Origin of the sequence: Shewanella rhizosphaerae (assembly GCF_019457655.1) — a bacterium.
GTDB classification, from domain to species: domain Bacteria; phylum Pseudomonadota; class Gammaproteobacteria; order Enterobacterales; family Shewanellaceae; genus Shewanella; species Shewanella loihica.
Genome location: NZ_CP080420.1, coordinates 2,991,068 through 3,048,738 on the forward strand (window position 1 = coordinate 2,991,068; position 57,671 = coordinate 3,048,738).

The window sequence follows — 57,671 nt, forward strand, 5'->3', positions numbered from 1 at the left end:
GACTGTGCCCGGCAGCTGGCTGGCCAAGCTGATTGGCGATAAGACCATGGTCAACTCTCTCCACGGCCAAGGGATCTGTACCCTGGGTAAGGGGCTAGAGGCCTTGGCCTATGGCGAAGATGGCCTGATCGAGGCGATCCATGGCCCGGACTATGGTCAGTTTATCCTCGGCGTCCAGTGGCACCCCGAGTGGCAGGCCAATGACAACCCGGATTCAATCAAGCTGTTCCAGGCCTTCGGCAGCGCCTGTCGCGGCGAGGCCAGCTGGCAATCGGCCAACGACGCTAAATTAACCGCATAATCGAACACCCCCTGTCGGTCATTTTGTGATCTAGACCGACTTTATTCCTTCCCTCCAACCGATATTTGGGCAAAAGCACAAATATCGGTTGCACATAAGTTAAATATTAGGAAGCTGGCACGAAGCCAGATTGTCCGATTCTCCGGATAATAGTGCCAGCCTGAAAACCCTTTGCTCCCGCGCTTGGAGCGAGTTAACGGGTCATCGCTAGATCAAACCAACAACTATAGCCAACAAATATAACCCAATACAGGGACACCCTATGAGCCTAGTACTGATCTTGATCGCCGTGATAGCCTTCATCGTTATCGCGACATCCAAATTTAAGCTTCACCCCTTCCTAACCCTCATTCTCGCCTCTTTCATCGCCGCCTTTGCCTACGGGCTACCCAGCGCCGATGTGGCAAAAACCATCACCTCCGGCTTCGGCGGTATCCTGGGCTATATCGGCCTGGTTATCGTGCTGGGTACCATCATAGGTACCATATTGGAGAAGAGCGGCGCGGCCATCACCATGGCCGATGTGGTGATAAAGCTGCTGGGGAAACGCTTCCCAACCCTGACAATGTCGATCATAGGTTACTTGGTCTCCATCCCGGTATTTTGTGACTCGGGTTTCGTGATCCTCAACTCGCTCAAGCAGTCCATGGCCAACCGCATGAAGGTATCAAGCGTCTCCATGAGCGTCGCCCTGGCTACCGGCCTGTATGCTACCCACACCTTCGTGCCGCCAACGCCCGGCCCGATTGCCGCCGCGGGTAACCTGGGGCTGGAGTCAAACCTGGGTCTGATCATAGGCGTGGGCATCTTCGTCGCCGCCGTCGCCGCCCTGGCAGGCATGTTATGGGCCAACCGCTTCGCTGATGTCGAGCCCGACGGTGAAGGCGCCGAGGAGCTAAAGAACAATGTGGAAGATTTCGAGCAGCTCAAGGCCGCCTATGGCGAGCTACCTAGTCCGGCCAAGGCGTTTGCCCCTATCTTCGTGCCAATCTTGCTGATCTGCCTGGGCTCAATTGCCAAGTTCCCCTCACAACCACTGGGTGATGGCGCCCTGTTCGATACCCTGGCCTTCCTGGGTCAACCGGTAAATGCCCTGATGATAGGCCTGTTCCTGTCACTGAGCCTGCTCAAGAGTCAGGATAAGATCAAAGAGTTTAGCGATCGCATCAGCCACGGCTTAGTGGTAGCAGCGCCTATCCTGTTGATCACGGGTGCTGGCGGTGCCTTCGGCGCCGTGCTCAAGGCAACCGAGATAGGTAACTTCCTCGGCAGCTCACTCTCCGCCCTAGGCATAGGCATCTTCATGCCGTTTATCGTCGCCGCAGCGCTGAAATCGGCCCAAGGCTCATCGACCGTAGCCTTAGTGGCCACCTCTGCCCTGGTAGCCCCTATGCTTGGCGATATCGGCCTTGCCAGCGACATGGGCCGGGTGCTCACCGTAATGGCCATAGGTGCTGGCGCCATGACAGTTTCCCACGCCAACGATAGCTTCTTCTGGGTGGTGACTCAGTTTAGCCGCATGAGCGTGAAGCAGGCCTACAAGGCGCAAACCATGGCGACCCTTATCCAGGGTGTCACCGCCATGATCCTTGTCTACCTGCTGAGTCTCGTCCTACTCTAAGCTAAGCAAGCCGGCGCCATAGGCCTAAGCCTGGGCGCCGGACAACCCAACTCGTTTATTTCAGAAACGTCCTTCTCTCTTCACACAGGAAGCCTGCATGAAAATAGTCATCGCGCCCGATTCATATAAAGAAAGTTTGAGCGCCATGGAAGTCGCCACCGAGATAGCCCGGGGGTTTTGTGAGGTGCTTCCCGACGCCGAATATATCAAGTTGCCGGTCGCCGACGGCGGCGAAGGCACGGTGCAATCTATGGTGGATGCCACTGGCGGCAAGCTGGTTACGCTTAAGGTCACCGGCCCCCTGGGTAGTCAGGTCGATGCCCACTATGGCCTGCTGGGTCAGGAGGCACCAGGGCAGCGCACCGCGGTGATTGAGATGGCCTCTGCCTCTGGGCTGCACCATGTGCCGACCCTCTTGCGCGACCCTTTAGTCACCACCAGCTATGGCACAGGCGAGCTTATCTGTCATGCCCTCAACAGTGGCGTCACCCATCTGATCCTCGGCCTTGGTGGCAGCGCCACCAACGACGGCGGCGCCGGCATGCTACAAGCCCTGGGCGCGCACTTGCTGGACAATGACGGCAAGCCCCTAAGGCCCGGCGGCGCGGCGCTTGAGCACCTCACCAGCGTCGATATCGGCGAGCTGCATCCACGGCTTGCCCAGGTAGCAATTGAGGTCGCCTGCGATGTAGATAATCCACTGTGCGGCGACAAGGGGGCCTCGGCTATCTTCGGGCCGCAAAAAGGCGCCGATGAGATCATGGTCGCCAGATTAGACAAGGCCCTTAGCCACTTCGCCGATATCACCCATGCTGCTGGCCTCAAGGAGTGCCGCGACATGCCGGGGGCGGGCGCCGCGGGCGGTATGGGCTTTGCCATGCTCGCCTATCTGGGCGCCAAGTTAAGACCCGGCATAGATATCGTCATGGAGACGGTCAGGCTGAGCGAACACCTCAAGGGGGCGGATCTTGTCATCACGGGTGAAGGCCGCCTCGACAGCCAGACCCTGCATGGCAAGACCCCCATGGGCGTCACCCGCGAGGCCAATAAACAGGGTATCCCGGTTATTGCCATCGCCGGCTGCGTCAGCGAGGATGCCAATGTGCTGCTGGACCACGGTATAGACGCCCTGTTTTCCGTGACCCCCAGGGCCTTGCCGCTCGAGGAGGTACTGGCCGGCGCCCGTCATAACCTCTATAGCTGCGCAGTCAATATCGCCCGCCTCTATCGTCTGGGGCGTTAGCCGCCACTCTGATTTAACCTAAATGCCCTGACGCCACCTTGGCTCAGGGCTTTTTACTATCAGTACGTATAATAAGCTCAAGAACGGTCTTTAATAAGCCTGTCACCCGCCAGCCATTTCACTTTTCCCCTTGATGCGGTATAAAGCTTACAGTAAAGTTAGCTCCCTTTTTCGATCGCCTGTTTTTTCTATTTCAAAACAGACACAAGTTAAGCGACGCGCCTCGATGACATCAAAACAGACACGACAAGCGACCGCCTCTGAAGAGGCCTTGATGCGTATTTTCACTCTGCCCGAGGCACCGAATTCGACCCTGGGTAAGATAGAGAAAAACCTGTCGGAGAACCTGATGGGCTTCCTCAAAGAGAGCATAGTCGCAGTCGAGAAGCCGCTGACCGAAATAGAAAAAGATTTCCAGGCCTACAAAATCCCCACAGCTCCCAGCTTCGTCTCCGACTATGCCGAGCAGATGATGCAGACCCTGATCGCCCACAGCGTGCACACCTCGGCTCCCAGCTTCATAGGTCATATGACCTCTGCGCTGCCCTATTTCGTGCTGCCGCTGTCGAAGATGATGGTGGGGCTCAACCAAAACTTGGTGAAGATAGAGACCTCCAAGGCCTTCACGCCGCTGGAGCGCCAGGTGCTGGGGATGATGCACCACATGGTCTATGGCCAGACAGAAGAGTTCTACCAGAGCTGGATGCACAGCGCCAGTCACTCATTAGGCGCCTTCTGCTCCGGCGGCACGGTCGCCAACATCACGGCGCTGTGGATCGCCCGTAACCGTCTGTTAAAGCCGGACGGCGACTTCAAGGGCGTGGCGCAATCTGGCCTGATGCGGGCGCTGCGCCACTACGGCTATGACGATCTAGCCATTCTGGTCTCGACCCGAGGTCACTACTCCCTCGGCAAGGCCGCAGATCTGTTAGGCATAGGCCGCGACAACATCATCAGCGTGCCCTGCGCCAGCGACAACAAGGTAGATGTGGCCAAGATGCGCGAGGCGGCCGAGCAGTTAGCCGAGCAGAACATCAAGGTGATGGCGATTGTCGGCGTGGCCGGCACCACGGAGACAGGTAATATCGACCCGCTCGATGAACTTGCGGATCTCGCCGAGCAGCTGGGTTGCCACTTCCATGTGGACGCCGCCTGGGGTGGTGCCAGCCTGCTGTCTAACAAGTATCGCCACCTGTTAGCAGGCATAGAGCGTGCCGATTCGGTCACGATCGATGCCCACAAACAGATGTATGTGCCCATGGGCGCCGGCATGGTGCTGTTTAAAGACCCGGAATTTGCCAACGCCATCAAACACCACGCCGAATATATTCTGCGTAAGGGCTCGAAAGATCTGGGTAGTCAGACGCTGGAGGGCTCACGCCCCGGTATGGCCATGCTGGTGCATGCCTGCTTACAGATCATCGGCCGCGACGGCTACGAGATCTTAATCAACAACAGCCTGGAGAAGGCGCGTTACTTCGGTGAGCTGATTGCCGCCCAGGACGATTTTCAGCTAGTCTCCAGGCCTGAGCTCTGCCTGCTGACCTACCGCTATGTGCCCGCCAAGGTACAGGCGCTGCTCAATGAGGCGGTCGCAGCCGGTGACCCGGCCCGTGTGAGCGAGATTAATGCATTGCTTGACGGCCTGACCAAGTTTATCCAGAAGCGCCAACGTGAGCAGGGCAAATCCTTCGTCTCCCGTACCCGCATCATTCCGGCCAATAACCTGGAGCAGACCTCTGTGGTGTTCCGCGTGGTACTGGCCAACCCATTGACCAGCAATGAGATCTTACAGCAGGTATTGGATGAGCAGCGCGACATCGCCAAGCTAGACGACCGCTTCCTACCTAAGCTGCTGGCCCTCTAGTTTTTCAATAGCTCAATCTAGAAAGTGCAATCGAGCACGCTCACTCTACAAATCTGCCCCTGTCTACCTCGGATGGCAGGGCGCAAGTTCTGCGGCCAAACAGACGATAACGCCGATTGGCTACCTGGCGATAGCCCCAGTCTCGCAGGCCCCTGGGCAGCACTTTCAATATCCTTAACAGGGGCCAGAGGCCATCGAGCTTGCTTGCCACCGCCAGCGCCGCCTCGCTCTGGGCTAACACGCCCTGCTCATCGAGCAGATAGAAGCTGCTGAGATCCTCAAGGTCCACGTTTATCCCGCAACCTGCCAGCAGCCGCTGGGCCGTCTCGCTTTGAATTGAGGCGAATTTAAAATGCTCGCGCCTGTCGCGCCTGACGATAAAGCGCACCGCGCCGTGGCACAGGTTACAGCTGCCATCGAAGATCACTAAGGGATAGCGATCCCCCTGCGGGGCTCTATCCTCAATGTCAGTAGTTTGATTGCTAATTCGCTGACTCCTCATTTTTGCCACTTTCTCGACTTTCGACTCATAACGTTCTCGGCTCTCGACTCGCTTCCCAAGCTATCAGCTATCAGTTCTTAGGGCTTGGAAAGCCTTTGCGCTCGTCTCTCACCTGAGTGTACCACCCAAGCCACCATAGTCAGCCTAAGACGGTTGCATACAGAGGCCAATTTTGTACAAAAACAGTCAACTCATTTAGGCTATGATGGCTAAGAGCCGATATAAACCAGTGACGAATCAGAGCTAATGAGTAGTAACCACTGAGCATAGGCCTCTCGACGCGAGTATAAAGAGATTGCCCAAACACCCATGAAGTCACCAGCAACTGAGTCAACAACCAAGCATGCCGCTGCGGATCCCCAACGTTTCTGCCGTAAATCGGCAAAGGCCCAAACGAAAGCCCGAGAAAAGCAGCAGACAAAAGAGCAGGCCAACTTCAGCCTGGCAAAGGAGCTGGGCGGCATAGAGCTACTGGATGCCAGTTACCATCAGCAAAACTTCTCGCGCCACAGCCACGAGGGCTATACGGTGGGCGTTATCGAAACCGGCGCCCAGCGTTTCTATCGCACCGGCGGCGATCACACGGCGCCGCAGCACAGTATCATATTGGTGAACGCAGATGAGGTGCATAACGGCCGCTCGGCCACAGACTTTGGCTGGTCCTATCGCGCCATGTATCCCCTGCCGCAGCAATTTGCCAGGGTCCACGATGAACTAGGCGGTAAGGCTGGCGACGCGCCCTATTTTCCTGAGCCTGTGGTGCACGACAAGCCATTAGCTGAGCTGTTACGCCTCACATTCGACACATTAAGTAGCTCTGATAATGCCCTGCTACGTGAGAGTCTTATCTACACCAGCCTGGCACGCCTGATGTCCCGCCATGGCGCCAGCCGCCCAGTCGATAAGTCGCTGCGGCCAACGGCGCAGCTGGCACTGGTAAAGCAATTTCTGGATGATATGCCGGCCGCCGATGTCTCCCTCGATGCTCTGGCCAAGCTGGCGGGGCTCAGCCCCTTCTATCTGATCAAGCAGTTCCAGCGCCAATATGGTCTGCCCCCCCACGCCTACCAGATCCAGGGGCGTATTCGATTGGCCAAACAGATGATACGCCAGGGATGCAAGCTGCTGGAGGTGGCGCTGGCCTGTGGCTTTCACGATCAGAGTCACCTCAATCGTCACTTCAAACGTGCCCTGGGCGTCACCCCAGGCCAGTATGCCAGAGAGGTCGAAGCCAGTAGGCCAAGAGGCTAATAGCTCAATCGGTAAGGCAAGTCTGGACAAAAAACAGCGCAACAATGTACAAGCCAGCCACGTCCTTTTCTAGTAAGGTCTAATAATCCCTCAATCAAAACCAGCTAAGATGACACGCGAATCTCAACCAGACTCGAAAAAGCCTTTGCCCGACTCGGCCGCCGAAAACCCAGATGCCAAAAACGCAGATGCTTACAGCGCAAACGCCAAAAGAACTAAGTGCGACAACGAAAACCTAGACAACGAAAGGCTTGAAAATGCATCACCAATGCGTGCGGCGCTCAAGGGGGCGTTGGCCATCTCGCCCCTGACACTGGCAGTCGTTCCCTGGGGCATACTCGCAGGTTCTTTTGCCATAGACGCCGGGCTCACGCCATTGCAAAGTCAGGCCATGTCGGCGCTGGTCTTCGCCGGTGCGGCGCAGCTGGTGGCGCTTGGGATGATTAAGGCGGGGATTGGCCTTGCCAGCATATTAATCACCACCTTGCTGATCACCTCGCGCCACCTGCTCTATGGCATGGCGATGCGCCCGCAGATCAGCCCACTGCCGCTAAGGTGGCGACTCACCCTGGGCTTTCTGCTCACCGACGAGCTGTTTGCCATCGCCAACCTGGGCAAACAGCGCAGCCTGGATCCCTGGTTCGCCTTCGGCGGCGGCTTTAGCTTCTATCTGGGGTGGAATCTGGCCACGGCAATGGGGATAACCCTGGGCCATAAGATAGAGAATCTGGACGCCTTGGGGCTGGATTTCGCCATCGCTGCCACCTTCATCGCCATTGTGGTGCCAGCGGTGAAACGCCCCTCAATCCTGGTGTGTGTGCTGGTCGCCATGGTGGCCAGTGTGGTGTGCGCCCTCATGGATCTGCAGGCGGGACTGCTTATCGCCTCTTTGACCGGCATGGCTTGCGGCCAGCTCTATGCCAAACTCAGCGGTGAATCCTGGAGGCAGGCATGATGATCTGGCTTACTATGCTCGCCATGACGGCGGTGATCTTCCTCAGTCGTTACCTGTTTCTCGAGCCAAAACTGCCCCTGCGACTGAGTAAAAATACCCTGCAGTTTCTTGGGTATTCGGCGCCTGCGGTGCTAACCGCCATCGCCGCCCCCATACTCTTCGTGCGCGACCAGCAGCTGGCGATCACATTCGACAACAGCTACCTCATCTGCGGCTTGGTAGCCGTGTTACTGGCCTACTTTACCCGCAACACACTGCTGACCGTGCTGGTGAGCATGGCGCTGTTTTTCATCATACATTAGGGAGAGCTTCAAATGGCGGTAACCTGTCACGTGAAATACATCATCGACCCGGATAAGCTGAATAAGTTTGAGCACTATGCCAGACTCTGGCTGCCTTTGGTGGCCAAGTTTGGCGGGCAACATCACGGCTACTTCCTGCCCAGCGAGGGGGCCAACGATGTCGCCCTGGCGCTATTTAGCTTTCCGTCACTAGCCAGCTACGAGCAATACCGCGAGGCCTCAGTGCATGATAAAGAATGTATCGCCGCCTTCGAGTACGCCAAGCAGCACAAGTTTATCCGCCGCTATGAGCGCAGCTTCATGCGCCCGCTGCTGCCAGAATAATTAAAGATACCGATGGAAAGACCGCTAACACTCGCCATGCTGCGCCTGCATCATGGCGATATAATCTGGCATCTCCTGGCCCGGCGTGTGCGGAAAATGGCTGCCAAGGGGCAAGACGCCCACGATGCGATCGACACGAAAGTTACGAAAATCACCGCGCAGCTCGCACCAGGCAAGTAGTGTCCAGACCCCTTGCCAGTAATAGAGCGCCAAGGGGCGAATCTGGCGCTCGCTAGCGCTCTGTTTCACGTCTTGATAGCTCAGCAGAATATATTCCCTCTCCCTGGATGTCCTTCGCAGCAGGTCGAGAAAGGAAAACAGCTGCCCATCACTGTAAAAATCGGGGGCAAACATCAAAGATTGATAGGCCTTGAGCCGCTCGGGCAACACGGCTTCGACCTTGATCATCGCCTGCTTGGCGGCGCTTGCCAATTCGTGGCCCCCCTGCGCCTGCACCATACGCATCCCCACCTGTATAGCCTCCAGCTCCTGCTCGTTAAACATCAGTGGCGGTACATTCACCTCCTGGCGCAGCAGATAGCCGACGCCGGCCTCCCCTTCGATGGGGATCCCCGACAGGCAGAGATCCTGAATATCCCGGTAGATGGTACGGCTAGAGACCTCGAGTCGCTCCGCCAGCTGTTTGGCCGTGGTGAGGCGTCTGTGTCTGAGAATTTGTACGATTTGAAATAGGCGATCGGCGCGGCGCATGACTTACCTGAATTGGCCGCCCCTTGGACGGCCCGTGGTGATTATGACTGGACCTTGCTAAATCCAGGCTTAACTAGACTTTGGCTAGACCTCGACATGGACGCCGATATAGATATCGACACTGTCAGGCTGGGCGTAACACTCAAAATCGGTCAGATACTGGCGACGATAGGGGCAATCGGGGCGCTGAAAATAGGCCCAGATCTGCTGCCAGAGTGAAATAACCGCCTGGGGCATCTCTCCTGTGGCGCTGAAACAGAGGTAGTTACCGCCCTCTAAGGTGAGCGGCGTTAACTTGTCGTCATGCTCTATGGTGCCCGCCTCGACCGCCGTCATCAGGCTATAGTCGCCATCCATGTCGCTGGCATAGTCGTAATAGACCCCATACACCGGCAACTTACCGAAGATCTGCTCGCCATACTGCCCCATGAAGGCCTGCCACAGGGGAGCGATTTGTTGCGTCGCCGCCTTAGACTCGGCTCCATTGTTGGTACGAACACTCATGCCGACCAGTGACTTGGGGGCGAGGTTTATCGTCTTCATCTCAATTCCTTCTGTTATATCCTTTGCATAGCTTGCTTTAATAGCTTGAATTACATAGCTTGCAAGCGCCGCGGCGCTTGCGTTAACCCTATCAGCAGTAGCTAATGAGTCAGAACTTTAAATGCGCTGGGACATGAGTCCACTAGCCTTTCAGGCTCGGTGCCCAGAGGCCGACGCGATTGCCTTCGCTATCGACGATGACGCAGCTATAGCCGCACTCCCCTTCCTTGATGGCCACGGCAGGCAAAGCGATTTCGACACCACTGCGCTCCAGCCTCTCCACCAAGGGTGCCAGGTGATCGCTAAGGTGCAGATAGAGGATGCTGCCGGCTCCACTTGGGCGCATCATATCATGTTTTACCAGGGCGATGCTGGCCGCCTGGGGCGCCTCAGTCTCTAGTATGGCCATCTCCATGCCAAACATCTGCTCATCGCGAAAACGCACCCCGAACTGAGTCTGGTAGAAGGCCTTGGCACGCGCCATATCCTCGACGGCGATCTCGCCCCAGACTAAAGGTGCCTGTTGTAAAGGCGCCTGGTGTAAAGGTGCCTGGTGTAACACTTGCTGTTCTTGCATCTTGCTCTCCTTAATGGGCCGAATGCGACGCTCAACCCTGAGCGTCTCCCTCACTCGACCAGTAAGAAGAGCTTAACGCCCCCCTGCTGACAGCCTAGTGTCAGTAGGCTGTCAATCGGTTAACAAACCATGACTCGCCTCCAGGCATTAGGCATTAGGCGTTAGGCGTTAGGCGTTAGGCGTTAGGCGTTAGGCATTAGGCAAGCCCGCCTGATGCCGGGTGACAAACTCCGCCATGGCGGCCTCGGCGCGGCGCTGCACATCCGCAAGCCCCTCATGCTCGCCAAAGGGCTCGACCACCTCGTAGTAGCACTTCACCTTAGGCTCTGTGCCCGAGGGGCGCACTATCACCCTGGCGTTGCCCTGCAGACGATAGATGAGCACGTCGCTGCTAGGCAGGTCGATCGTCTCTTCACGGCCATCGGCAAAGCGGCGTAGCCCCAGGCTGATGTCATCCACAGACACCAGGGCCCGTCCGGCAATCTCTCTGGGGTTGAGCGCCCTTAGCTGCTCACCTATGGTGGGCGCACCTGGCTCACCGCTGAGGGCGATACTCACCTGACGGTTGAGATAATAGCCATATTGACGATAAATGGTCTCCAGCCTGTCCCACAGAGTCTCCCCCTTGGCAGCCAGCTCGGCGGTGAGCTGCACGAAGGCAACCAAGGCTGATAGACCATCCTTGTCCCACACCATGCTGCCAACCGTGTAGCCGAGCGCCTCTTCGTAGGCGAACAGGAAGCGGTTCTCCTGAGTCTGTTTGCTCATGCCGACATTGGTCAGCCACTTGAAGCCTGTGAGTGTGGTCTCGCAGCGAGCGCCGCATGCCTCACTGATGCGGGTCAGCAGACTGGAGGAGACTATGGTGCAGCAAAGCAGTCGCTGATCATCACTGGCGTGGGAGAGCAGGTAATGGCCCAGCAAGACCCCCACCTGATCCCCGGTCAGCATCTGATAGGCCTCAGAGGCCAGCATCTCTGGCGTGGCAGCGGGTTTACGCACCGCCACCGCGAAACGGTCGGCGTCGGGATCGTTGGCGCAGGCTAGCATGGCACCATGCTTGTGAGCCTCGGCCATCACCAGATCCATGGCGCCAGCCTCTTCAGGGTTGGGGAAGTTCACCGTGGGGAAGTCACCGTCTGGCTCACGCTGGGCCGCCACCGAATAGACCTGTGTGACCCCGATATCCTTCAGCAGGGTCTCGGCCATCTCGGCGCCGACCCCGTGCATGGCGGTGTAGGCCAGGCTCACCAGCTCGGGACGGGCGGGGCTTTGCAGCACCTCTGCGTTTAACACGCCCTGACGATAGGCCTGATAGTAATCCTCCTCGAGCATTACCAGCTTACCAGTCTCCAGTGCCGTTTCCAGCGGCAACATATCCACCGGCGAGTTGGCCGCCAGCTCGATACGGGCCGCGATGCCCGTATCATGGGGCGGAATGATCTGCGCGCCATTACCCCAGTAAACCTTATAGCCATTGTACTGCGGCGGGTTATGACTGGCGGTCACCACTATGCCGGCAGCCGCCCCGAGATGCAGAACGCCGAAGGCCACCAGAGGGGTCGGCGCCACCTTGCTGGTGAGGAACACCTTGAAACCCGAAGCGGTGAGCACGCTGGCGGCGTCCTCGGCAAACTGCTTGGAGTCGTGACGGCCATCGTAGCCGATGACAACGCCGCGACTCACTGCATTTTCCACCTGAGCCTTGAGGTATTCGGCGACCCCCTTGGAGGTCTGCTGCACCACCAGACGGTTCATCCGCATGGGACCTGCGCCCACCACGCCGCGAATGCCCGCGGTACCGAAGGTGAGACGTCCGGCGAATCTCGCCGCCAGCTCCTCCTGCGCCCCCTGATCGACCAGAGCCTGGATCTCGGCGCGACTCTTGGCGTCGCTATCGAGACTCAACCAATGTTTTATCCTTGCCTGTATCTGTGTTTGCATAATGCCTCCGCTGCACCAGTTTCCCTTAACAGTATGTCTGCCTGAAGGGGTTAACAAGTGAATTTGCATTAAAGATTCATTATATAAACTATAGAAGAAACACCCGGATGCCCCAATTGAGGTGACCTGTTTCAAGCGCTAAATAGCTATCAAAGTGGCGGCCGCCCCTAGATGGTCGCCGGCGCCAGAATGAGCGCGTCGATAGAGAAGGTAAAACGGCTTAGCGAAAGCCTAAGGAATATAGCTCAGCTGATTCTTACCCTGCTCTTTCGCCTGATACAGGGCCATATCGGCGCGCCTTAGGGTATCCTGGTAGGAGGTATCGCCCGCCTTTATCCCCGTCATCCCCAGGCTGATGGTGGCCAGCAGCTCATCCTCGGCCAGGGCAGATAAGGCACGATTGAAGCTCTGATGCAGCGCCTCGACCATGGCCATCGCCTGGGTCGGCTGCAGACCCGGCAAGACCACCACAAACTCATCACCACCGAAGCGGTAGGCATAGTCAGTCTTACGGAACTCGCGGCGGCAGATCTCTGCTACGGCTAAGATGTTCTCATCCCCCTTGTGGTGGCCCTTGGCGTCGTTGATCTGTTTCAGGTTATCGATATCCAGCATCAATATGGTGGTTGGCATCCCCTGCTCGCTGAAGTTGTCGAAATGCAGGGCAAAGTCACGCTCGAGACGGCGACGATTATAAAGGCCGGTCAGCTGGTCCGTATCGCTCAGTTCCCTGAGCCTTAACTCCAGCTCGTGGCGCTTAGAGATATTACTGGCGACCCAGAGCACCACCTCTTCGCCATCGACGCGAAAATCCAGCGCCTGAATTCGCCCCTCGAACCAGATTGGCGCCACCGGCCCCTCGTCGGGCAGCCCCTTCACATCCTTGTTGCTCAGCTCATACTCTTCGATCAACAGGCGGCGGGTTGAGAGTGCCCTGTCAATGGTTTGCAGAAACCAGGCGGCCTTGGCGGGCTTGATCACCTCATGGAGGTAGGCACCTATGAGGCCACGACCATCGTGATAGTAGCGCGCATCGCTGCCGCCGAAGACGGCCACATATTTGCCGCTACTGGACAAAATAAACGCGGGATCCGGCAGTGCCTCAAGCACGGCGACCATCTGCTCATTTGCGATCATAACCACCCCATCAATGCAGCCTGACTCACTCTCATCAAACCCTATTTGACGCCAAATCGACAAGAATAGCCAGACAAATCAATATACTTAATCGAACCACAATTCAGGTTCGCTGAGCAGGTTCTTACTGGTCTGCGACAAGAATGGGTTATCCAGGCGAAACACGCGTCGCTCGGTCAGCCTAGCCCGCCCCAGCATACCTTCTGTGATGGCATGATGATAAAAAAGTTCATCGAAGCTGCCATCGCTCAACGCCGCGCGCAGGCCATATTCGATCCGCTCCGCCAGCGCCAGATTATCAGGGCTAACGAAGAAATAGAGGGGCGCGGGATAGACGATGACGAACTGAGTATCCACCATCAGGTTTGGTCTGTCGGCAATCTCGTCCCAGGGCTCATGAAGCGCCCGCAGAAAATAGTCGAAGCGACCCTTCTCCAGCATGGTCAACAGGCTGTGGGCCGCCCCCCTTACCAAGGTAAAGCCCTGACGCTGCAAGATATCGCTATCTGGCCAGTCGCTGCCCTGGCCTACGGGTATCCTCTGGAGCTCTTCTATCTGGGTGATGTTGGCGAAACGGGCCTCATCTTCGGTGCGTATGATGGCGATACGATGACCCATCAGCCCCTTAAGCAGGGGAAAGTAAACCGCGCGCAGCTGCCGCTCCCGGCTGATGCTGGTCATGGTCCACACCACATCCAGCTTGCCCTGTTCCACCAGCTTGATGGTGCGTCCCTGGGGCATATCCATCTCCACCGGCAGCAGGCGATAGTCGCCATATTGGTCTTGGCTCTTCTCCATGGCCAGGCGTAGCAGGTCGATATAGTAACTCTGCTTAGGATCGACGAAATGGGTCGACAGGTTGTAGCGCACCTCGGTCACCTCGGCCCGCGCCACAGCTGCCGTTATGAGACAGGCGATTATGAAACAGGTAGTTATGAGACAAGCAGTAAACAAGCAGGACTTTCTCAGACAAACGAATGTCTTGCACACCATCGCACTTTGCACCATCTCGCTCCTCCCTGATCCCACTGCCTTGAGTATAGCAGCCGATGCTGAGGTAGAGAGCAGAGGGAGAGAGCAGAGGGAGAGAACCAAGAGCAGAACTTAACCAATGACAACAAGGCCAAGCGTCGGGCGCCGCAAAAGGGGAAAAATAGTGTAAACTGACGGGGTTTTTCGCCCAAGAGCTCTCTAGTACGTAAAGCTAAGCCGTAAAAGATAAACCGCAAAAGATAAGCACCTAGAAGATAAGCCTGCCATGCAACCAGACTCCAAGCTAAGCCCTATCGAACATCACCTCAATGTCAGCCAGACAGAGACGGACGCCTGCACCCTGCTGGCCGAGGCGAGCCAGCTTTCCAAGCAGGAGATTAAACAGGCGATGGCCAAGGGCGCCGTGTGGCTCACGAGGGGCAAATACACTCAGCGTCTACGCCGAGCCAAGAAACAGCTTAAGCTTGGGGATCAACTGCACCTCTACTACAACCCTAAGGTACTGGCTCAGCAGGTAGAGGATGCACAGCTGATTCTGGATAAGGGCGAATACAGTATCTGGTACAAGCCCTACGCCATGTTGTGTCAGGGCTCAAAATGGAGCGATCACACCACCATCAACCGCTTCGTCGAGACTCATCTCACACCGCAGCGCCCCGCCTTTATCATCCACCGTCTGGACAGGGCGGCGACGGGATTGGTGATCATAGGGCACAGCAAGACCACCACGGCGGCGCTCGCAGCCCAGTTCGAGCATCGCGAGCTGGACAAACAGTACCGGGTGATCGTCAAGGGGGAGTTTCCCAAGACACCACGCACCATCACCACAGAGGTGGACGGCAAGCCGGCGTGTTCCCATGCCAGCCTGGTGGAATACGACAGCGAGCTGGATATATCCCTGGTGCAGGTAAAGATAGAGACGGGCCGCAAGCATCAGATCCGCATCCACATGGCCAGCATAGGCTTTCCCGTGGTGGGTGACAGACAACATGGCGGCGCCGAGACGGGCGATGTGAATCTGCAGCTCACCGCCTGTTTTTTGGATTTCACCTGCCCCATAGGTAAGCAGCCGCTGCATGTGGCGCTCCCCGAGGCGCTGCAGCCCAGCCTAGCAGCGCTTAAGGCTTGATCTGCTCGTCACCAGGCGTCGATGGCAAAGGCTCATCGACACGCTTGACGGTCAGGGGCTCATCGCCATCCAGTAGCTCATCATAGCCCTTGGGCGGCGGCGTCCAGCCCCGCTCGCTCATGGCATACTTATCGTTTCTATCCCTGGCCATGGCGGCCTTGATGGTCTCTTCCAGCTCGATAAACAGCTTACGGTAGTTGTTGTCGAATCGCTCACCGCTGCTGTCATCTTTCCAGGCGCCGTAGAGCATGTCGGAGCTGCGCTTCTCGATGCGCTTGAAGGTGTTCTTCTGCTGCTCCACATGGAAGGGGTGAAAGCCGAGACACTTCATGGCGTCGGCGCCCAGCTCAAGGGCCGAGAGCAGGGTCTCCTTCTGGATGAAGTCGGCGCCGGCATCCCGCAGCAGATAGGCATGGCCGCGGTCGAACGCCCGGGCGAGCACCTTGACCTTGGGATAGGTATGCTTGACATACTTCACCAGCTCCACCGCGCTGTCGCGATTATCCATGGCCACCACCAGCAGGGAGGCTTCCTCTATCCCCGCCGTATGCAGCAGGTCCGGGCGGGTCGCATCACCAAAATAACTCTTCACATTGATGCGCCGCAGCATATCCACCTGGCTAATCTGATGATCCAGCACCACAGTCTTGATGCCATTGGCGCTCAGCAGACGATTGATCACCTGTCCGAAACGACCGACGCCCGCGATGATCACGCTGCCCTGCTCATCTATGGTGTCTGCCTCTCGATCTGCCTTGGCGCTGCGATACCTGGGCTCAATAAAACGCTCGAACAGAATAAACAGCCCAGGGGTCAGCATCATGCTCAGGGCCACCACCAGAGAGAGCTTCTGCGCCAACTCGCTCGGCAGCACATGATTTTGCACGGTGAAACTCAGCAGCACGAAACCAAACTCCCCCGCCTGGGCCAGACTGAGGGCGAACAGCCAGCGATCGCTTTTACCTATCTTAAAAACTGGAGTGATCAGCAAGAGCACCAAGGCCTTAAGCACTATGATCCCCAGAGTCAGTCCCAAGATGAGGCCGAGATCCTGCCACAGTATGCCAAAATCGATACCGGCACCAACCGTAATGAAGAAGAGCCCCAGCAGCAGCCCCTTGAAGGGGTCGATATTGGACTCAAGTTCATGGCGAAACTCACTGTTGGCCAACACCACGCCCGCTAAAAAGGTGCCCAGGGCCGGCGAAAGCCCCACCAGGCTCATCAGGGCCGCGATACCTATCACCAACATCAGGGCGGTGGCGGTAAAAATTTCCCTCACCCCGGATGAAGCCACGAAACGAAACAGCGGGCGGCTCAGGTAGTGGCCGCCCACCACTAAGATGGCGATAGCCGCGACAATAACCATGGCATAGGCCCAAGGCGGCAAGCCGGCCACCAGACTTATCTCTTCATGCTGGGTCGCCACCTGAGTCGCCGCCTGCAGTGCCTGCTCCACCAGCTCCGGCAGGGCCAACAGTGGGATAAAGGCCAGCATGGGGATCACGGCGATATCTTGAAACAGCAACACAGAGAAGGCGTTGCGGCCACCATCGGTGCGATTGAGTCCCTTCTCGTTAAAGGTCTGTAACACGATCGCCGTCGATGAGAGCGCGAAGATAAGGCCTATGGTAAAGGCGATGCTCCACTGCACCTCGAAATAGAGGGCAATGGCCGCCACGGCGGCCGTGGTCAGCCCCAGCTGCAGCCCACCCAGCCCCATCAGGCGGTTCCGCATGGCCCACAGCATCTTAGGTTCGAGCTCGAGTCCCACCACAAACAGCATCATCACCACGCCGAATTCGGCAAAGTGCTGAATGACTGAGGTCTCCTCTCCCACCAGACCGATCACCGGCCCTATCACCACCCCGGCGATTAGATAGCCAAGCACCGAACCCAGGCCAAAACGCCTGGCCAGGGGCACGGCGATCACGGCGGCAACCAGATAGATAAAGGCTTGCAGGAAATAGTTGGTCATGGCGCTTACCCCGTGATGATCTGATCAAGATGGCCGTTTAGTTTCTCAAGCTTGGCGGCCAGACGGCGATTGAGCTTGCCCGCCACCAGTGCGGTGAGCAGCTCGCGCCACTCCTCGAGGTGCTGCGCCATCAGGCCATCCTCGACGGCGGTGCGGGCACCAAACAGGGCGAACGGCGGCAGATAACGCATACCGGTAAGGCTGGCGGTTTGCTCCAGCGGCGCCAGCAGTTGTCTCAGGGTGAAATGATTATAGCCCTCGGCCTGATAGGCCTCCTCCTTGCCCCCGGCCGTGATGGCGCAGAAGAAGCGCTTACCCTTGAGTGCATTGCCATCCGTGCCATAGGCAAAGCCATATTCCAGCACCAGATCTTGCCACTCCTTTAGGATGGCGGGCGTGGAATACCAGTAGAGGGGAAACTGAAAGATCACCACATCATGGGCCAGCAGGCGCTGCTGCTCGCGCTCGATGTCGATATCAAACTCGGGATACTCGCCATAGAGATCCACAGTGGTGACACCGGGTATCGTCTTGGCCAGTTCAAACAGGGGCAGATTAACTTCAGATCTATGTTGGGAAGGATGCGCCAATAACAGGAGTACGGCTTGTTGTGGCTCTGACATGAGGATCCATTCTCGAGGGTGACGCGTCGGGTGAATACCGGGCGCTAGGTCTAGATAAAATAGCGCCTAACACCTTGTTCTTCAAGCGCAGCCAGCGCCAGTCTGGGCAATTTTTCCCGTCTGACCTGTTATGGCCAGGGAAGTTATTTACCAGGGCTGTTATGTGCCAGTGCGTTATGTGCCAGTGCGTTATGTGCCAGGTCTGTTATTTACACGGGCCGTTACGCCTTGATGGCTTCGCAAGGCTACTCGGGGGTACGATAGAGGTACAGACGAACCCCGTCATCCTCGTAGCAGTCTATCCGCTCCATGCCCGCCTTCTCCAGCACCCGGCTGGAAGCGACGTTTTCCACCATCACCTCGGCGTATACGCAGGCTATGCCTAATGTCTCTCTGGCGTAATTCAGACTGGCAATCACGGCTTCTGTGGCCAAGCCCTTACCCCAATACTCGGGCAACATGCGATAGCCGATATCCACCCCGCCCTGCCCGCGGTTGAGCAGCGGCTCATACTTGACGCCGCAGAAACCGATAAGCTCATTGCTCTGCTTATGGATCAGCGCGTAACGGGCATAGCCTGGGTCGCGATAACCTGCGAGCCAGTAGTTCTCTATGACATGCCTGGCATCATCCAAGCTCTTGATATCATCGCCATCTCCTGTATAGCGCACCACCTCGGGGTTCGAGGCGAAACGGTACACCGCCTCGGCATCTTGCAGCACAAACTGGCGCATGATGAGCCTGGGGGTCTCAATCAGGGTAGGCGATACGCCCGCATCCGCTTTAATCATTGTCCTCGGTATCCTTGTACTCATGCTCCCAGGGGGTGATGGCGCTCATATCATGGAGATCATATGGGGTCAGCTGATAGACATAGTAGTTGAGCCAGTTGCTTACCAGCAGGCTGCCGTGACCATGCCAGCGGGCGACCGGCGCTTGGCTGGGATCATCGCCGCGAAAATAGTTTTTCGGCACACTCGGGTTAAGGCCTTCGGCGAGATCCCGCTGATACTCATCCTTCAGGGTGGATTTCTGATATTCGGGATGACCCATCACAAACAGGTTGCGATTGTTGCGGCTCAGCACCAGGTAGGCGCCCGCCTCGTCGGACTCGGCCAGCACCTGCAGCTCTTTGTGAGCCTTGAGATCGGCCACCTCCATCTCGGCAAAGCGAGAATGGGGCGCGAAGAACTCATCGTCAAAGCCCCGCAGCAGCGGGAAATGTTTATGGGTGCGCTGATGATTAAACACCCCGGAGCGCTTGGCCGAGAGCAGCTTACGCTGCAGGCCATAGAGGTGATACAGGGCCGCGTGGGCCGCCCAGCAGAGAAACAACACAGAGGTCACATGGTGCTGGGACCAGTCGATGATCTCGCGAATATGATCCCAGTAGGTTACCTCTTCAAACTCTATCTGCCCCAGCGGCGCGCCCGTAATGATCAGGCCATCGTAATTCTTATGGCGCACCGCCTCGAAATCACGATAGAAGTTGTTCATATGGTCGATTGAGGTGTGCTTGGAGACCTTGTCGTGGATGCGCAGCAGATCCACATCCACCTGTAAGGGGGTATTACCCAAGAGGCGCAGCAGCTGAGTCTCAGTCTCTATCTTGTTCGGCATCAGGTTGAGGATCAGCACCTTCATGGGTCTGATATCCTGATTGGCCGCCCGGGTCTCGGACATGACAAAGATATTTTCTGATTCGAGAATTTCCGCCGCTGGCAGATTATCGGGAATTTTTACCGGCATACCGCGCCTCTTTCGACCTGGTTAACAGAGCCCCATAATAGGCTAGGTGTCGCAAGCGGCGCGGTGTCTCGCCTTAACCGCCGACGCGCTGCACTAGCACAGAGATAGGCGCACTATCGCCTAAATCTATGGGGTAGGATTGAGTATTGATGAACATCAGCTTGCCATCCAGGGTGATCTTGGCGCCCACACTATAAGTATGGCCCGCCTCGAACTGATCCCTTGGGATGACAAAACCAAAGGGTGCCGGTGTGGTCACGTCGTCGCGCTCGAAGGCCGCTAACACCACGGCAGGCGCATCCATCTTAGACACGTCCTGAATCTGCACCGACAGCACAGCCTGGGGTGGTAAGGCAATTCGCTCCTTAAACCAAACCTCCCCCTGGATCTCCACGCTGGCATTAGGGGTTGCACAAGCCGTCAACAGGCCCGCACTCATCGCCACTGCCGCTAGGGGTTTTAACCATCTGTTCATACTCTTGCTCCTAATCATACATCAAGACTTCTGGATGTCCATATGTCTATACTATAAATCTTGTTCTCTATCAGAGATCTTCATATCATAGGCGAACCATTTATTGAGAAATAGCCTCATGTCTCAAGCTACTGCAATAATTGTGGGCGCCAGCTCACTCGTTAGCCGTGAAATTGCCAAACAACTTGCCGAGCAAGGCGTCGAACTGGCCCTGCTGGCACAAGATACCGAATCCCTTACGGAATTTTCTCAGTCTCTGCCCACCCAGGTCAGCCTACATGAGCTGGCAATAGAGAGGCCAAAGGATATCATCGCCACCCTGGAAAGTGTCTGGCAGCAACTGGGCGGCGCCCATCTGGTGATCGTCAATACCGGCCTCAATGGCTACGACGCCTCGCTTCCCTGGCAACTGGAACAGGATATCATTACCGTCAATGTGCAGGGCTATAGCGCCATATGCAATACGGCATTCAGACTATTTGTCGATCAGGGCTATGGCCAGCTCGCGGCCATTAACTCCATCGCCGGACTGAGGGGCGGCCCCTGCGTGGCCTATCATGCCTCCAAGGCCTATGCCAGCAGCTACCTCGAAGGACTGAGCATGCATGCCCAGCGCCTCAAGCTGCCGATCACCATTAGTGATCTTCAGCTTGGCCTGCTGGACAAGGCGGCCATGCAGCAGAGCCGTCTCTGGCTATCACCACCCCATGAGGTAGCGCGCCAGGCACTCAAAGCGATGCAGAAAGGCAAACGCCGCGCCTACATAACCAAGCGTTGGCGTCTGGTGGCCTGGTTAACCAAGCTGCTGCCTGAATTTATCTACAACACCCGTCACTGGCGCACCAAGGAAGAGCGCAAGGCGGCCAGAGCGGCCAAGAAGGCGCAATAGGCCAAAGAAAGCAGAAAGTTAAAAAGCAGACATGAAAAAGGAGCCGATTGGCTCCTTTTTCATTTCGATATTTAGCGAGATTAGAAGGTGTAACCTACGCTCACCATGTAAACCCAAGGGTTTATATCTGTTTCGATAGTCACAGGCACGGTTGTCGCAGTACCTGCATTGTCGAAGGTATAGTTAAACTTGGCATCAGTGCTGATTTGCGCATACCAAACAGAAGCGTTAACCAGCCAGTTCTTGTTCACTTGGTAGTCGATACCCACTTGCGCCGCCAGACCCCAAGAGTTTGACAGGCTCAGATCAGACAGGCGTCCGCCCGCATCATTAGTGATCTTGTTGTCGAAGAAGTTAGTGAAGTTCACACCGGCACCGATATAAGGACGCAGCTTAGAATCAGCCGAACCAAAATAATACTGAGCCACTAAAGTAGGTGGCAGGTGCTTGGTTTCAGCTACTTTACCTACGCCTTTTAGCGAAATGTCATGGCTAAAAGGGGTAGCGGCCAACAGCTCGATACCAAAGTTATCGGTCAGCATGTAACCGAAGTTCAGACCTACTTGTGTATTGCTGCTTACAGAGAACTCACCTAGGTTACCCAGGTCAGGTGTATTCACATCTTGGCTAGATTCATTTGGCGCAACGGTAACAGCACCGGCACGAACGATGATGTCACCAGCTTGGTGAGCAGAAGCGGCAAATCCAGTAGACAGTAGGGCGGCAGCGATCAGACCTGAAACGATAGTTTTTTTCATCATACTACTCCATTAATACAACAGTTAACGTTGTTTTTATTATCAAAATCCTTACATTTGCGCGTATCCTGCCAGATAGACATCAAGAAGTTCTTGATCCAAATCAATAAGCTAAGGTAATACCCCTTTTTGTATAGCTGGGCGCGATCCAGATCACAGCAAATAAACAAATATTGACAATACCCCTTTAATTTTCGTGACCCACATCCGCATCGATCACTTGTTGATCAACCAAACCAATCTCGGTCAAATTAGATAACTAACAAGCTGATAACACGATGTGAAATGGCGCTGCATTTAAGCATACACCTCAAAAAAGAGTGCTGATGGAAACTCCACTAACTGAGGGAAGTGAGCAAGCGATACCGGCCTAGAGAAGAATCGCACACTTGGCCGATATGGGAGCTGGGGCTAGCGCATCAAGCTGACCGGGCAACTCTGATAAGCCTAGGACAACTTTGACAAGGCCTGGACCGTGCAAGGAATATGACGTTAGGAATACGGCGCTAGAAATAAGACACTAATAATAAGAGGCGCCTGTTTTCGCAGCTCCGAGATGGCAAAGCTAAGGTGACACTTATTAGATGACACACTCTAGATGCCAAGCTCAAATAGCCAATCTCGAAATGCCACGCTTGAGATGCCACTATCTAGATGACACGCATAAGATAACAAACCTCAGATAACAATCCCTAGCTGAGCCCCCTGAGAGAACAGGCTTGAGACGGCAAACTTGAAGTAGTTAGGCTCGGCTAACTCGCCGAAGAGATGGCAAGCGCGAGGCTCAGCATCGCCAGGCTGAGCAGTACCAGGCTGGCAAACAGGGGCTCCTGCGCTTCAGGCTCCTGCCAACTAGCATGTTGCGAACTATTACGCTGCTCACGCTGATCTTGAGATCCAGTGCCCTGCTCTTCGGCGCCGGGCAAGCTACCTATGAGATGATGACTGCCGATAAACTGCATCTGCTCTTCCTTGATTTGTTATTGTTATCATTTCACCCTATTGGATAAAATATATTTAATCAAGGGTCATATGAGGGCACCTGGCTGAAATTTACTCAAGTTAATACACACGGGACAAAGACGACGCCCCACAAGTGGAGATAACTTGGAGCAACAATAGGAGTATTAAATAGTGGAAAATAGAGCATAAAAAAAGGAGCCCTGAGGCTCCCTTATCTATCCATTAACTGCTTGGCTTATTTTACCAGCTTATTTGACCAGCTTCATCACCACTTCAGTGGTGTATTTGCCGTTGTTGATCACCGGGAACCTATCGTAGGTCTGGAAGATCACCTTGCCCTGATATTGGATCATGGCGACCACACCATAGTTGACGCTCTTGTCTATGGTCTCGCGAGCAAAGGCAAACTTGAATGGCACAGGCGCCCTGGCGATATCGAAGCTCTTCTGGGCGATGATGGCGCCCGGGGTGTCGAGATCGATCACCGCTATGGTAATGCTACTGCCTTGCGGCAGGTTAATCTTCTCCAGATAACCGGCGGCGCCGTTGACGAATATCGGAGGCTCAGGCTCTACCGTCACACAACCTGCCAACAGAATAAGCAGCAAAGACGCCAATATGGCTTTCATTTTCATCTTCATCACATTCAACCTTTCACTCACTGTTCGTTTATCCCTGTGTTAATCGAATCAAGCCTTCCTGCGTCGCCGAGGCCACCAATTCACCACTCTGGGTGTAAAACTCGCCACGTACAAAGCCGCGGCCGCCACCGGCATTGGGGCTATCTATGCTATAGAGCAGCCACTGGCTAAGATCCAGCGGACGGTGGAACCACATGGCATGATCTATGGTGGCCATGCGCATACCCGGGGTTAAGAATGAGACGCCGTGGGGCTGCGCCGCCGTCACCAGGAAATTAAAGTCTGAGGCGTAGGCCAGCAGATATTCATGCACCGAGAGATCCTTGGGCACCTCGCCATTGGCGCGGATCCACACATGCCTGATGGGCTCGCTCTGGTTGGGTTCCATAGGATTGCATGGGTTAACCAGGCGCATCTCAAGCGGCGAGTCCGCCATAAACTTCTCCAGCACCTTGCGAGGCACCTTGTCCCTCAGGGTCGAGGCCAGCTCCTGCTGATTCAGCAGGCCCTCAGGGCCCGGCACATCCGGCATCTTGCTCTGGTGATTTAGCCCTTGCTCCGGCTTCTGGAAGGAGCAAGTCATGTAGAAGATGGGTCTGCCCTTCTGAATCGCCTTCACCCGGCGGGCGCTAAAGCTGCCGCCATCGCGCATATTTTCCACGTCATAGACTATGGGTTGTTTCTCATCACCGGCGCGCAGGAAATAGGAGTGGAAGGAGTGTACCTGACGTTCGCTGTCGACGGTTTGCGCCGCGGCGCTCAGGGCCTGGCCCATGACCTGTCCGCCAAACACATGGCCGAAGCCCAGATCTTGGCTCTGACCCCGATAGAGGCCTACCTCTATCTGTTCCAGCGATAAAAGGGATAACAGATCATCTAACACCTGACTCATGCAACCTCACCGATAACTCATCAATATTGGTCGTCAAGCTTACCTTAGATTCCCCTTATCTTGCTAGGGCAGTTAAACTTTCCTGGTGGTTCCTGCAGCAATTTGTCACTTACTGCCACCTATTCGTCATCTATTCGTTATCTGGGCCTACTCAATATCCACGTGGTGCTCGGCGGCGCTGCGCCTCGCCCAGGCGGTTACCTGCTCTTCGCCGGACTCATGAAAATGATAGGGCTGCGCCCGGTACAGCTCATCCCAGCGCTGGGCGATCACCTCGGGCTTGCAGCCATCTTCCACAATCCGTAGCGGCTGAAATTCGACAAACATCCCGTGGCTCACGCTACCGGCCGCGGCCAGCAGATGCTGACCACTGCAGGCCATCGATGAGCAGAGATACAGCAGGGTGGCATTGACCGAAGAGGTGCTGAACAGCGGCTTCACCAGAGGGCTGAGATGATGCGCCGTCATGGCGGTTAAGGCCTGTGGCACCAGGGTATTGACCGAGATATTGTAGTCGCGCCCCTCCTTGGCCAGGCTGTTGACCAAGCCGACGAGCGCCATCTTGCTGGTGCTGTAGGGGGTCTCATGCATGTCACCATACAGGCCGCTGGCCCCCGCAGTCATGAGGATACGGCCATAATTTTGCCGTTTCATCTGCGGCCACACCAACTTGGTCAGATGGAAACTGCCGTTGAGATCCACATCCAGCTGCCGCTGCCATTGCTCGAAACTCAGGCTATCGAAGGAGACTGGCGTGTGGATGCCGGCGTTATTGATGGCGATATCTATGCGACCCCAGCGCTTGAGGACAGTCTCAATCGCACTCTTTAGGGCCTGACTGTCGGTGACATCCAATTGGAAACTCAGGCAGTCGGCGCCCAGCTCGGCGAGGGTACGGGCGGTCTTGTTGAGCCCTGCGCCTGCATAACTCTGGCAGCGACTATCGCCGCAGCCCGAATCGATAATGGCCAAGCGCGCCCCGCGCTCGGCTAAGGCGATCGCGTAGGCTCGTCCTAAGCCAGCCCCCGCTCCTGTGACGACAGCAACCTGTTCATCAAAACGCATCATCCTGATCCTTGTCTCTCGCCGCCGAAACGCCCTAGTTAAGCCAAGTGCTAAATTTATAAAATCTATATAAATTAATTAGATAAGCTTAAAACATTCCCAGCAGAATCTCACAGTCAGACAGCTATAACAGCACATGTCTGGCAAGAGTTCTTTGAGGCTGGCAACAGATTTGAAGGAAAGGCGCCGCAAAGATGTGCGCCGCGTCAAAATTACACAAAATTTTAACAATACGTTTAAGCTTTATTAAAGGCTCTGAGTATTAGGCTAAAGCTCCCTGAAAAATAAAACGAGGCTGTTCACATAATGCTAATGCAAGCGCTTCATCGACTTGGGCTTTTTTGCTATGCTTGGGCTATATTTTCGAGCCTAGCTCAGTCCCTACCTAATAATTACGAACGCAGATAATGAATCCCTGGATCCTGGCGACACGCCCACGTACTCTTCCCGCAGCCATTGGCCCTATCTTAGTCGGTAATGCCCTTGCCCTGTCATTGACACAATTTAGTTGGCTTATCGCCGCAACTTCAATGTTGTGCGCCCTGCTGCTGCAGATCGCCGTTAACCTGGCGAACGACTACTTCGATTTTAAGAGCGGTATCGACACCGAGGAGCGACTCGGCCCGGTGCGCGTCACCCAGAGTGGCCTGCTCGACCCAAGCAAGGTACGCAACGCCATGATCGCCTGTCTGCTGCTGGCGCTGCTGGTGGGCTCGCTGCTCATCTATCATGGTGGCTGGCCCATCGCCATCCTAGCCGCGGCTTCCATCCTGGGCGCACTGGGTTACAGTGGCGGCCCCTACCCGCTGGCCTCCCATGGTCTGGGTGAAGTCGCCGCCTTTATCTTCTTCGGCCTGGTGGCCGTGGTGGGCAGCTACTACCTTCAGGCCCATGACACCAGTGTCGCCGCCTGGATCTTAGGCAGCGCCATCGGCCTGTTTAACGCCGCCGTGATGCTGGTGAATAACACCCGCGACATCCCCACGGATGCCAAGGCAGGCAAGCGCACCCTGGCGGTTAAGATAGGTGAAGGTCAGGCCAGAGTCCTGTATCAGGCGCTGGTCTATCTGCCTTTCGCCCTCGTCATCGGCGGTTTTCTGCTTGGAACTTTACCCGGCCTGCCTGTGCTGCTCGGTGGCCTGTCGCTAGTCCTGGCGCGCAAACTCAACAGCGAATTTAGCCAAACCTCGGGGGCGGCGTTAAATCCGCTGCTGGGACGCACGGCGAAACTCACGGTGATCTTCAGCGCCCTGTTCAGCCTGGGACTCGCCTTGGCCTAAAGCGGGAAATCGACATGACCATAAAAAATGCCAGCAATTGCTGGCATTTTTTATGGCGAGTCATCACACAATTTAGAGGCAGTATTCGGTTCCGTCTTTCGAGGTGAACTCTTTACAGTGTTGATCTGCCTGACCCGTAACCAGACTGGTCCAGGTACGCTGACAAGGGCTCTGCGCGCTATTGACGATAGTCATCAGCGCCGCCTCGACCTGCACATCGTTGATGCCGGCCAGATCGTGACGTCCCTGCTCGCCGCGGCGATCCAGCGCAATCTCGATATGGAAGCCGTTATTCTTCAGCACCAGAGAGCTTGGCTCGCACTTATGACCAGAGAGGGCCACAAACTGCTTGGGCTGTGCCAGACCGCTCTGGCTGCCATCGGCGAAGAAGGCCAGTAGCTGCTTGTAGTAGATCACATAGCTGCAGACATCCTGGTGAGACCCCTGACTCAGTGGAAAGTACTGATCCAAGATCTGCTTGGCATAGGTCAGGCCATCTTGCTGCATCTGAGGTGCCAGCGCATTGTTTCCATTAATCTGTGTCATAGGCATTACCTGCTTGATGAAGTTGTAAATACTCTGGTCTAGTTGTTCTGTCTGTATATTCATCGCCTCATCCCTCTCACTTATGCTATCTATCGCTATGTTTGACTCGCTGATGACATCTTTGCCCTACAGCTTTAAGTGGCGCTCTAAGGGATTTGTCGCTTCCCCGATTGCTTAATTTGTAGTCTAGCGGCTTTTTCATTACAATTTCACAATAGAAATTTCACAGTGTGAATTTTACAAAATGAAGACCAATAGCAGCTTGATGAGAAAATCGCATTTCCTGGGCACTAAGATACGCAATCTCAGGAAACGTAATAATCTAACCATGGAAGACCTATCGGCCCGCTGTGTCAGGGTGGATGCGGATTCCGCGCCCTCAGTCTCCTACCTCTCCATGATAGAGCGCGGCAAGCGCGTGCCCAGTGCCGGCATGTTGGCAGTGATCGCCGCCGTGTTTCAAAAGGAGGTAGATTGGTTTCTCGACGACGCCCCCGAGGAGCAGGCCATCACCCCAGTCAAAGGCTCTCGCGGCGGGATCAGTGGCATGGCGCTGGAGCCAAGCTTCCTGTTTTCCAACGAGATATTGCAGATCGCCATCCCAGAGATGCTCTCCCAGACGGGGATCAGCGGCCGTCAATTTGCGCACCTGCTGATCCGCGCCCATCAGGAACATCATCAGAATCATTTTCCCGATCTCGAGCGCGCGGCCGAAGAGGTGGGGCTCAAACGCATGCCCCTGAGCCTTGAGGATCTGTTGGCCATAGTCCAGCGTCTCGGCCTGGTGGTGAAATGGTTTACCCGCGCGCCCAAGGCGATCCGCGAAGAGGCGGGGGCCGGCAAGCAGCACATCATCACCTCCTATTTCGAGCAGCCCAACAAGATCTGCCTCAACCAGCTGCTCAACCAACATACCCGCCGCCTCAAGTACGACCTAGCGGTCCATATCGGCCATAGCGTGCTGCACAATAAAGACGGTTTAAAAAGTATCATGGTGGCCGGGCGCAGCCATGGCACCAGCCTGGTGGATGAGGCCGACAATCGTGGGCAATCCTCCACAGTGGACGCCCAGGATATCCTGCATGCCTGGCGGGACTTCGAGTCCAGCTTCTTCGCCGGCGCCCTGCTCTGCCCTAAGGTGCCCTTCAGGCAGCTGCTCGATCGTCACGGCTATGAGATTGATGTGGCCAAGTTAGTGGATGTCTCCCCCTCGGTGGCCATGCGCCGCATGACGGCGGTCTCCCCCTACAGCCACTGGCACTATTTCGATGCCTACTCGCCCGGTAAGCTCAAGGCCGTGTATCGCGGCAACGGTATTCCCCTGCCCTGGGGCAACATGCGCAAGGTGGAAGATCCCTGCCAACACTGGGCGGTGTTTAGGATGATCAACGCCTCGACCCAGGGCTCCTCGGCGCAGATCTCCATCCTGGATGTGGCCAACGAACCCAAGATCTATTGCTGCGAATCGATTCGGGTGAAAGACCTGGCGGGCAATCCCCATGTGCTCTGCGCCGGTATCGACCTTAACCCGGCCATCGAGGCCCAGGGAGGTGATGCCAACCAGGTGGCGCAACAACTCAAGGAGGTCTGTGTGGACAATGGCGGCTCGGCGCCCCTGCCCAGCAACATCAAGACAGACATCAAGCGTGTGGCGAAGATCCTCAACATCAATTGGGTCGAGCGCGGCATCGACAGCGAGGCTAGGCTCATCTGTTCCCGCGGCGCCAGCTGTCCGCGCAAGCCAAGCTGCTACGAGAGCGGTGGCTGTCAGGGCTAGGCGGCCACAACGCCGAGATAAAAAAACCGCTAGTCAATCGCTAGCGGTTTTTCTTTTCTATTGAAGCTTAATGAAGCACTAGAGCTTCTCCAGCGTGCGCTCGCTATGGCTCCAGTTGAGGTGATACTTCTCACCGGCGGGCTTGTCGATACGCTCGAAGGTATGGGCGCCGAAGAAGTCCCGCTGACCTTGCAGCAGATTGGCCGGCAGGGTCTCGCTGCGGTAGCTGTCGTAGTAGGCCAGCGCCGAGCCGATACAAGGCACGGGCACGCCGCTCATGGTGGCCCTTGCCACCGCGCGGCGCCAGTCTTGCTGCTTGGCCGACAAGGCCAGGCTAAAGGTCTCGGCCATCAGCAGGTTGTCGAGAGGCTCACCCACCTTCTGCGCCTCTTGATAGGCCTGAGTGATCGATTGCAGGAAGGTGGCGCGAATGATACAACCGGCGCGCCAGATCTTGGCGATTTCGGCAAAATCCAACCGCCAGCCGCGCTCCTGAGCATTCATCGCCATCAGCTGGAAACCCTGGGCATAACAGGCGATCTTGGCGCAGTAGAGGGCGTTTTCCAGCTCATCGATAAAGGCGGCGCGCTCATCGTCACTCAATGTCAGCGGCTCGGGGCCAGCCAGCAACAGGCTCAGCTGCTGACGCTGATGCTTCTGGGTGCTCACCGCCCTGGCGTATACAGCCTCGGCGATAGTCGGCGCCGGGCAGCCAATCTGCAAGCTGCTTACCGCGGTCCACAGGCCGGTGCCCTTCTGACCCGCCTTATCCAGAATCATCTCCACCAGCGGCTTGCCGGTTAGGGGGTCGGCCTGTGACAGCACATCGGCGCTGATCTCCATCAGGTAGCTATTGAGGCTACCCTGGTTCCAGCGAGCAAAGATCTCACCCACCTCGGCGGCGCTCAGCCCAAGACCGTCGCTCAGCAGTTGATAGGCCTCGCAGATCAGCTGCATGTCGGCGTATTCGATGCCGTTATGTACCATCTTCACATAGTGACCGGCGCCTGCCGGGCCTATGTAGGTGGTGCATGGCTCGCCCTCGGTCACAGGGTTACCCGGTTCTTGGCGCTCGATGGGCAGGCCGGTCTTAGGGTCTACCTTGGCGGCAATCGCCTCCCAGATCGGCTTGATTCTGTCCCAGGCCTTGATGTCGCCGCTCGGCATCAGAGAGGGTCCGAAGCGGGCACCCATCTCGCCGCCTGAGATGGCGCAGCTAAAGAAGATAAACTTGTCCTGATATTGGGCTTCGCGGGCCACTGTATCTGTCCACAGGCTGTTGCCCGTATCCACCACGATATCGTCCTGCTCTATCCCGGCCTCAAGCAGGGCATTACAGACGCCATCCACTGGCGCACCGGCAGGTACCGACAGGACCAACACCCGAGGTTTTGCGAGACTGGATAACATTTCTGAAAGATTGCTACATCCTAAAATGCGCTGCGCTTGCAAGGCGGGACGCTCTTTTTGCTCCTGCTCAAGCAGGGCATCTCGCTTGGCTGAGTCGAGATCGAAGGCGGCGACGCGGTAGCGATTGTCGGCAATATTAAGCGCCAGGTTTTTGCCCATAACGCCTAGGCCTATCACGCCTATGTCGAGGAGGTCTGAGTGATTTTGCATGAGATTTTTCCCCATGGGAAACTGAGATTGTCTACACCTATCCTTTATTATAGTCTGGACTATCTGAGTCAAATCATAAGCTTAAATCGCTCAATTGCTTCAACTGCGAGCCACATAGTCGATAGGCACGAAATTGGTCGCGATTATACAAAAGTTGGTAAGTTAATTACTAGGAAAAGTCCAGGCTTACTGGCCGCTGTGCAGAACAGTGTTTTCTCATTTAAAAGGTAGCGCCATCAAGCACCTGAATAGCTTGCTGAATCGACTATTTCTGGTTGAGCTCATGGGTCAAGGTCAGACAAACTTGCCTTAGCTGTTCCAGCTCAATGTCCGACACGCTCACCTTCTCCAGCAGCTGCTGCTTCAGCGCCAGCGCCTCTTGCTTGAGGGCCTCGCCGGCCTGAGTCACCTGAATCACCTTCTTACGCTCATCCCGGCTGTCCACATGACGCACCACCAGCCCCTTAGCCTCCAGGCGCTTGACGATAGGGGTTAAGGTGCCGAGATCCAGCCGTGTCGCCTGGGAGAGATCTGTCAGGCTGGCGTTATCTTTGAGCCAGAGCGCCTGCATCGCCAGGTATTGTGGATAGGTCAGATCGCACTCCTGCAGCAAGGGACGATAGGCGCGCACCAGGGCATTGGCGGCGGTATAGAGGGCGAAACAGACATTATCCGACAGGCATTGCGCCTCTTCAGTTACTACTGCAGTCTCTGCTTCACTCATCTGCTTACTCATAGTGTTACCCATTTTTCTGACTTAACTGTTACTCAACTTTTGCTCAATGCGCTACCGCTTAATCTGCAACTTAATGACTTAACGCCTTATGACTTAATGCGTTACGACTTAAGATTTCATCACCTTTCCCGCTTGTGCCAGCGGCCTCAAGCTTTAGGGCGGCTATCTTAACAGAATTCAGGGGCAAAGAGCGGACATTAAAAACACATTACTTTGCGCACAAAGTATTTGCATTGCGCTCAATTTGTTTGTAGAGTCTACCACAATTAGTTAGCGCGCAAAGTAAAAAGAGGTTAATTCCATGCAAGCACAAGAGATAACACTGGCCAGCCGCCCTGAAGGCATGCCAACCCAAGCCAACTTTGGCCTTAAGCAGGTGGAACTTCCGGCCCTCAAGCCGGGCGAATTCCTGGTCAAGAACCTATGGATGTCGGTCGACCCTTACATGCGCGGCCGCATGATAGACAGAGAAAGCTATATCGCCCCCTTCGCCCTAGGTGAAGTGCTGGAAGGCGGCGCCATTGGTGAGGTTATAGAGTCGAACCACGACGGCTTCCCTGTAGGCAGCAAGGTCAGCAGCATGAAGGGCTGGCGCAGCCACTATGTCACCGACGGTGCAGATCATACCCTGCTACCAGACACTCCTTTGTCAGAATCTCATTTCCTCGGCGTCATGGGCATGCCTGGCATGACCGCCTGGACCGGCCTTAACCGCATCGCCCAGCTGAAGGAAGGTGAGACCCTGTTTGTCTCAGCCGCCTCGGGCGCGGTGGGCAGCGTCGCCTGTCAGCTAGGCCTCTTGATGGGTGCCAAGGTGGTTGCCTCGGTCGGCTCAGATGAAAAAGCCGAGGCCCTCAAGGCGATGGGAATCGAGCAGGTGATCAACTACAAGACCACGGCTAACCTGAGCCAGGCGTTGAAGGACGCCGCGCCGCAAGGTGTTGATGTCTACTTTGAAAACGTCGGTGGCGAGCATCTGGCCGCGGCGCTGGACAACATGAACGACCATGGCCGTATCGCCGTATGTGGCATGATCGCCCAGTACAACGACACTAAGCCAACCCCGGGCCCAAGCAACCTGGCCTATATCATCATGAAGAAGCTCAGAGTCGAAGGCTTTATCGTGTTCGAGCACTGGCAACACTATGGCGAGTTCGCCAAGCAGATGGGTCAGTGGCTGGCCAGCGGTAAGGTTAAGGCCGAGCAGACCATCTACGAGGGACTCGACAACGCTCCGGCGGCCTTTATCGGCCTGTTCGAAGGCAAGAACCGCGGTAAGATGGTGGTTAAGCTGTAAGCATTCGTCTCACAAGATAACGCCACAAAGACCGGCTCCATAGGGCGGGTCTTTTTTTACCTTTATACAACAAAGTCTTGGGCATTCACGGCCCGCCATACATAAAGGCGACACAGGCTTACAAACTCATGATACTTATCTAAGTGCCCAGCGAGTACATTGCTCTCAACCAATGAAAACCTTCAAAGTGGAGTGAGCAATGAATTACCTTCCCTTAGCCCTAGTTGCCCTTGGCAGCATCAATCTAGCCCAGGCCGCCGAGTCGGACACCTATATCAGCAATGGTCAGGTCTATCACAGCAGAGGCTGGGTGGTCGAGTTTGGCGCCGGCTATAACTCAGACATCATCAAAGAACAGAAGAACGACTACAAATTTGCCTTCGGCGACCACAACCGCTTCGGCCCCCGCGTGAATGTGGGCTACCACGGCGATCGCTTCAAAGCGGATCTGGATAAGGGCATCAACTACCGCCTCTATGGCAAAGACAGAGACGCCATCACCTTCAGCACCTACCTGACAGGTAACGGCCTCTGGCTGGACAAGGATGTGTCTAAGGTGCTGGCCGGCATGGAAGAGCGTCGTATCAGCGTGGATCTGGGCCTGAACATGGATATCAAGGTGGGGCCGCGCGGCGTCCTCTCCACCAACGTCCAGCACGACATCAGCGGCGAATATAAAGGCTATGTGGCGGGTGTGCGCTATCAGCAAATCCTCAACCTAGGTCGTCTGGATCTGGTGCCGTTTGTGGGCGTAAGTTACAACAGCACCAAGTTTAACGATCACTACTTTGGCGTCAGCAAGAAAGAGGCTCTGCTTAAGCGTACGCAGTACGAGGCTAAGGCCGGCGTTAACTATGACATCGGCTACCAGCTGATACTGCCGCTCTCGAGCAACTGGCGCATTACCCAGCAGACCAGCTACACCCGCCTGAGCAAGGAGATTGCCGACTCGCCCATTACCGATTCACGCAATCAGTGGTCGGCCAACCTGATGGCGAGCTACCGTTTCTAAAAAATTGGAAAAATTAGGCCTAAACCCCGCTCGGCCTAAGGGCAAAGGATCTGCCCAGCTTATTTGAAGCAAGAGAAACTCCCTGGAAAGAGACTTCCTGTAAAATAAGCGCCCTGCAAAAGAAAAAAGCCTGCATCAAGCAGGCTTTTCATCTAACACGCGCTTTATCCCTGTTTGGATAAGCGTCATCTGGAACCCAAGGGCTATTTCAATTTCAGCAGGCCAACCAGCACGCAGATGGCACCGCCGACCATGCCGGCCCAGGCCTCTATTGGGGTGTCGCCGTTAACCGCGCGGGTGATCTGCGAACTGGTAGAATCGTAGATGTTGTAGCCCCACCATGCCAAGGCCACGCCGATAACCAACAGGACAATTCCTAAATACTTACTCTTCATTTCCCCAACCTCTTGAAAAACAATCTCGGTCCCAGCATACGACAGCTTAAAGCCATATTTCAATGACAGGATTTGCGCCTCAAGGTTTATCCCGCAACATCTACGGCTGAAACCCTGAGCAGGCTTTGATCTCTCGGCGACCGCCCAAGATAGCCCCCAGCTAATACAAGGGGCTAACACAAGGGGCTAGCAGCCTTCATCTAAAAGAGCCAGCTAGTAAACCAGCCTTCATCTAAAAGAGCCAACTAGAAGACTAACGTCATGCTCTGCCCCGGTGTTAGGGCCTGCCATTGGCGGGTAAGCTCGGTGATCTCGGCAATTATCTGCCTGAACTCATGCTCACTCACTGCGGGCACGGTTAGCCCTCGCTGCTCACAGCCCTGGGTGAGTAGATAACAGAAGCCCTCGTAGTTGAGATCCTGTGACCAATAGAGTGACTGCAGCGCCTCCACCATAGATTCTGTCTGCCACACCTGGGTCTTATCGGCTATCTGCCGCGACAGCTGATTGTGCTCCAGGGTAAAGCTGATGTTGGCGCCGGCCTTTAGCTGACCATAAAAGGCGCCGCCTATGCCTAGGGTCTTCTCCACCACGTAATGGATCATGTCATGGGGCGCGATCCCCTGCTCCGGCATCTGAGTCTCGGTGCGACTGGCGTCCTCTCGCACGCAGCAGAGCCTGCCGTAGCGGCCATCTCCCTTGATAAAAATCACTTCCATATTTAATGCCTCACTCATTCCTTACAAAATAGCGCCTTACTCCTCGCTCACAGCTATGTCCGCTTCCAGCCTGACCCTCTGCTCCTCATGCTCGGAGACTAGCTCACCATTCGGGCTGAATCGTCGCCATATGCCGACCTTCTCGCCATCTCGGTATTGCCCCTCTTCGGCGAGCAGACCACCGCGGAAATATTCGCGATAGCTGCCCTCTAGCTTGTCGTTGCGATAGTTTTTTACCTGCTCCAGGCTGCTATCATCATAAAAACGTGTCCAGGTGCCGACCTTGCTGCCTGCCGCATAATATTCGATGCACTCCTTGGCGCCATTCTCATAAAACTCGGTCACCTCACCGTTAAGCTGACCCGCCTTGAAGTGGGCGATCCCCTGCAAGATGTCGGTATCCTGAAAATAGGTGCGCCACTCGCCCTCTTCCTTGTCTTCGACCATGGTGCCTTCTACCACCACCTTGCCGAAGCTGTATTGCTGCCACAGGCCGTCCCGCAGGTCATCCACATAATGGATGCGATTCCTTAATCTGCCGGGATCCCAGTAACTCATGCTCCAACCGTTACGCTTGCCCAGCCGATATTCGATGGACTCAGACAGCAGACCGCCCTCGAAGCCATAGTGTTTTTCCGTGCCCTGTTTCAGCCCATCTTGATAGGGGATCTCCTTATTCAGGGTGCCATCTTCCAGATAAACACGGGTCACGCCCGTTATCTGACCATCGACATAATGCGTGACCGCCTGGACGGCACCGCTCTCATAGAAGTCCTGCAGCTCGCCGTTAAGCTTGCCTTGACTGAGCATGGCTTGCTGCTTCAGCCAGCCGTCATCGCCGAAAAACTTCGCCTTGCCGCTAAAGGGCTCGGCCTCACCGCGCAGATGAAAGCGGCCATCGATCCTTTCAAGCTTCTCGAAGTCGACATAGTCTTTAGTGAATGCGCCCATGTTCACGCTAAGCCCCACAGCGCTCAGCACCACTAACGCAATCAGCATTAAACCCACCGGTAATCCTTTCGTTTTCATCCCTTGCTCTCCACTTCCCTTACTCTCCACTTCCCTTACTCTCAACTTCCCTTGCCAAGATCCTTTTCCTCACTCCTTGACCAACTCGCGCTTAATCAGGTTTTCCCTAAACCTTCCCAAAACCAGAAGGCCGCGACTCATAGGCTGCGCCGAATACCCCGCTATGTTCGATAGATGAGTCTATTTTGGCAAGTGTTTTCATGGATAAATCTATGAATATTAGCGGTTTGGCTAATTAGTTTGTGATCATATTTAAGCCGCTAACTTATGACTCTGAGACTAAGTCATTACTTTAAGCCATTACTTTCAGCCATTTCTTTAAGACAGTACTTAAAGACATAGCCGCAGACCAGACGCCCGCAAGTAGCGAGAAGCATGCAACAAAAAAGGGCCCGAGGGCCCTTTTTTAATGACGAGTAGAAGACGCGCTAGACGTGAGCGTCCGCGTAACCCATACGGGTCAGGGCGTTGCGCACCAGCTCGAGCGTGTAAGGATCTTCTATGGTTGCCGGCATCTTGAACTCTTGATTGTCGGCAATCTTACGCATGGTGCCGCGCAATATCTTGCCCGAGCGCGTCTTAGGCAGCTTAGGCACGGCGCTCACCAGCTTAAAGGCGGCCACCGGGCCAATCTGCTCACGAACCAGGGCGATCAGCTCCTTGTAGAGCTGCTCGTCGCTGAGATCGCAGCCTTTCTTGAGCACCACCAGACCCAGAGGCACCTGCCCCTTGAGCTTATCGTCCACCCCGATCACCGCCGCCTCGGCCACCGCCTCATGCTGACACAACACCTCTTCGAAGCGTCCGGTCGACAAACGGTGACCGGCCACATTAATGATGTCGTCGATGCGGCTCATGATATAGAGATAGCCCTCTTCATCCATGTAGCCGGCATCCCCTGTGAGGTAGTAACCCGGATACATGGAGAGGTAGCTCTCCTTGTAGCGTCCCTCGTTTTGCCACAGAGTCGCCAGCGTTCCCGGCGGCAGTGGCAGTTTGATCACCACGTTGCCCGACTGATCCGGCGCCACAACATCGCCCATCTCATCGAGCACCTGCACATCATAACCAGGCACCGCCTTGGCAGGAGAGCCCGCCTTGACGGGTACAGGCGCTGTGCCCATCAGGTTGGCGGCTACCGGCCAGCCGGTTTCCGTCTGCCACCAGTGGTCGATCACCGGCTTGTCTAGCTGCTGCTCGGCCCAGTGCAGCGTATCGGGATCGCAGCGCTCGCCGGCGAGGAACAGGGTGCCGAGACAGCTAAGGTCCACATTCTTAAGGTAATCGCCCTCGGGATCGTCGCGTTTGATGGCGCGGATCGCCGTCGGTGCGGTAAAGAAACTCTTCACATTATATTTGGCTATGGTGCGCCAGAAGATTCCGGGATCCGGCGTGCCCACAGGCTTACCCTCGAACAGTACCGTAGTGGCGCCCACGAGTAAGGGGCCGTAGACGATGTAAGAGTGACCAACCACCCAGCCCACATCCGAGGCCGCCCAGAAGACATCGCCCGGGTCGATATCATAGATATGCTTCATCGACCAGGCGAGCGCCACGGCATGGCCGCCATTGTCCCGCACCACTCCCTTGGGCTGACCCGTGGTGCCCGAGGTATAGAGGATATAAAGGGGAGCGGTCGCCTCTACCGTCTGACACTCGATGTTTGGCGCATCGGCCATGGCCCCCTGCCAGTCGACATCACGGCCATCTAGCAACTCAGCTTGCAGCTGAGGACGGTTGAGGATCACACACTGCTCCACCTTGTGGCTCGCCTGCTCTAGCGCATCGTCCAGCAGCGGCTTGTAGGCCACCACGCCCGAGGGCTCGACGCCGCAGGAGGCGGAGAGGATCATCTTAGGCTTGGCATCATCGATTCGGGTCGCCAGCTCGTTGGCGGCGAAACCGCCGAATACTACAGAGTGAATCGCGCCGAGTCGCGCACAGGCCAGCATGGCATAGGCGGTCTCTGGCACCATGGGCATATAGATGATCACCCTGTCGCCTTTGACGACGCCCTGGCTGGCCATGTAGCCGGCCAGTCGGCTCACCTGGGCCTGCAGCTCGTTGTAGGTGATCCCATATTCTGTGCCCGTAATCGGGCTCACATATTGAATCGCCACCTGCTCGCCGCGCCCGGCCTCTACGTGTCTGTCGACCGCGTTATAACAGGTATTGAGCTGCCCGCCGCTAAACCAGCGATACATAGGTGCCTGACTGTCATCGAGTACCCTGTCAAACGTCTTGTCCCAGGCTAAGGCCCCGGCGGCCTCGCCCCAGAAGGCGTTAGGATTATCGATAGATTCCTGGTGTAACTGATTATGCAAATCCTTCATGTGATCTTCTCCGAATGACATGCGCCCGCCACTCACGGTCGACATATCGGCTTCCCCTTCCATACGATTTGGCTTATGCGCCATAGATCACATTATGGAGCCAAGTTGCACTTTTCCCATTAGACCTTTGCCTAACCTCACCCCAAACCCGCGACTGGCGGTTATTTCACCAGTTTGCCGTGCGATTTTTACGTCCAAATGGACCATTAGCGCCACCTAAAATCTTTACCTTTACGTAAACTTCATATATCGTGCTAGGAAAGTTAATCAATATGGTATTTTTTCGATGAGTGACAAACACAGTCCACAGACCACCTACTCTATCAGCGACCTGTCGAAGGAGTTCGATATTACTACCCGTAGTATCCGTTTCTACGAAGACCAGGGGCTGCTTAAACCTAAGCGCCGCGGGCAAACTCGCATCTATGGCCTGAAAGATCGCGTTCGTCTCAAGCTGATCTTAAGGGGTAAACGTCTGGGCTTTTCGCTCGCGGAAACCCGCCGTCTGTTCGAGCTCTACGACGCCGACAAGAACAGCAGTACCCAGCTTCACACCATGCTGGAATTGGTGGAAGAGAAGAAATCGGCCCTGCAGCAGCAGATGGACGACATCAAGGTGGTCTTGATGGAGCTCAACTCCGCCGAGCAGCAGTGCCGCGCCGCCCTGGAGCAGCAAGAACGCGCCTAGGCCGGGCACTGACCATATCGAGTTAACGCAGCAACAAATTGAACACAAGCAAGGCTGGGTAAACCGGCCTGATAAAAAATTATAAAAGCATCTGACCTGTAGGATAAAACAATGACTCAACTCTACTCCTCTCTCAACTTCGGCCTCGGCGAAGATATCGACATGCTGCGTGACGCAGTACGCAGCTTCGCCGCCAATGAAATCGCACCTATCGCCGCTAAGGTGGATCAGGAAAACGCCTTCCCTAACGAGCTTTGGCCCGTGCTGGGCGAGATGGGCCTGCTTGGGGTGACAGTGCCCGAAGAGTACGGCGGAGCAGACATGGGTTACCTGGCCCACGTGGTCGCCATGGAGGAGATCTCCCGCGCCTCGGCCTCTATCGGCCTGAGCTATGGCGCGCATTCAAACCTGTGTGTTAACCAGATCAACCGAAACGGTAATGCCGAACAAAAAGCCAAGTACCTGCCTAAGCTGGTGAGCGGCGAGCATATCGGCGCCCTGGCGATGAGTGAGCCTAACGCGGGTTCAGACGTGGTCTCTATGAAGCTGAGCGCCCGTAAAGAGGGTGACCGTTATATCCTCAACGGCAACAAGATGTGGATCACCAACGGCCCAGACGCCGACACCTATGTGATCTATGCCAAGACAGACATGGACAGGGGTCCACACGGCATCACAGCCTTCATCGTCGAGCGTGGCTTCAAGGGCTTCAGCCAGGCGCAGAAACTGGATAAGCTGGGCATGCGTGGCTCTAACACCTGTGAACTGGTGTTCGAAGATTGCGAAGTGCCGGAAGAGAACATTCTAGGCGGCCTCAACAACGGCGTTAAGGTGCTGATGAGCGGTCTGGACTATGAGCGCGTGGTGCTATCTGGTGGCCCTCTTGGGATCATGACTGCCTGTATGGATATCGTGGTGCCTTACATTCACGAGCGTGAGCAGTTCGGCAAGTCTATCGGTCAGTTCCAGCTGGTACAGGGCAAGCTTGCCGACATGTATACCGGCATGAATGCCGCCAAGTCTTACGTCTATAACGTGGCCAAGTCATGCGATCGCGGCGAGACCACGCGTAAAGACGCCGCCGGCGCCATCCTTTATAGCGCGGAGCTGGCTACCAAGATGGCACTGGATGCCATCCAGCTGCTGGGCGGCAACGGTTATGTCAACGAATACGCCACGGGTCGCCTGCTGCGTGATGCCAAGCTCTATGAGATTGGCGCCGGTACCTCAGAGATCCGGCGCATGCTGATCGGCCGCGAGCTGTTCAACGAGTCGAAATAGTCGAATGCGTAGAGTAGGCCGGATCCCGTCCGGCCTCGGGCGGGCAATCGCCACTTCCCGTTCACCACAGTCTTAAAAGGAACCAAGCCGTGACGCAACTGAGCAGTCAAATCAATCCCCGCAGCGACGAGTTTAAGGCCAAGCATCAACAGATGAGCCAGGTGGTCGCCGATCTCAAATTAAAACTGTCTGAAATCGAACAAGGCGGTGGCGCCGTCGCCATGGAGCGCCATCTCTCCCGTGGCAAGCTGTCACCACGTCAGCGTGTCGAAAAGCTACTGGATCCCGGCTCGCCGTTTCTGGAGATCTCCCAGTTTGCCGCCTACCAGGTCTATGACGACGTGGTGCCGGCCGCGGGCATCATCGCCGGTATCGGCCGCGTCAGCGGTGTCGAGTGCATGATCATCGCCAACGACGCCACGGTGAAGGGCGGAACCTATTATCCGCTAACGGTGAAGAAACACCTGCGCGCCCAGGAGATCGCCGAGCGCTGTCACCTGCCCTGCATCTATCTGGTGGACTCGGGCGGGGCTAACCTGCCGCGCCAGGACGAAGTGTTCCCCGACAGAGACCATTTCGGTCGCATCTTCTATAACCAGGCCAAGATGTCTTCCAAGGGCATTCCACAGATCGCCGTGGTGATGGGCCTGTGTACCGCGGGCGGCGCCTATGTGCCCGCCATGGCCGATGAGTCGATCATCGTCAAGGAACAGGGCACCATCTTCCTCGCGGGCCCACCATTGGTGAAGGCCGCTACAGGCGAAGAAGTCTCGGCCGAAGAGCTGGGCGGCGCCGAGGTACATACTAAGATCTCGGGCGTGGCCGACCATATGGCGCAAAACGATGAACACGCCCTGGAGCTGGCGCGCAAGTCGGTGACTCGCCTCAATCACAACAAGCAGATCGCCAGCCAACTGAGCCCAGTCAAGCCGCCTAAGTTCGATATCAACGAGCTCTACGGCATAGTGGGTACCGATCTGAAGAAGCCATTCGATGTCAAAGAGGTGATCGCCCGTATCGTCGACGACTCAGACTTCGACGAATTCAAGGCCAACTATGGCGCCACTCTTGTGTGCGGTTTCGCCCGCATCCACGGCTACCCAGTTGGTATCGTCGCCAACAACGGCATCCTCTTCTCCGAGTCGGCGCAGAAAGGCGCTCACTTCATCGAGCTCTGCTGTCAGCGCAAGATCCCGCTGCTGTTTTTGCAAAACATCACAGGTTTCATGGTGGGTAAGAAGTATGAGCACGAAGGGATCGCCAAGCATGGCGCCAAGATGGTGACCGCGGTTTCCTGTGCGACCGTGCCTAAATTCACCGTGATCATCGGCGGCTCATACGGCGCCGGTAACTACGGCATGTGTGGCCGCGCCTTCGAACCCACCATGATGTGGATGTGGCCTAACGCCCGCATCTCGGTCATGGGCGGCGAGCAAGCAGCCGGCGTACTGGCGACCGTACGCCGCGATGGTCTGGCCCGTAAAGGGGTGGACTGGCCGGCCGAAGATGAGGCCGCCTTCCGCGCCCCGATCGTGGCTCAGTATGACAAGGAGGGACATCCTTATCATGCCAGCGCACGCCTGTGGGACGATGGCATTATCGACCCGGCCCAGACCCGTGACGTGGTCGGCCTTGCCCTCTCTGCGGCCCTCAATGCGCCGATTGAAGACACCAAGTTTGGCGTGTTCCGCATGTAATGCGCCGCTAAGTCAGCAATCGATAACGCAGAGGCAAGGAAGTAGACCATGACAAGCCAAACGATTACGCAAGAATTTGAATACTTAAGCTGCGCCCTGAGCGATGGGGTCGGCGAGATGGTGCTTAACCGCGCCGACAAACATAACGCCTTCGATGAGGTGATGATCGCTGAGATGATCGCCGCCCTAGATCTGTTCGCGGCCGACGACAGCTGTCAGCTGCTGGTGCTTAAGGCCAACGGCCGTAACTTCAGCGCTGGCGCCGATCTCAACTGGATGCGCAAGCAGGCCAAGATGGATTTCGAGCAGAACCTGAGTGACGCCAACGAGCTGGCGACCCTGATGCATAAGCTGGACAAGTTCCCCAAGCCGACACTGGCCTTGGTACAAGGAGCAGCCTTCGGCGGCGCCCTGGGGCTTATCTGCGCCAGTGATATCGCCATCGCCGATAGCCGCGCCAGCTTCTGTCTGAGCGAGGTCAAACTCGGGCTTATCCCGGCAGTGATCAGCCCCTATGTGGTTCGCGCCATGGGCCAGCGCGCCTCGCGCCGCTACATGCTGACCGCCGAGCGTTTCGACGCCGAAACCGCGCTCAAGCTCAATGTGATCCATGAGATTAACGATGATCTCGAGGGTGCCAGCGCGCCCATCATCACCGCGCTCAAGGGCAACAGCCCTCAGGGCATGGCCTGGGTCAAGACCCTGCTGTCACGCTTGGAAGATGGTGTGATCGATCAGGAGACCCTGGCCTACACCAGCGAGCGTATCGCCCGCATTCGCGTCTCAGACGAGGGCCAGGAGGGGCTTAACGCCTTCTTCGAGAAGAGAAGCCCAAGGTGGAATGCCTAATGAAGCCAGAGATCATCTTAGACCCTATTGCCCTACCAGTTCGGGGAGCACGCTAACATGTTTACCAAATTATTGATCGCCAACCGTGGCGAAATCGCCTGCAGAATCATCAAGACCGCACAGGTCATGGGCATCAAGACGGTCGCCCTCTACTCGGACGCCGACAAGGACGCCCGCCATGTGGCCATGGCCGACGAGTCCTTCTACCTGGGCGGCAGCGCCCCGAGCGAGTCTTACCTCAAGGGCGAGTTAATCCTGGAGATCGCCAAGCGCAGTGGCGCCCAGGCTATTCACCCTGGCTACGGCTTCCTGTCGGAAAACGCCGACTTTGCCCGCCAATGTGAGCAGGCCGGTCTCGCCTTCGTCGGCCCGAGCGCCGATGCCATAGATGCCATGGGCAGCAAGAGCGCCGCCAAGATCATCATGGAACAGGCCAATGTGCCTCTGGTACCCGGTTATCACGGCGACGACCAGAGCGACGAGGTGCTGCTCAAGGCTTCTAAAGAAATTGGCTTCCCTCAGCTGATCAAGGCCGCCTACGGCGGCGGTGGTAAGGGGATGCGTATCGTCGAGTCCGAGTCTGAAGCCCTGGAGGCGATCAACTCGGCGCGCCGTGAAGCCGCCTCCTCTTTTGGCAACGACAAGCTGCTGATCGAGCGCTACCTGAGACAGCCTCGCCATGTCGAGGTGCAGGTGTTTGCCGATACACAGGGCAACTGCATCTATCTGTCGGATCGCGACTGCTCCATCCAGCGTCGTCACCAGAAGGTGGTCGAAGAAGCCCCGGCGCCTGGCCTGTCTGACAGCCTGCGCCGCGCCATGGGCGAGGCCGCCGTGGCCGCCGCCAAGGCGATCGACTATGTGGGCGCGGGCACGGTAGAGTTTCTGCTGGACACCCATGCGACCGAGGAGAGCAACAGCTTCTACTTCATGGAGATGAACACTCGTCTACAGGTGGAACACCCTGTCACCGAGATGGTCACAGGCCAAGACTTGGTCAAGTGGCAGCTGATGGTCGCCAGCGGCAGCGAACTGCCCCTGAGCCAGGAGGATGTACGCATCCACGGCCACTCCTTCGAGGTACGTATCTACGCCGAAGACCCGCAGAACGAGTTCCTGCCCGCCAGCGGCAAGCTCAACTTCCTGCGTGAGCCGGAGCAGAACCGCTATGTGCGCATCGATTCCGGCATCCGCGAAAACGATGTGATCAGTAACTTCTACGACCCTATGATCGCCAAGCTGATCGTCTGGGACGAGTCGCGCCCCCGTGCCCTACAGCGCTTGGTGCACGCCCTGGAGTCTTACCAGATCAGCGGCCTCAAGCACAACATAGAGTTTCTGGCCAACATCGCCGAGCACAAAGCCTTCAGCCAGGCGGATTTCAGCACAGACTTTATCGAGCGTTATGGCGACACCCTGATAGGTGCCAACCTGGATGGCGACAACAGCCATGAACAGAATGGCGCCCTGGCCTTCGCCGCCCTCTATCACCTGTGCGCCCAGAAGGAACAGGCCAAGCTTACCGCCACCAACAGCCACGACCCCTACTCGCCTTGGGGACAGGTGAGCGGCTTCAGGCTTAACCGCAGCGGCATGCATCAGCTCTCCCTGCTGGACGATGAGCATGAGGTGCAGCACCTGACTCTGAGCCAGGTGGGCGATTGCTACTACCTGAACCTGAACGATCAACAATTGACCCTGAGCGGCGAGCTGAAGCAAGATCTACTGCACGCCGAGATCAACGGTCACAAGAGCAAGATCCCCGTCAGCCGCGAAGGCGATGACTTCACCCTCTTCCTGCCAAGCGGCAGCTATCACTTCCGCGCCCTGCAGACAGAGGTCGTAGAAGAGCAGGCCAACAGCGAAGACAAGCTCAAGGCGCCGATGAACGGCACTATCGTCACTCACCTGGTCGAGGTGGGCGATGAGGTCGAGGCGGGTCAAGGCCTAATGGTGATGGAAGCGATGAAGATGGAATACACCATAGAGGCGCCGTTTGACGGCAAGGTGGCGGCCTTCTTCTTCCAACCAGGCGAGTTGGTGAGCGATGGCGCCCTGCTGCTCGAAGTCACTGCGAAAGAGGACGCTTAACCATGTCCGCGACTAACAGCTATCCAAGCAGGGTCAGTATCTTCGAGGTCGGCGCCCGCGACGGCCTGCAGAACGAGAAGGCGGTCACCACCGCCGACAAGCTGACCCTTATCGATCAACTGGGCGCGGCGGGTCTCACCCGTATCGAGGCCGGCAGTTTCGTCTCCCCCAAGTGGGTGCCGCAGATGGCCGACTCGGGCGATATCTTCCGTCAGCTCAGCAAACGCCCAGGCGTGGTCTACAGCGCACTTACCCCTAACCTCAAGGGGCTGGAACTTGCGCTTGACGCCGGGGCCGACGAGGTGGCCATCTTCGGCGCCGCCTCGCAGAGCTTTAGCCAGCGTAACATCAACTGCTCTATCGAGGAGTCGATCGAGCGCTTCATCCCTGTGATGGAGGCGGCTCAGGCGAAACAGATCCCCGTGCGCGGCTATGTGTCTTGCGTGCTGGGCTGTCCCTACGAGGGCGAGATCCAGGTCGAGGAAGTGGCTCGCGTGGCAGAGATCCTTTACAAAATGGGCTGCTACGAGATCTCTCTGGGTGACACCATAGGCGTTGGCACACCCTTAAATGCCCGTAGAATGGTGGAAGCGGTCGCGCGCAGGGTGCCGGTAGAGAAACTGGCGCTACACTTTCATGACACCTATGGTCAGGCATTAGCCAATATTCTTGCCTGCCTGGAGACTGGCGTCAGCGTCATCGACAGCTCGGTGGCCGGACTGGGTGGCTGCCCTTATGCCAAAGGCGCATCGGGCAACCTGGCCACGGAAGATCTGGTCTACATGCTTCACGGCATGGGCATAGAGACCGGCATAGATCTTAACGCCCTGATCACCGCGGGCAACAACATCAGCCAGGCGCTTGGCAGAGTCAGCGGTGCCAAGGTCGCACGCGCGCTAACAGAATAATAGGGTTGGGCTCAGGCCCGACTCACGCTCAAAGGAGATAATGATAATGGCAGGACTCAATAAGCTGGTCGCCAGCTATGAAGAAGCATTGGAAGGTCTGACAGACAACATGACCGTCATGGTCGGTGGTTTCGGCCTCTGCGGTATTCCCGAAGGCTTGATCGCCCAGATGGTTAAGAGTGGTGCCAAGGGGCTCACCGCCATCTCGAACAACGCCGGGGTAGACGATTTCGGCCTTGGGCTGCTGCTCAAGAGCCGTCAGATCAGCACCATGATCGCCTCCTATGTGGGTGAGAACGCCACCTTCGAGCAGCAGATGCTCTCGGGTGAACTCAACGTGATCCTCACCCCGCAAGGCACCCTGGCCGAGAAGATCCGCGCCGGCGGCGCCGGTATCCCCGCCTTCTTTACCGCCACCGGTTACGGCACCCCAGTGGCCGAAGGCAAGGAGACCCGTGAGATCGACGGTCGTCACTATGTGCTCGAACCTGCGCTGACCGCAGATTTCGCCCTGGTGCGCGCCTGGAAGGCCGATACCATGGGTAACCTGGTGTTTCGCAAGACGGCGGCTAACTTCAACCCTATGATGGCCACGGCCGGTAAGATCACTGTGGTCGAAGCCGAGCATATCGTCGAGCCGGGCGAGCTGGATCCCGACCACATCCATACACCAGGCATCTATGTGGATCGCCTGATCCAAGGTACGTTCGAGAAGCGTATCGAGCAGCGCACAGTGAAGAGTAAATAGGGAGGCGACACCATGGCTTTATCGAGAGAACAACTGGCACAGCGTGTTTCCCAGGAGCTACAGGATGGTTTTTATGTCAACCTGGGCATTGGCATCCCGACGCTGGTCGCCAACTATATACCCGAAGGCATGCAGGTGATGCTGCAGTCGGAAAACGGCCTGCTCGGCATGGGCGAGTTCCCCACCGAAGAGACCATAGACGCAGATTTGATCAACGCGGGTAAGCAGACGGTCACCGCCGTCCCCGGCGCCTCCTTCTTCTCCTCGGCCGAGAGCTTCGCCATGATCCGTGGTGGTCATGTGGATCTCACCGTGCTGGGCGCCTTCGAGGTAGATGTGGAGGGCTCAATCGCCTCCTGGATGATCCCCGGCAAGCTGATCAAAGGCATGGGCGGTGCCATGGATCTGGTGGCCGGTGCCGACAATATTATCGTCACCATGATGCACGCCGATAAGCACGGCAACTCTAAGCTGCTACCTAAATGCGAGCTGCCGCTGACCGGCTATGGCTGCATCAAGCGCGTGCTGACTGACCTTGCCTTCCTGGAGATCAAAGATGGCGCCTTCCACCTGCTGGAACGTGCCCCTGGCGTAAGCGTCGAGGAGATTGTCGAGAAGACGGCCGGCAAGCTTATCGTTCCTGAGCATGTACCTGAGATGCAGCTCTAATCACTAAGCGCGAACCCTCAAAAAAGCCCAGAGTGAACTCTGGGCTTTTTTATTACCGAATACTAACGCTTAGACATTCGCTGGACTTTCATTAAGCATTGGCGCGGTGCACCGCCTGACGCCAGAACTGACGCGCCAACTGGCGAGACTCCATCGACTTGAGTGAGCTGCGCTCGCCAAGCTGCCTATCGGCCTGGGACTGGGCAAAACCTTCGCTGGCCAGCTCGCTGATCGCCTGCAGCGAATCACTGATATCTACCGCTGCCAATCCCTGCTCCTGCATGGCATCGGCGCTCAGCTCCGTCATCTGATTAATCTTATCGATACGGGTCACCAGCTCGGCAAACACGGCCTCAGCTTGTTTCACCAGCTGCACAGCCTGGGTCGCCTGGCGCTGACCCGCGGTCAGTGTGTTTGCGGCATTAGCCGTGCTCTGCTGGAACTTGGCGATGATGGCATCGATCTGACTGGTGGAATCTGCGGTGCGCGCCGACAGCTGGCGCACCTCGTCGGCCACCACGGCGAAGCCCCGGCCCGACTCCCCTGCTCTTGCTGCCTCGATGGCGGCGTTAAGCGCCAGCAGGTTGGTCTGCTCGGCAATCTTAGTGATCACCTCAAGCACCTGATTGATGGCCACGCTGTCATGCTCTATCTCGCTGACCACCTGGGCAAAGTTGCCCACCTCATTGTGTAGCTCATCTATGCTGGCCACCACGGCGTCGAGCTGCTCATAGCCCTGCAGCACAGCCGCCTGGCTGGCCTCCACATCCGCCGAGACCTGCTTAAGCTGCTGACCCAGCTCGTTAAAGCTGGCGGTCAGCTCTTCCACCGCCGCCGCGGCCTGTGCCGTCTGTTGATTCTGACCATCAGCGCGATCGGCCGTGGCCGTGATGGAGCCGAGTAGAGCGTCGCTGTCTCTGGCAATGACGCTTGAGGCATCTGTCATCCGCCCTACCACCCCGGCGATCTCCGCCGTGGTGAACTCCATGGCAAATTGAATGTTGCCAAGCTCGTCCCGCCGCCCGGCGTAGATGTGTCTGGCCACCGGGTCTGACACGATAGTGAGCGCATGCTCATTCAGCGCCCTTAGCGGCGCCAAGAGGAGCCTCATGCCAAACGCCAACAGCGGCGCGCAGACGAGCGCCAACCAGGGCGAGATATTACACAGGCCGATGGCTAACATAAGGCAAAGAAAAGCAAACAGGGTCAGCTTGCCGCCGTAACTGAGCTTGGCATCCTTGATTTCGCTGCGCTGCTCAGACTTATTCAGGCTCTGATAGATATCGCTGGCACGCTCTACCTGGGCCTGACTCGCCCGGCGGCGCACCGATTGATACTCCTTGACTTGACCATTCTCCATCACGGGCGCCACATAGGCATTGACCCAATAGTAGGAGCCATCTTTACAGCGATTCTTCACCACCCCCAGCCAGGATTGCTTCTGCGCCAGGCGCTGCCACAAGATGGCAAAGGCGGCCTTGGGCATGTCGGGATGGCGCACTATGTTATGGGGCTGGCGAACCAGTTCCTCCTCGGAAAACCCACAGATACGGCAAAAATCCTCGTTGGCATAACCTATGTTGCCCTTGAGATCCGTCGTGGACAGCAGAATATCATCGTCGGTCAGCACGACCTCGTTGTCTATCACGGGTTGATTGTTTCGCATTGCATTTTAGTTAGTTATCCAAGCGGTGACTGAATTTTGACGCCTGACAATTCATTGGCAATTGATCTAAAGCAATGTTTCTGTATCAAGAAAGGTTACAACTGTTGATTTTTTGAGCCAGATCTCATAGGAGGCATCTTTCAACAGCTACTAATTAAGACGTTAATAATAAAGATTATTTTCACCTAATTCGTTGAATTTATGACCACAAAATACCTTGTAACAGCTTTTGTTTGCTATTTACGTCTAATCCACACTATTATCATGGCCTTTAGCGACGACGCGCCTGCCAGGGTGGCCCATAGCGCGTTCGCCATCAAGATGACAAAACCAACTAAACTAAAGCCGTAAGAGTGAAATGATGAAATTTGCAGGCCACCTCAACTGATGCACTATTTTGCCTACAAGACGCAGCTCCTTGTCGCCCTCCTCCTCTTTTTGAGCCTGCCAGCGCTGGCGCAGCATACCCCAGCGGCGCGCTGCGGCGTGGCCACAGGATTTCCCCCCTATCAGTTTTCCGCAGGCGGTGAGACCACAGGCTTCGATGCCGACGTGGCCAGGCTGATCTTCAAGCGTCTTGGCATGCCGTTTCAGTTTCGGCAGCAGGCCTGGGATCTGGTGTTCAACGAACTCAGGTTTGGTGATATTGAGCTGATTGCCGGTATGGAGATCAACGCCCTCAGGACCAAGTTTTTCGACTTCACCCGGCCCTATTACTATCGATATGACGTGATCTTCATTCTAGAAGACAACCAGCAGATCACTAAGCTAGAAGATCTTCATAACCAGTTTGTCAGCGGCGATCGCCACTCTTACATAGAGACCCACTGGAAGGAGCTGGGCACACTGTACGATTTTCGCATCATCGCCACCCCGAGCAAGGAGAGGTCGATGCAGATGTTAAAAGAGGGCAAGATCCAGGCGGCCATAATGCCCAAGGCAGTCGGCCTCTACCTGGCGCAGCAGATGGGGATACAAGTTAAGATACTGGACAACCCGGACCCGGGCTCGCCGGTGGCTTTCGCCGTCAAACGCGGTAATCATCAACTGCTGACACAGATCGATGAGGCGCTAGAGGCGCTGATCAGCGAAGGCGAGATCCAGCGCCTCTATGAGAAATGGTTCCCCGAACATCCCCAGCGCCATGACGAGAAAGTCGATGAGGTGCAGGGCGTGCCACTCGCCTCATAAATCTATTCACCTCATAAACCTTTTCACCTCTTAAACCTATTCACCTAATGCTCTGACACACCCCATAAACCCATGCAGCGGTTAGCGCCTCTGACGACCAGAGCATACTCAAGACATTAGGCCATTAAAAAAGCCACCCCAGGGGTGGCTTCTTTACTAGTGCGATCACCATGGCGGGCATTAATCCCACAGGAATTCGCGGAAATGCTTACGGCAGACTGACTCGTAACTCTCGTTGCCGCCGATGGCCACCTGCTCACCCTCTTTCATCGGGCGGCCTTCGCCATCGAGTCTCACCACCATGTTGGCCTTGCGACCACAGTGGCATATGGTCTTGAGTTCCACCAGCTTATCGGCCCAGGCTAACAGGTACTGACTGCCACTAAACAGCTCGCCCTGGAAATCTGTCTTCAGGCCATAACAGAGCACGGGAATATCCATCACATCGACCACATAGGTCAGCTGTCTCACCTGCTCCTTGCTGAGAAACTGCGACTCATCGATCAAAATGCAGTGCAGGGTCTGCGCCTGACAGGCGGTTTTAACCATCTCGATCAGGTTATCGTCGCTGGCAAACACCTGAGCATCTGTCTCGATACCGATACGAGACGCCACCTTACCCACGCCGTAGCGATCATCGATCGACGCCGTCATGACCAAGGTATTCATGCCACGTTCGCGATAGTTATAGGAAGATTGAAGCAGTGAGGTAGATTTGCCGGCATTCATTGCCGAATAGTAAAAATAGAGCTGTGCCAAAGCGAGTAGTCCCCTGATTATTGTTATCGAGCGATTCTATCACCATCTTGCGCCAATTAGCAGCGCCAAAGGCCTTAGCATTGGGCGATGCCGCACATTATCATGCTTTCCCCTCGCTTTATCCTTGACGGTTAACAAGCTCGAAGCAAAGCCATAGACAAAAGAGTGGAAGGGCAAAGGATAGTTGGAAGGTGAAAGCTTAGAAGACAGACACTCGCCAATAGCCAGCCACTAAGCCTAAAAGGCGAAAAGGCGAAAAGGCGAAAGTGATTAGAGAGTAACAGGAAAACAAGACGGAGGAATAGGCAAGCTAGAGGCCTATTCCCTCGCTTGCTCGGCAATAGACTCGCTTGCCGCCCCTCTTGACCCTCAGCTCCTAGCCCTTAGCTAGTGGCTTTTGGCGCTTCGTCCTTCCCTATGGTTTTTCGACATTCCCCTTGCCCACTCAGTTGTTCCCTCAAATGTTCCTCCTAATGTCCCAACTAATGTCCCTTCAGGTGTCCCTTCAGGTGTCCCTTCTAATGTCCCCAATGGCCTTTAACTATGCCCCAGGCCAAGATGTTACGAAAATGCAAACCCAGGCTTAATTTAACCTTAATTCAAACTTAACAAACATTAAGCAAGTTATTGATTTTTAATAAATTTAACAAAAATGAGATCTACCTCCAAAGAGATACACCTTCCTGTGAATTGGGTCAAATAACCAACAGAGATTTAACAATACACTCATTTTCGAATCGATAGCTTTAGCATCCATTTTCTTTATCGATAGATGCATTAGCGTCGGTTTAAATAATAAATATAACCAGTATCCAAAAGGCTCAGGGTATGTGTTGAGACGAATGCCCTCCCCTGCAAGCAGTCGCCCTAAGGCATCACATCTGGCACTTTGGATCGAACGGAGATGAATGATGAAATTATTCACATCGAAAAGACTCGCCTACCTGGTCGCCGCCGTGCTGACCGGTGCGCTAGTAGGATGCAGTGGAGATGACGGTAAAGATGGTAAAGATGGGGTTGATGGTCAACCCGGCGCACCAGGCGAATCTTGGAAACCGCCGGTAGCTACCAGCTCTCTGGAGAGCTTCGTTAAGGTGATCGACTACACCTTGGGCGAAGGCACCATCAGCTTCGAATTCGAACTTACCAATGAAAACGAAGAGCTGGTCAACGGCCTGATGAACGCCGAAGGTAAAGTCGCCGCACTGACCGACAAAGGCTTTATCAACAACCGTAACGAAAGCCCAATCAACGAAGTGGAAGACAATGTCCACATCGGTGGCGCGGTAACCATGAGCACAGAGGGCGCGACACTGACCGCTCTGGGTGACGGTCACTACCGCTTCGATGCCCCTATGCCTGGGGTCAACGCCGGTACCGAAGGGATCGTCTGGCTACGTGTCGGCGGTAACAGCGAGTCGGGTATCGCCCGCTCAAATGAGATAGTGGTCAACAAGCCAGAAGGCGCCTTCTCGACCACCACGGAAGCCTGTTTCTCCTGTCACGTCGACTACTCGACCAGCCCGAATCGTCACTCAAGCTATGTGTCTCAAGGCATGGACGGCGAAGTCACCTTCGTCGAGGGCTGTATGGCCTGTCACGGTTCGGTGAGCCGTAATGTGGTGAATGAACAAGGCTTCTCAGTTGGCGGCTACGCCAGAAACACCCTCTCTAAGATAGGTCACATCAACCACCAGGAATTTGAGACCGGCTTTAGCGCCTTGAACTGTAGTTCTTGTCACAGCGAGCCAACCGTCAACGTCAACGTCGCCGGCCCAGGCTGTATCGACTGTCATGACACTGGCGGCATCCCAGGCGATATCGTTCTCGGCAATGGCTCAGATCTGCGTAAGCTACACGAAGCCAAGAGCGCCATCACCTCTAACCAAGCGATCAAGGATAGCTACAAGGTGACGGGTACGGCGCCAGCCTGGTTCCCAGATTCGGGTGCTGCGGGTCAATGGTGTACCACACTGTCGCTGTTTAAGGTCGATGCCGAAGGCAAGGAAACCTTAGTCGACCTACATGAACTGTTTGATGATACCCAGACAATTCATAACCCTGACAAGCCAATTAACTATGTGGGCTCATATCTGCACGGTGTGTATAACGACAGCGTGATTGGCCGTGTTACTGGTGCCTATGATTACAGCTATGACGCAGAGGGTCGCAAGACCATGTGTTTCGCGCAAGATGCTGGCCACGGAAACCCACATGTCGTCGGCTCAACGCCGGATCTAACGGCTTGGGCTGATGCAGGCTTGATGGCCTCACTACGTGTCAGCTTCACCGCCAAAGACTACATGGGCGCCGAATCTGACGTGGTGACTATCCACGGCTACACAGATGTGGCATCGCAAACCGATGGCGCTGTGACAGCCTACGAGCGTCGTCACAACGTCGGCAGCGAGTCTTGCACTACCTGTCACAACAGCGAAGCCAACTTCCACAAGAATGGTAACTTCGCCGAAGGTGGTCTGGGCTGTGTGGCCTGTCACAACAATGGTCAGGATCGCCGCGCCGGCAACTCTTCACCAGGATTCGGTCCTATGGTGCACAGCATGCACTGGGGTGTGGGCAGCAAGAGCCTGGATGAGAATGGCAAGGAAGTGTCTAACTCTGCCAGCGTGATCGCACCGCAGACCGGCTGTGTGGCCTGTCACGACAGCGGTGTGGTTGACCTGAAAGCCGTACCAAATCAGTTCATCAAAGCACGTGCCTATGGTGTAAGCAACAAGATGGCCAGCCCAATCACGGCCAACTGTTACGCCTGCCATAACGATGACAGCGCGCTGAACCACATGATGCAAAACGGCGGTACCACCACGGAAGATGTACCTGCTACCGAGTGGTACAAGCTCAGCACCACCGAGTCCTGTGCAACCTGTCACGCCGAAGGCAGCAGTTTTGGTATCGAAAATTACCATAACTTTACCCGCTAACGCCTGAGGTGACAGCAAGGTAATTAAACACTATCCCTAGTTCCAACCAAAGGAGCCCTTCGCCAGGCTCCTTTTTTCTTGGCCCCAGTGGCCATTTTCAGCCTGAGTTAATTTACAAAAGCTACATTAAAGCCAAACTCGCCCACATAAAAATAACAATCGCAAATCTAAGGAAGTTGTACTAGATGAAATTGAATCTTATCGCCTTTGCCGTCGTCGGCGCCTTATCGACCACACTGCTCCTCAGTGGTTGTCAATCAAGCAGCTCTACCACACAGGCCACCGCCAGCATCGAGACGCAAAACCCGCTGATGCAACCAAGCCCCCTGCAATATCAGGCCCCAGATTTTAGCCAGATCAAGGATGAGCATTTTAAGAGCGCCCTAGAGCAAGGCATCAATGAGCATTATGCCCAGGTGCTGACCATTGCCGACAACAGCGAACCCGCCACCTTTGCCAACACTATCGTGGCACTGGAGACCAGCGGCGAGCTGCTGACCCGCGCCTCCAAGGTGTTCTATAACCTAACAGGGTCAAACAGCAACCCAGCGCTGCGTAAGCTTCAGGGCGAGATGGCGCCTAAGATGGCCGCCCACTCGGACAACATCCACCTCAACGGCAAGCTATTTGCCCGCATCGACAGCCTGTATCAGAGCCGAAACACCTTAGGGCTGACCGCCGAAGAGGTGCGCCTCATCGAGATCTACCACCAACGCTTCGTCATGGCCGGTGCCAAGCTAACCGAGGCGCAAAAAGCGCAGATACGCCTGCTTAACGAAGAGCAATCTAAGCTTACCAATGAGTTTGGTCAGCGTCTGCTGAGACTCACCAAGGAGATCGCCGTCGTGGTCGACAGCGTCGATGAGCTAAAGGGACTGTCAGACAGCGAGATCCGCGCCGCCAAGGCCGATGCCAGTGCCGCTGGCCATGAAGGCAAGTATCTCATCAATATCACCAATACCACCCGCCAACCTATCCTGGCCAAGCTTGAAAACCGTGAGCTGCGCCAGAAGGTGTGGCAAGCCTCGTCGACTCGCGGCATGAGCGGTGAGAACGAGACCGCCTCACTGGTTGCCCGCCTGGCACAGCTTCGCGCCGAGCGCGCCCAATTACTGGGTTACAAGAGCTGGGCCGACTACCGCCTGACACCGCAGATGGCCAAGACCCCGGATGCCGTCTACCAGATGTTCGGCTCTATGGTGCCCGCCGTGGTGGCCAACACCCAGAAAGAAGCCGATGATATCCAGGCGATGATCGACAAGACAGGTGGCGACTTCACCCTGGCGCCATGGGACTGGGCGTTTTATGCCGAGAAGGTGCGCAAAGATAAGTTCGACCTGGACGGCGCCGCCATCAAGCCCTACTTCGAATTCAACCGCGTGCTGCAAGACGGCGTTTTCTTCACCCTGGAGCGTCTCTATGGTGTGACCCTCAAGCCGCGCCCGGACTTGCCTGTCTACCATGAAGATGTGAAGGCCTACGAGATGTTTGACGCCGACGGCAGCTCTATGGCGATCTTCTACGCCGACTACTTTGCCCGCGAAGGCAAGCGCGGCGGCGCCTGGATGAGCTCCTTCGTGACCCAGTCTAAGCTGCTAAACCAGAAGCCTGTAGTGGTCAACGTGATGAACATCAAGAAGGCGCCAGAGGGTGAGCCGACCTTCGTCAGCTACGACGAAGTGACCACCATGTTCCACGAGATGGGCCATGGCACCCACGGCATGTTCTCTAAGGTGACCTATCCTAGCCTGTCGGGCACGGCCGTTTCCCGCGACTTTGTAGAGTTCCCCTCGACCTTCGAAGAAGATTGGGCCGCCCACCCCGAGGTACTGGCCAACTACGCCAAGCACTATGAGACAGGCGAAGTGATCCCCGCTGAGCTGCTACAGAAACTGCTGAAATCACGCAGCTTCAACCAAGGCTTCGACACCTTGGAATATATGGCGGCGGCCCTGGTGGATCTCGAGTGGCACTCACTGAGCGCCGACACTCCGCTGCAAGATGTGGCCGAGTTCGAAGCCAAGGCACTTAAGAAACACGGCATCAATATCGCCGCCGTGCCGCCACGCTACAAGTCGACCTACTTTGCCCACGCCTTCCCGGGTGGCTATTCGGCCAGCTACTACGCCTACATGTGGAGCGAGATCCTGGCGGCCGACGCTTTCGCCTATGTGCAGACCCAGGGCGGCCTCAACCGCGAGATAGGCATGAAGTATCGCAAGACCATCCGCGAGGTGGGTAACAGCGTGCCGCCGATGGAAGCGTACAAGGCCTTCCGTGGTCAGGCACCGACCACTGATGCCCTGCTTCAGCGCCGTGGCCTCAACTAATTCCTGCCTCAACGCACTCCCCAGTAATGGGGAGTCACCCATAAAAAAATGCCGCTCTATGAGCGGCATTTTTATATCTAATGAACCTTGATTTGGCGTAGCTGAATTAAGCCGGGCGATTGGCCTTATGGCGCAGCACCAAAACGCTCACCACAAACAGCGCACTACAGGCCGCCAGACCGGCGCCTACGGATTCGGTGAAGCCCAGCACGGTATAGCCCACCAAACTGATCCCCGCCACGATAAGGGCATAGGGCAGCTGAGTCAGCACATGGTCTATGTGGTGACAGTTGGCGCCGGTAGAGGACAAGATGGTGGTGTCCGAGATAGGCGAGCAGTGATCGCCAAACACTGCGCCCGCCAGCACTGAGGCCAGCATAGGCAACATCATGTTGGTATGGGTGCCCATGGCCATGTCGGCGGCGATAGGCAGCATGATGCCGAAGGTGCCCCAGCTGGTGCCGGTAGAGAAGGCGGTCAGGCCCGCCAGCACGAACAGTACGGCTGGCAGTAGCGCGAACGGAATATTACCGGTCGCCAGGCTGGCCATATATTTACCCGTCTCCATCTGGCCTATCACACCGGCGATGGTCCAGGCGAACAGCAGAATATAGATGGCGGGCAGCATAGAGCGGGCACCGGCAATCACGCCTTTGAAGATAAGCGCCTTATCCAGTCCCTGACTGACCACCAATACCAAGGTCGCAGCCAGGCCAACCACGGCGCCGAAGAAGAGCGATGAGGCAACGTCTGTCTTCTCGAAGGCACCAATGACGCTAAAGGGCAGACTCTCTGCCGCCAGGGCGTCGGCGCCACTACCTATCATGAAGTAGATGGTGGCAAACACCAGCACAGTAATAGGCAGGAACAGGCCTAATATCTTGCCAGAATCGGCCTCAGGCAGGTCGCTGTTAGCCCCTGGCGGCAGGCCCTTGGCCTCGTCATACAGGTTGCCCTTCTGGGCGTTGAGTTCATGCTGACGCATGGGTCCCACATCCAGCCCCATGAAGGCGACGCATAGCAGCAAAACCAGGGCGAAGATGGCGTAGAAGTTCATCGGGATCATCTGAATAAACACGCTCAGATGACCGCTGTCGGTGAAACCGTGGGCGGTGAGTATGCCGCCGATCAGCGCGATGATGTACGCGCCCCAGCTAGAGACGGGCGAGATCACACAGATAGGCGCGGCGGTTGAGTCCAGCAGATAAGCCAGTTTGCTGCGCGAGATATAGTATCTGTCGGTGAGCGGTCTGGCGACACTGCCCACCACCAGACTATTGAAGTAATCATCGATAAAGACCACGCAGCCCAGGAACATGGTGAGTAGCTTGGCATCACGCTTGTTGCGAATATGCTGGCGCGCCCAATCGGCAAAGGCCTTGGCGGCGCCGCTGACGGTGATCAGGGCGGTGATCATCCCAAGCAGAATCAAGAAGCCCAGCAGATAGACGTTCCAACTGTTTAGGGCGCCATCATCCCAAAACAGGCCCACCACCTGCTGTCCCAGGTATTGACCCATATCCAGCGGTGAAAAATCGGCAATTAACAGTGCCCCCAGGAGGATCCCCACACCGAGTGAGAGCAGGACGCGGCGGGTAAAGATCGCCAGCAGAATCGCTACCACGGGCGGCAGCAAAGAAAGTGCCGAATCGGCATAACTCAAAGTTGTCATTGT

52 protein-coding genes (1 of these 52 cut by a window edge) are annotated in these 57,671 nt (G+C 56.1%); 25 read left to right on the forward strand and 27 right to left on the reverse strand.

The window, feature by feature from the left end:
- The 4 genes from K0I63_RS13125 to panP form a co-directional block, all read left to right on the forward strand.
- On the forward strand, window positions 1-301 hold the 3' end of the coding sequence (locus K0I63_RS13125; protein WP_220081323.1) for a gamma-glutamyl-gamma-aminobutyrate hydrolase family protein. Its footprint begins 503 nt before the window's first position; only the last 301 of its 804 coding nucleotides appear in the window; its start codon lies beyond the left edge, outside the window; its stop codon occupies window positions 299-301.
- Between the two features lie 262 nt (window positions 302-563).
- The gene (locus K0I63_RS13130; RefSeq protein WP_220081324.1) at window positions 564-1,922 is read left to right on the forward strand and encodes a GntP family permease; all 1,359 of its coding nucleotides are present in this window, start codon (window positions 564-566) and stop codon (window positions 1,920-1,922) included.
- A gap of 97 nt (window positions 1,923-2,019) precedes the next feature.
- Complete coding sequence (locus tag K0I63_RS13135; RefSeq protein WP_220081325.1) at window positions 2,020-3,165, forward strand: glycerate kinase; 1,146 nt, start codon at window positions 2,020-2,022, stop codon at window positions 3,163-3,165.
- A 226-nt stretch (window positions 3,166-3,391) separates the two neighbouring features.
- Window positions 3,392-5,032, forward strand: a complete 1,641-nt coding sequence (gene panP / locus K0I63_RS13140) for a pyridoxal-dependent aspartate 1-decarboxylase PanP (RefSeq protein WP_220081326.1) — start codon at window positions 3,392-3,394, stop codon at window positions 5,030-5,032.
- A gap of 40 nt (window positions 5,033-5,072) precedes the next feature.
- Here panP and K0I63_RS13145 read toward each other — a convergent pair whose 3' ends face one another.
- Window positions 5,073-5,534, reverse strand: a complete 462-nt coding sequence (locus tag K0I63_RS13145; protein WP_220081327.1) for a thiol-disulfide oxidoreductase DCC family protein — start codon at window positions 5,532-5,534, stop codon at window positions 5,073-5,075.
- A gap of 309 nt (window positions 5,535-5,843) precedes the next feature.
- On the opposite strand from K0I63_RS13145, the gene K0I63_RS13150 reads away from it, so the two are divergent.
- From K0I63_RS13150 to K0I63_RS13165, 4 genes are all read left to right on the forward strand, one after another.
- Window positions 5,844-6,785 carry a helix-turn-helix transcriptional regulator gene (locus K0I63_RS13150; RefSeq protein ID WP_258406867.1) on the forward strand — a complete coding sequence of 314 codons (942 nt, stop codon included), beginning with the start codon at window positions 5,844-5,846 and terminating at the stop codon, window positions 6,783-6,785.
- Window positions 6,786-7,053: 268 nt separating this feature from the next.
- Complete coding sequence (locus tag K0I63_RS13155; RefSeq protein ID WP_220083448.1) at window positions 7,054-7,740, forward strand: AzlC family ABC transporter permease; 687 nt, start codon at window positions 7,054-7,056, stop codon at window positions 7,738-7,740.
- A complete protein-coding gene (locus K0I63_RS13160; protein WP_041407304.1) occupies window positions 7,740-8,042 on the forward strand; it encodes an AzlD domain-containing protein in 303 nt (100 codons plus the stop codon). Before K0I63_RS13155 ends, K0I63_RS13160 begins: the two co-directional genes overlap by 1 nt.
- Before the next feature lie 12 nt (window positions 8,043-8,054).
- A complete protein-coding gene (locus tag K0I63_RS13165; protein ID WP_011866337.1) occupies window positions 8,055-8,366 on the forward strand; it encodes an NIPSNAP family protein in 312 nt (103 codons plus the stop codon).
- Window positions 8,367-8,390: 24 nt separating this feature from the next.
- Here K0I63_RS13165 and K0I63_RS13170 read toward each other — a convergent pair whose 3' ends face one another.
- The 6 genes from K0I63_RS13170 to K0I63_RS13195 form a co-directional block, all read right to left on the reverse strand.
- Window positions 8,391-9,077, reverse strand: a complete 687-nt coding sequence (locus tag K0I63_RS13170; protein ID WP_220081328.1) for a helix-turn-helix transcriptional regulator — start codon at window positions 9,075-9,077, stop codon at window positions 8,391-8,393.
- 84 nt (window positions 9,078-9,161) lie between these two features.
- Window positions 9,162-9,620, reverse strand: a complete 459-nt coding sequence (locus K0I63_RS13175) for a GyrI-like domain-containing protein (protein ID WP_220081329.1) — start codon at window positions 9,618-9,620, stop codon at window positions 9,162-9,164.
- Between the two features lie 142 nt (window positions 9,621-9,762).
- Entirely contained in the window at window positions 9,763-10,197 is a 435-nt protein-coding gene (locus K0I63_RS13180) for a VOC family protein (RefSeq protein WP_220081330.1), read from the reverse strand.
- Between the two features lie 189 nt (window positions 10,198-10,386).
- Complete coding sequence (locus tag K0I63_RS13185) at window positions 10,387-12,141, reverse strand: phospho-sugar mutase (RefSeq protein ID WP_220081331.1); 1,755 nt, start codon at window positions 12,139-12,141, stop codon at window positions 10,387-10,389.
- A 231-nt stretch (window positions 12,142-12,372) separates the two neighbouring features.
- Complete coding sequence (locus tag K0I63_RS13190; protein ID WP_220081332.1) at window positions 12,373-13,278, reverse strand: GGDEF domain-containing protein; 906 nt, start codon at window positions 13,276-13,278, stop codon at window positions 12,373-12,375.
- Window positions 13,279-13,365: 87 nt separating this feature from the next.
- Window positions 13,366-14,172, reverse strand: a complete 807-nt coding sequence (locus K0I63_RS13195) for a substrate-binding periplasmic protein (RefSeq protein ID WP_258406868.1) — start codon at window positions 14,170-14,172, stop codon at window positions 13,366-13,368.
- 364 nt (window positions 14,173-14,536) lie between these two features.
- Here K0I63_RS13195 and K0I63_RS13200 point away from each other — a divergent pair, with 364 nt between their 5' ends.
- Window positions 14,537-15,400, forward strand: coding sequence for an RluA family pseudouridine synthase (locus tag K0I63_RS13200; protein ID WP_220081334.1), 864 nt, complete (start codon window positions 14,537-14,539; stop codon window positions 15,398-15,400).
- Here the strand turns inward: K0I63_RS13200 and K0I63_RS13205 are convergent.
- The 5 genes from K0I63_RS13205 to K0I63_RS13225 form a co-directional block, all read right to left on the reverse strand.
- Window positions 15,390-17,378: a monovalent cation:proton antiporter-2 (CPA2) family protein gene (locus K0I63_RS13205; RefSeq protein WP_220081335.1), complete on the reverse strand. Its 1,989-nt coding sequence runs from the start codon at window positions 17,376-17,378 to the stop codon at window positions 15,390-15,392. The genes K0I63_RS13200 and K0I63_RS13205 overlap by 11 nt on opposite strands.
- A gap of 5 nt (window positions 17,379-17,383) precedes the next feature.
- Window positions 17,384-18,001, reverse strand: coding sequence for an NAD(P)H-dependent oxidoreductase (locus K0I63_RS13210; protein WP_144200427.1), 618 nt, complete (start codon window positions 17,999-18,001; stop codon window positions 17,384-17,386).
- Between the two features lie 245 nt (window positions 18,002-18,246).
- Window positions 18,247-18,792, reverse strand: coding sequence for a GNAT family N-acetyltransferase (locus K0I63_RS13215; RefSeq protein ID WP_220081336.1), 546 nt, complete (start codon window positions 18,790-18,792; stop codon window positions 18,247-18,249).
- Window positions 18,785-19,750 carry a homoserine O-acetyltransferase MetA gene (gene metA, locus K0I63_RS13220; protein WP_220081337.1) on the reverse strand — a complete coding sequence of 322 codons (966 nt, stop codon included), beginning with the start codon at window positions 19,748-19,750 and terminating at the stop codon, window positions 18,785-18,787. The genes K0I63_RS13215 and metA overlap by 8 nt, the downstream gene beginning before the upstream one ends.
- A gap of 73 nt (window positions 19,751-19,823) precedes the next feature.
- Window positions 19,824-20,225 carry a YbaY family lipoprotein gene (locus K0I63_RS13225; protein ID WP_011866349.1) on the reverse strand — a complete coding sequence of 134 codons (402 nt, stop codon included), beginning with the start codon at window positions 20,223-20,225 and terminating at the stop codon, window positions 19,824-19,826.
- Between the two features lie 118 nt (window positions 20,226-20,343).
- Here K0I63_RS13225 and K0I63_RS13230 point away from each other — a divergent pair, with 118 nt between their 5' ends.
- Window positions 20,344-21,114, forward strand: a complete 771-nt coding sequence (locus K0I63_RS13230; protein WP_220081338.1) for an SDR family NAD(P)-dependent oxidoreductase — start codon at window positions 20,344-20,346, stop codon at window positions 21,112-21,114.
- 80 nt (window positions 21,115-21,194) lie between these two features.
- Here K0I63_RS13230 and ompW read toward each other — a convergent pair whose 3' ends face one another.
- The 5 genes from ompW to K0I63_RS13255 form a co-directional block, all read right to left on the reverse strand.
- A complete protein-coding gene (ompW, locus tag K0I63_RS13235; protein ID WP_220081339.1) occupies window positions 21,195-21,875 on the reverse strand; it encodes an outer membrane protein OmpW in 681 nt (226 codons plus the stop codon).
- Window positions 21,876-22,624: 749 nt separating this feature from the next.
- Window positions 22,625-22,834: a hypothetical protein gene (locus tag K0I63_RS13240; protein ID WP_220081340.1), complete on the reverse strand. Its 210-nt coding sequence runs from the start codon at window positions 22,832-22,834 to the stop codon at window positions 22,625-22,627.
- 249 nt (window positions 22,835-23,083) lie between these two features.
- Window positions 23,084-23,476 carry a YbaY family lipoprotein gene (locus K0I63_RS13245; RefSeq protein ID WP_220081341.1) on the reverse strand — a complete coding sequence of 131 codons (393 nt, stop codon included), beginning with the start codon at window positions 23,474-23,476 and terminating at the stop codon, window positions 23,084-23,086.
- Window positions 23,477-23,504: 28 nt separating this feature from the next.
- Entirely contained in the window at window positions 23,505-24,368 is an 864-nt protein-coding gene (tesB, locus tag K0I63_RS13250; RefSeq protein WP_220081342.1) for an acyl-CoA thioesterase II, read from the reverse strand.
- 147 nt (window positions 24,369-24,515) lie between these two features.
- Window positions 24,516-25,433 (reverse strand): SDR family NAD(P)-dependent oxidoreductase, encoded by a 918-nt coding sequence (locus K0I63_RS13255; RefSeq protein WP_220083449.1) that lies wholly within the window; start codon window positions 25,431-25,433, stop codon window positions 24,516-24,518.
- A gap of 407 nt (window positions 25,434-25,840) precedes the next feature.
- Here K0I63_RS13255 and K0I63_RS13260 point away from each other — a divergent pair, with 407 nt between their 5' ends.
- Window positions 25,841-26,713, forward strand: a complete 873-nt coding sequence (locus K0I63_RS13260) for a 1,4-dihydroxy-2-naphthoate polyprenyltransferase (protein ID WP_011866355.1) — start codon at window positions 25,841-25,843, stop codon at window positions 26,711-26,713.
- A gap of 72 nt (window positions 26,714-26,785) precedes the next feature.
- Here the strand turns inward: K0I63_RS13260 and K0I63_RS13265 are convergent, their stop codons facing one another.
- Window positions 26,786-27,322, reverse strand: coding sequence for an aldolase/citrate lyase/malate synthase family protein (locus tag K0I63_RS13265; RefSeq protein WP_011866356.1), 537 nt, complete (start codon window positions 27,320-27,322; stop codon window positions 26,786-26,788).
- A 181-nt stretch (window positions 27,323-27,503) separates the two neighbouring features.
- Between K0I63_RS13265 and K0I63_RS13270 the strand changes: the two genes are divergently transcribed.
- On the forward strand, window positions 27,504-29,036 hold the full coding sequence (locus K0I63_RS13270; protein ID WP_220081343.1) for a DUF3612 domain-containing protein: 1,533 nt from the start codon (window positions 27,504-27,506) through the stop codon (window positions 29,034-29,036).
- Between the two features lie 78 nt (window positions 29,037-29,114).
- Here K0I63_RS13270 and gnd read toward each other — a convergent pair whose 3' ends face one another.
- Together gnd and K0I63_RS13280 are read right to left on the reverse strand one after the other, a co-directional pair.
- Window positions 29,115-30,656, reverse strand: coding sequence for an NADP-dependent phosphogluconate dehydrogenase (gene gnd / locus K0I63_RS13275; protein ID WP_220081344.1), 1,542 nt, complete (start codon window positions 30,654-30,656; stop codon window positions 29,115-29,117).
- Between the two features lie 265 nt (window positions 30,657-30,921).
- Window positions 30,922-31,392, reverse strand: coding sequence for a MarR family winged helix-turn-helix transcriptional regulator (locus tag K0I63_RS13280; protein WP_220081345.1), 471 nt, complete (start codon window positions 31,390-31,392; stop codon window positions 30,922-30,924).
- A gap of 301 nt (window positions 31,393-31,693) precedes the next feature.
- On the opposite strand from K0I63_RS13280, the gene K0I63_RS13285 reads away from it, so the two are divergent.
- Window positions 31,694-32,689 carry an NADP-dependent oxidoreductase gene (locus K0I63_RS13285; RefSeq protein ID WP_220081346.1) on the forward strand — a complete coding sequence of 332 codons (996 nt, stop codon included), beginning with the start codon at window positions 31,694-31,696 and terminating at the stop codon, window positions 32,687-32,689.
- Window positions 32,690-32,888: 199 nt separating this feature from the next.
- Window positions 32,889-33,701 (forward strand): MipA/OmpV family protein, encoded by an 813-nt coding sequence (locus K0I63_RS13290; RefSeq protein WP_220081347.1) that lies wholly within the window; start codon window positions 32,889-32,891, stop codon window positions 33,699-33,701.
- A gap of 203 nt (window positions 33,702-33,904) precedes the next feature.
- On the opposite strand, the gene K0I63_RS13295 is transcribed toward K0I63_RS13290, so the two are convergent.
- The 4 genes from K0I63_RS13295 to K0I63_RS13310 all read right to left on the reverse strand — a co-directional run bounded on the left by K0I63_RS13295 (window position 33,905) and on the right by K0I63_RS13310 (window position 38,177).
- Window positions 33,905-34,096, reverse strand: a complete 192-nt coding sequence (locus K0I63_RS13295) for a DUF3185 family protein (protein ID WP_144200401.1) — start codon at window positions 34,094-34,096, stop codon at window positions 33,905-33,907.
- Between the two features lie 245 nt (window positions 34,097-34,341).
- Window positions 34,342-34,815: a cytoplasmic protein gene (locus K0I63_RS13300; protein WP_220081348.1), complete on the reverse strand. Its 474-nt coding sequence runs from the start codon at window positions 34,813-34,815 to the stop codon at window positions 34,342-34,344.
- Between the two features lie 36 nt (window positions 34,816-34,851).
- Entirely contained in the window at window positions 34,852-35,814 is a 963-nt protein-coding gene (locus K0I63_RS13305) for a toxin-antitoxin system YwqK family antitoxin (RefSeq protein ID WP_220081349.1), read from the reverse strand.
- Window positions 35,815-36,272: 458 nt separating this feature from the next.
- A complete protein-coding gene (locus K0I63_RS13310) occupies window positions 36,273-38,177 on the reverse strand; it encodes a propionyl-CoA synthetase (RefSeq protein WP_220081350.1) in 1,905 nt (634 codons plus the stop codon).
- 286 nt (window positions 38,178-38,463) lie between these two features.
- Between K0I63_RS13310 and K0I63_RS13315 the strand changes: the two genes are divergently transcribed.
- From K0I63_RS13315 to K0I63_RS13350, 8 genes are all read left to right on the forward strand, one after another.
- A complete protein-coding gene (locus tag K0I63_RS13315; RefSeq protein ID WP_011866366.1) occupies window positions 38,464-38,865 on the forward strand; it encodes a MerR family transcriptional regulator in 402 nt (133 codons plus the stop codon).
- 111 nt (window positions 38,866-38,976) lie between these two features.
- Entirely contained in the window at window positions 38,977-40,146 is a 1,170-nt protein-coding gene (locus K0I63_RS13320) for an isovaleryl-CoA dehydrogenase (RefSeq protein WP_220081351.1), read from the forward strand.
- Window positions 40,147-40,235: 89 nt separating this feature from the next.
- Window positions 40,236-41,843 carry a carboxyl transferase domain-containing protein gene (locus tag K0I63_RS13325; RefSeq protein ID WP_144200395.1) on the forward strand — a complete coding sequence of 536 codons (1,608 nt, stop codon included), beginning with the start codon at window positions 40,236-40,238 and terminating at the stop codon, window positions 41,841-41,843.
- Between the two features lie 48 nt (window positions 41,844-41,891).
- The gene (locus K0I63_RS13330) at window positions 41,892-42,692 is read left to right on the forward strand and encodes an enoyl-CoA hydratase-related protein (RefSeq protein ID WP_220081352.1); all 801 of its coding nucleotides are present in this window, start codon (window positions 41,892-41,894) and stop codon (window positions 42,690-42,692) included.
- Window positions 42,693-42,749: 57 nt separating this feature from the next.
- Complete coding sequence (locus K0I63_RS13335; RefSeq protein WP_220081353.1) at window positions 42,750-44,783, forward strand: acetyl/propionyl/methylcrotonyl-CoA carboxylase subunit alpha; 2,034 nt, start codon at window positions 42,750-42,752, stop codon at window positions 44,781-44,783.
- 2 nt (window positions 44,784-44,785) lie between these two features.
- Complete coding sequence (locus K0I63_RS13340; protein ID WP_220081354.1) at window positions 44,786-45,691, forward strand: hydroxymethylglutaryl-CoA lyase; 906 nt, start codon at window positions 44,786-44,788, stop codon at window positions 45,689-45,691.
- Window positions 45,692-45,737: 46 nt separating this feature from the next.
- Window positions 45,738-46,439, forward strand: coding sequence for a CoA transferase subunit A (locus K0I63_RS13345; RefSeq protein WP_144200389.1), 702 nt, complete (start codon window positions 45,738-45,740; stop codon window positions 46,437-46,439).
- A 12-nt stretch (window positions 46,440-46,451) separates the two neighbouring features.
- On the forward strand, window positions 46,452-47,108 hold the full coding sequence (locus K0I63_RS13350) for a 3-oxoacid CoA-transferase subunit B (RefSeq protein WP_011866373.1): 657 nt from the start codon (window positions 46,452-46,454) through the stop codon (window positions 47,106-47,108).
- 91 nt (window positions 47,109-47,199) lie between these two features.
- On the opposite strand, the gene K0I63_RS13355 is transcribed toward K0I63_RS13350, so the two are convergent.
- Window positions 47,200-48,774, reverse strand: a complete 1,575-nt coding sequence (locus K0I63_RS13355) for a methyl-accepting chemotaxis protein (protein ID WP_220081355.1) — start codon at window positions 48,772-48,774, stop codon at window positions 47,200-47,202.
- 387 nt (window positions 48,775-49,161) lie between these two features.
- Here K0I63_RS13355 and K0I63_RS13360 point away from each other — a divergent pair, with 387 nt between their 5' ends.
- The gene (locus K0I63_RS13360) at window positions 49,162-49,965 is read left to right on the forward strand and encodes a transporter substrate-binding domain-containing protein (RefSeq protein WP_220081356.1); all 804 of its coding nucleotides are present in this window, start codon (window positions 49,162-49,164) and stop codon (window positions 49,963-49,965) included.
- A gap of 180 nt (window positions 49,966-50,145) precedes the next feature.
- On the opposite strand, the gene K0I63_RS13365 is transcribed toward K0I63_RS13360, so the two are convergent.
- Window positions 50,146-50,724: a thymidine kinase gene (locus K0I63_RS13365; RefSeq protein WP_144200381.1), complete on the reverse strand. Its 579-nt coding sequence runs from the start codon at window positions 50,722-50,724 to the stop codon at window positions 50,146-50,148.
- 911 nt (window positions 50,725-51,635) lie between these two features.
- Here K0I63_RS13365 and K0I63_RS13370 point away from each other — a divergent pair.
- Together K0I63_RS13370 and K0I63_RS13375 are read left to right on the forward strand one after the other, a co-directional pair.
- Window positions 51,636-53,666 carry a multiheme c-type cytochrome gene (locus tag K0I63_RS13370; RefSeq protein ID WP_220083450.1) on the forward strand — a complete coding sequence of 677 codons (2,031 nt, stop codon included), beginning with the start codon at window positions 51,636-51,638 and terminating at the stop codon, window positions 53,664-53,666.
- Between the two features lie 185 nt (window positions 53,667-53,851).
- Window positions 53,852-55,996, forward strand: coding sequence for a M3 family metallopeptidase (locus K0I63_RS13375; RefSeq protein WP_220081357.1), 2,145 nt, complete (start codon window positions 53,852-53,854; stop codon window positions 55,994-55,996).
- A 106-nt stretch (window positions 55,997-56,102) separates the two neighbouring features.
- Here the strand turns inward: K0I63_RS13375 and K0I63_RS13380 are convergent, their stop codons facing one another.
- Window positions 56,103-57,668 (reverse strand): Na+/H+ antiporter NhaC family protein, encoded by a 1,566-nt coding sequence (locus tag K0I63_RS13380; RefSeq protein ID WP_220081358.1) that lies wholly within the window; start codon window positions 57,666-57,668, stop codon window positions 56,103-56,105.
- Between the last annotated feature and the right edge of the window lie 3 nt (window positions 57,669-57,671).

Coding starts and splice junctions, on each gene's coding strand:
- K0I63_RS13265 (WP_011866356.1), bottom strand. CDS start 27,322: ATGAATATACAGACAGAACAACTAGACCAGAGTATTTACAACTTCATC.
- K0I63_RS13260 (WP_011866355.1), top strand. CDS start 25,841: ATGAATCCCTGGATCCTGGCGACACGCCCACGTACTCTTCCCGCAGCC.
- ompW (WP_220081339.1), bottom strand. CDS start 21,875: ATGATGAAAAAAACTATCGTTTCAGGTCTGATCGCTGCCGCCCTACTG.
- K0I63_RS13310 (WP_220081350.1), bottom strand. CDS start 38,177: ATGAAGGATTTGCATAATCAGTTACACCAGGAATCTATCGATAATCCT.
- K0I63_RS13350 (WP_011866373.1), top strand. CDS start 46,452: ATGGCTTTATCGAGAGAACAACTGGCACAGCGTGTTTCCCAGGAGCTA.
- K0I63_RS13225 (WP_011866349.1), bottom strand. CDS start 20,225: ATGAACAGATGGTTAAAACCCCTAGCGGCAGTGGCGATGAGTGCGGGC.
- K0I63_RS13215 (WP_220081336.1), bottom strand. CDS start 18,792: ATGATTAAAGCGGATGCGGGCGTATCGCCTACCCTGATTGAGACCCCC.
- K0I63_RS13360 (WP_220081356.1), top strand. CDS start 49,162: ATGCACTATTTTGCCTACAAGACGCAGCTCCTTGTCGCCCTCCTCCTC.
- K0I63_RS13130 (WP_220081324.1), top strand. CDS start 564: ATGAGCCTAGTACTGATCTTGATCGCCGTGATAGCCTTCATCGTTATC.
- tesB (WP_220081342.1), bottom strand. CDS start 24,368: ATGAGTCAGGTGTTAGATGATCTGTTATCCCTTTTATCGCTGGAACAG.
- K0I63_RS13210 (WP_144200427.1), bottom strand. CDS start 18,001: ATGTCAGAGCCACAACAAGCCGTACTCCTGTTATTGGCGCATCCTTCC.
- K0I63_RS13375 (WP_220081357.1), top strand. CDS start 53,852: ATGAAATTGAATCTTATCGCCTTTGCCGTCGTCGGCGCCTTATCGACC.
- K0I63_RS13190 (WP_220081332.1), bottom strand. CDS start 13,278: ATGATCGCAAATGAGCAGATGGTCGCCGTGCTTGAGGCACTGCCGGAT.
- gnd (WP_220081344.1), bottom strand. CDS start 30,656: ATGCAAAATCACTCAGACCTCCTCGACATAGGCGTGATAGGCCTAGGC.
- K0I63_RS13205 (WP_220081335.1), bottom strand. CDS start 17,378: ATGACCAACTATTTCCTGCAAGCCTTTATCTATCTGGTTGCCGCCGTG.
- K0I63_RS13245 (WP_220081341.1), bottom strand. CDS start 23,476: ATGAAGATGAAAATGAAAGCCATATTGGCGTCTTTGCTGCTTATTCTG.
- K0I63_RS13165 (WP_011866337.1), top strand. CDS start 8,055: ATGGCGGTAACCTGTCACGTGAAATACATCATCGACCCGGATAAGCTG.
- K0I63_RS13200 (WP_220081334.1), top strand. CDS start 14,537: ATGCAACCAGACTCCAAGCTAAGCCCTATCGAACATCACCTCAATGTC.
- K0I63_RS13145 (WP_220081327.1), bottom strand. CDS start 5,534: ATGAGGAGTCAGCGAATTAGCAATCAAACTACTGACATTGAGGATAGA.
- K0I63_RS13370 (WP_220083450.1), top strand. CDS start 51,636: ATGAAATTATTCACATCGAAAAGACTCGCCTACCTGGTCGCCGCCGTG.
- K0I63_RS13150 (WP_258406867.1), top strand. CDS start 5,844: ATGAAGTCACCAGCAACTGAGTCAACAACCAAGCATGCCGCTGCGGAT.
- K0I63_RS13285 (WP_220081346.1), top strand. CDS start 31,694: ATGCAAGCACAAGAGATAACACTGGCCAGCCGCCCTGAAGGCATGCCA.
- panP (WP_220081326.1), top strand. CDS start 3,392: ATGACATCAAAACAGACACGACAAGCGACCGCCTCTGAAGAGGCCTTG.
- K0I63_RS13280 (WP_220081345.1), bottom strand. CDS start 31,392: ATGAGTAAGCAGATGAGTGAAGCAGAGACTGCAGTAGTAACTGAAGAG.
- K0I63_RS13315 (WP_011866366.1), top strand. CDS start 38,464: ATGAGTGACAAACACAGTCCACAGACCACCTACTCTATCAGCGACCTG.
- K0I63_RS13135 (WP_220081325.1), top strand. CDS start 2,020: ATGAAAATAGTCATCGCGCCCGATTCATATAAAGAAAGTTTGAGCGCC.
- K0I63_RS13160 (WP_041407304.1), top strand. CDS start 7,740: ATGATCTGGCTTACTATGCTCGCCATGACGGCGGTGATCTTCCTCAGT.
- K0I63_RS13255 (WP_220083449.1), bottom strand. CDS start 25,433: ATGCGTTTTGATGAACAGGTTGCTGTCGTCACAGGAGCGGGGGCTGGC.
- K0I63_RS13230 (WP_220081338.1), top strand. CDS start 20,344: ATGTCTCAAGCTACTGCAATAATTGTGGGCGCCAGCTCACTCGTTAGC.
- K0I63_RS13320 (WP_220081351.1), top strand. CDS start 38,977: ATGACTCAACTCTACTCCTCTCTCAACTTCGGCCTCGGCGAAGATATC.
- K0I63_RS13180 (WP_220081330.1), bottom strand. CDS start 10,197: ATGCAAGAACAGCAAGTGTTACACCAGGCACCTTTACACCAGGCGCCT.
- K0I63_RS13305 (WP_220081349.1), bottom strand. CDS start 35,814: ATGCTGATTGCGTTAGTGGTGCTGAGCGCTGTGGGGCTTAGCGTGAAC.
- K0I63_RS13290 (WP_220081347.1), top strand. CDS start 32,889: ATGAATTACCTTCCCTTAGCCCTAGTTGCCCTTGGCAGCATCAATCTA.
- K0I63_RS13380 (WP_220081358.1), bottom strand. CDS start 57,668: ATGACAACTTTGAGTTATGCCGATTCGGCACTTTCTTTGCTGCCGCCC.
- K0I63_RS13295 (WP_144200401.1), bottom strand. CDS start 34,096: ATGAAGAGTAAGTATTTAGGAATTGTCCTGTTGGTTATCGGCGTGGCC.
- K0I63_RS13175 (WP_220081329.1), bottom strand. CDS start 9,620: ATGAAGACGATAAACCTCGCCCCCAAGTCACTGGTCGGCATGAGTGTT.
- K0I63_RS13170 (WP_220081328.1), bottom strand. CDS start 9,077: ATGCGCCGCGCCGATCGCCTATTTCAAATCGTACAAATTCTCAGACAC.
- K0I63_RS13330 (WP_220081352.1), top strand. CDS start 41,892: ATGACAAGCCAAACGATTACGCAAGAATTTGAATACTTAAGCTGCGCC.
- K0I63_RS13340 (WP_220081354.1), top strand. CDS start 44,786: ATGTCCGCGACTAACAGCTATCCAAGCAGGGTCAGTATCTTCGAGGTC.
- K0I63_RS13270 (WP_220081343.1), top strand. CDS start 27,504: ATGAAGACCAATAGCAGCTTGATGAGAAAATCGCATTTCCTGGGCACT.
- K0I63_RS13155 (WP_220083448.1), top strand. CDS start 7,054: ATGCGTGCGGCGCTCAAGGGGGCGTTGGCCATCTCGCCCCTGACACTG.
- K0I63_RS13300 (WP_220081348.1), bottom strand. CDS start 34,815: ATGGAAGTGATTTTTATCAAGGGAGATGGCCGCTACGGCAGGCTCTGC.
- K0I63_RS13240 (WP_220081340.1), bottom strand. CDS start 22,834: ATGCAGTTTATCGGCAGTCATCATCTCATAGGTAGCTTGCCCGGCGCC.
- K0I63_RS13335 (WP_220081353.1), top strand. CDS start 42,750: ATGTTTACCAAATTATTGATCGCCAACCGTGGCGAAATCGCCTGCAGA.
- K0I63_RS13345 (WP_144200389.1), top strand. CDS start 45,738: ATGGCAGGACTCAATAAGCTGGTCGCCAGCTATGAAGAAGCATTGGAA.
- K0I63_RS13355 (WP_220081355.1), bottom strand. CDS start 48,774: ATGCGAAACAATCAACCCGTGATAGACAACGAGGTCGTGCTGACCGAC.
- K0I63_RS13185 (WP_220081331.1), bottom strand. CDS start 12,141: ATGCAAACACAGATACAGGCAAGGATAAAACATTGGTTGAGTCTCGAT.
- metA (WP_220081337.1), bottom strand. CDS start 19,750: ATGCCGGTAAAAATTCCCGATAATCTGCCAGCGGCGGAAATTCTCGAA.